Genomic DNA, 56,066 nt, shown 5'->3' with positions numbered 1-56,066 from the left:
TGTCCGGGTCCGGGTAGCGGCCGGGGTCACGGTCCCCGGAGCCCAGGGCGACCAGCACGACCTCGCCCTGCGGTATGACGACCGGGCCGATGGCGACGGGTTCGCGGGTAAAGCGGAAGGTGGCCGTCCCCACGGGTCCGTCGTAGCGGAGCATCTCCTCGACGGCGCCGTCGATCAGCTCGGGCCGGGCGCGGAGCAACGCCAGCTGGTCGGGGTGGTCGAGCAGTGCGCGTACGCCGTTGGAGATCAGGTTCACGGTCGTCTCGTGGCCCGCGACCAGGAGCAGGAAGGCCATGCCGATCAGTTCGTCCGGTGACAGGCGGTCGCCCTCGTCGTCATGTGCCTGGATCAGGGCGCTCATGAGGTCGTCGCCCGGGGCGCACCGCTTGTCCTCGATCAGCTCTTCCAGATAGGCGCCCATCGCGTGGACCGCCTCGCTCTCCTTCTCCGGCGAGACCGGCGTGACGATGGCGTTGGACATCTGGCGGAAGGCGTCCCGGTCGATGTCGGGGACACCGAGGAGCTCGCAGATCACGGTCATCGGCAGCGGAAAGGCGAACGCGTCGATGAGGTCGGCGCTCCCGGCGGGGGCCATCGCGTCGAGGAGGTCTCCGGTGATCTGCTCGACGCGCGGGCGCAGCGCCTCGATCCGCCGGGCGGTGAATTCGCGTGCGACGAGTTTGCGCAGCCTGGTGTGGTGCGGGGCGTCCATCTCCAGCATGTTGGCGTTGATCGGGTTGCTCGTCGCCGAGAACTGCTCCGCCGTGCGCCAGTCCTTGCTGTACCGCTGGTCAGCGAGGGCCGCCCGGGCCTCCTCGTAACCGACGATCATCCAGACGCGCTCGAAGTCGTCGGTACGGACCGGGTGGACCGGCCCCTCGGCGCGCAGTTTCGCGTAGTACGGATACGGATTCGCGCTGAAGTCCGCCGCTCCGCGCAGATCGGTCACTGTCATCGTCCCGCCCCCTCATCCGGTCTGACCGGTTCAGCCTAGGCGGCCGTCCGGCGCCCCGTCCTCGTCCTCATGGAGGAGACCGGCGTCGTGCACCAGCAGCGCGATCTGGACACGGTTGTTGAGTTCGAGCCTGGCCAGGATCCGGGAGACGTGCGCCTTGACCGTCGCGACACTCAGGTGGAGCGCGGCGGCGATCTCGGCGTTGGAGCTGCCCCGCCCGACGGCCGAGGCCACGTCCCGCTCGCGCTCCCCGAGCTCGGCGAACCGCTGCCTGGCGCGTGTCCTGCGGTCCTGGCGGTCGTCCGCCGGGTCTCCCGCCGCACGGGCCATGAGCCTGCGGGTGACGGCGGGCGAGAGGACGGGTTCACCGGCCGCGACGCGCAGGACCGCCTCGACGATCTGCGCCGGCGGGGTGTCCTTCAGGACGAAGCCCGCGGCCCCCGCGCGGATGGCGCGCAGCACCTGCTCATCGGCGTGGAACGTGGTCAGGACGATGACCTCGGGCGCGCCGGGCCTGCGCCGGAGCTCCTCGGTCGCGGCCAGCCCGTCCTTGCCCGGCATGCGGATGTCCATGAGCAGGACGTCGGGGCGGGTCCGGGCGACGAGGGCGGCGGCCTCGGTGCCGTCGGAGCCTTCTCCCACGAGGTCGATGCGCTCGGCGCCGCCGAGCATCAGGGCGAGTCCGGCACGCACGAGCGGGTCGTCGTCGATGATGGCCAGCCGGACCGGTGGCGTTTCCGGAGACATGGGGGCGCTCATACCGGCCACGGCAGCCGGGCTGTCGGAGTTCTCATGCCGGCCACGGTAGCCGGGCCTCGACCGTGAATCCTCCGTCCGGGCGCGGTCCGTGGTCCAGACTGCCGCCTGCCAGGCCCGCCCGTTCGGTGAGGCCGATGAGGCCCTGGCCGGATCCCGGGACCGGATCGAAGGGCTCGGCGGGTGCGGGGTTGCGGACCTCGATGGTCAGACCGTCGCCCGGCCCGCCGGCCACGGTGACGTGGACGGGGGCTCCGGGCGCGTGTTTACGGGCGTTGGTCAGCGCTTCCTGGGCGATGCGGTAGACCGTGCGTCCGGTGGCCGCGGGCGCACGGGCCGGGTCGGCGACGCTGTTGGCCAGCGTGACGTCCATGCCTGCCGAGCGGGACTCGTCGATCAGGGCGTCCAGGGTGACGAGCGTGGGCTGGGGCCTGTTCCCGTCGTCGGCGTCGCCCGGTCCGCGCAGCACACCGATGATCTCGCGTAGGTCCTGGAGCGCCTCATGGGCGCTGTCCCGGATGACTCCCGCCGCTCTCGCGACCTCGGCCGGGGGCGCGTCGGGCCGGAATTCGAGGGCACCGGCGTGGACGCTGAGCAGGGTCAGCCGGTGGGCGAGGACGTCGTGCATCTCGCGGGCGATGGCCTCCCGCGCCAGCCGCTGTGCCTGTTCGGCCCGGAGCGCGGCCTCGGCCTCCGCCCGGCGCGCGCGTTCGCGCAGGGTGACGACCAGCCGGCGCCGTGAGCGTACGACCATGCCCCAGCTGAGCACGAGGAGGACGAGCAGCACCCCGATGACGGTGGAGGCGAACAGCGACGCCTCGGGGTCCGGGCGCAGCAGCGGCTGCACGGGGGCGACGACGAGGGCGCCCGCGCCGACGACGGCGACCTGCTTGTACGGACGGTGCACGGCCAGGCTGAACAGCCCGATCAGCATGGCCCCTGCCGCGACGGGTTCCACCAGGCTGAGCACCGTCAGGCCCACGGCCACTGCCACGGGCCACCTCCGCCGGACCCAGAGCACGCAGCACGCCACCGCCCCGATGAGCGAGTCGGCGAGGACGACACCGTCCGGTGTCGTCGGGTCGGCCTCGATCGCCGCGAGGGCGACCATCCCGAAGCCCGCGGCGCAGAGGAAGGCCGTGATGTCGACGGCCCAGTCCCGCACGGTCCGCCGCGAGCCGCCCCGGTCGCCGGACAGTTCGTCGTCGGCCAGGGCGGAGGGCAGCAGCCAGCGGTACTCCGTACGTGTCATGTCGACAAAGCTACGCACGCGGAAGGCCCGGGGACGCCTGTCCGTGCCAGGGAGATACCGAAGTCGTACGATCCGAGACTTCCGTCGGTGGGCCGCATACCGGTGGCCGACGCGGGCCGGGGGCGGCCCACGCCAGGCTCGGGCCATGAAGAAGTTCGTGGAGTCGGTGGGATTCATCGTGTTCGCGCAGGGCGCCGCGGGACTGCTGTACGAGTGGACGGGCTGGTTCCGTCTGTGGGCCGTGGTGGCGAAGCTCGACTTCCTCGACGACTACGGGCTCTTCGTCAACATCGTGCTGGTCGTGACGGGCGCGGCCGTGATGATCGCGGCGGACTCGATCAGGACGTGACGTCCGCGCGGCGGCGGCCCCACGCGGTGCCGGCCAGCACGAGTACCGCGCCGAGCGCCCCGAGCGCACCGAGGCGCTCGCCGCCGATCGCGATGCCCGCGGCGGCGGCCCATAGCGGCTCCGTGCCGAGGAGCAGGCTGACGCGGGACGGAGAGGTACGGCGTACCGACCACATCTGGACGAAGAACGCGAACAGCGTGCAGAACACGGACAGGAAGAGCAGCCCCGCCCACTCGGCGGCACCGAAGTCCGCCGCCACGCTCCAGGGCGCCGGCCCGGTCCCGGGCACGGCGGCCAGTACGGCGAAGACGGCGACCGCACTGCCGAGTTGCACCGTGGTCAGGGAGAGCGAGTCGGCGTCCTGGACCGCCTTGATGCGCGCCATCGCGAGGACGTGGACCGTACGGGCGACGGCCGCGAGCAGCATCAGCAGGTCGCCTGCCGAAGGGCTGGTGAAGCCGGCGCCCTGGGTCAGCAGCACCACGCCCGCCACGGAGAGGCCCGCCGCGGCCAGGAAGGCGGCCGGCGGCCTGACCCGGGTGACGGCGGCCTCGGCGAGGGGGGTGAACACCATGGTGAGGCTGATGATGAGCCCCGCGTTGGTCGCCGACGTGTGCACGACCCCGTACGTCTCCAGCAGGAAGATCCCGCTGAGCACCAACCCCAGCAGGCCGGCGCCCCGCCACTGCGCGCCGCTCAGCGCCCGCAGCCCGCGCCATCCGGCCACGGCCAGGGCGGGCAGCACGATCGCGAAGCGGAGTACGAGGACGGCGATCACGGTGTGCGTCGTGGTGATGCCCTTGGCCGCGAGGTAGCTGGCCCCCCAGACGGCGGCGACGAGCAGGAGCGGCAGATCGGTGACCCACGCGCGGCGGGGCGGGGCGAGTGCAGGCAGGGCGGCAGCGGACACCTTGAGTCTCCTGGTTCTCCACGGCGGGAACGATGTGGAGACCTCGCCGGCTCACACGGGGAGCGATCACCGTACCGAACGCCGCCGTGCTCGGGAACCGCTGTCCGCGGGGTGACTCGGCCACCTGTTCGCAGGAGTCGTCACCGCTGGATGCGGTCCCCCGGAAGTGCGGGCTCCTCCTAGAATGTCGGTCTTGGGACGCTCGGACACACGGAGTTGGCACATGGGTGGAGCGCGGCTGGACGGACGGGTCGAGCGGGGGAACCAGACCAGGCAGCTGGTGCTGGGGCGCGCGGTCCACGTCGCCTCGACCGAGGGACTGGAGGGCCTGTCGCTCGGCCGGCTGGCCACGGAACTGAAACTGAGCAAGAGCGGGGTGTTCGCCCTCTTCGGCTCCAAGGAGGAGCTGCAGCTCGCCACGGTGCGCGCCGCGGTGACCGTCTTCGTCGAGCATGTGCTGACCCCGACCAGGGCGGCTCCGCCCGGGCTGGGCCGTGTCTGGCGGATGTGCGAGAGCTGGCTCTCCTATTCGCAGCGCCGGGTGTTCAGCGGCGGTTGCTTCTTCTACGCGACCATCGCGGAGTTCGACTCCCGGGAGGGCAAGGTGCACGACGCGCTGGCCTCCACCCAGACGGGGTGGGTCACCTTCGTGGAGGAGACCCTCGAAGAGGCCAGGGTGCGGGGGGAGCTCGTCGCGGACACGGACGTCTCGCAGCTGGCCTTCGAGCTCATCGCGTTCATGGAACTGGCCAACGCGGAGTCCGTGCTGCACAACAACAACCCGGGCTACACCAAGGCGACGCGGGCCATCCTGGGGCGGCTCCACACGGTCGCCACCGACCCTTCCGTGCTGCCGGCGGGCCCGGATCAAAAGTAACTGCACGACCGTTCGTTTAGTTGTATGGTCGGCGGGAGGCCGGACACGGGTCCGGCCCGTTCACCTCGACGGAGGTCCGGCCATGCCGTCCGGCATCTGGAAGACGTCCTGGGCCTATGGCCCCGCCGCGCACGACATCGGCCCCCTCTCGACCGTCGTGGTCAGCGTCACCGAATTCGTCACGCACCGCCCGTGGGGCACTCCCGCCGTGGCGGTCGAGGGCCTGCGACTGCGGCGGAGCTGGTCTCGGATGCCCGGGGCGGCCGCCGTCCGTCTCTGGGCGGACACCGGTCTCCGGCTGAACCGCTCGGGGTCGGTCACGGTCTGGGCCGACGAGGCCTCGTTGGCGAGTTTCGTCACCCGGCCCGACCACATGCGGGTCGTCCGGGCGTTCCGGGGGCGGGGGGTGATGCGGGCGAAGCTCAGGGAGACCACACCCGTCGCACTCGCCGGCCCGGACGCCGGTCCCTGGCCGACGGCGGTCTGGACGTACGCGGAACGGATCCTGACCGGCACCGAGCCCTGGAACTGAGGCTGCGATGGACATCGTCCTGCTCGACCGCACCGCCGTCCTGGAGTCCGTACGTCTCGTGGCCCAGGCCCGCCCCGGAGACTGGCGGCGACCGACTCCGTGTGACCGGTGGACCCTGCGGGAGCTGGTGGGACACATGACCGCGCAGCACCACGGCTTCGCGGCGGCCGCGCGCGGAGAAGGCGAGGACGCCGGCGCCTGGCGGCTTCCGGATCTCGGCGACGACCCGGCCGGCGCCTACCGGGCCGCCGCCGCCACGGTCCTGGACGCCTTCGCTGCCCCCGGCGTGTCCGGGAGAGCGTTCGCCCTGCCGGAGATCAGCGAGCGGGCGGTGCCCGGACTGCGGGCGATCGGGTTCCACTTCATCGACTACGTGGCGCACGCGTGGGACGTGGCCGCCGCTCTCGGGCTCTCCGCCCGCCTGCCGGACCCTGTGCTTCGCGCGGCCCTGCCGCTCGCCCTGGCCGTACCGGACGGGGACGCACGGCGCGCTGCGGGCTCCGCGTTCCGCCCTTCCGTCCCTGCAGACGGAGGGGCCGGGCACGGCACGCTCTCCCTGTTCCTGTCCGCCCTGGGGCGGAACCCCGCCTGGACACCCCGACGAGAGCGGTGATCCTCGGCCCGGCGGGTCACGGCCGCGATTCGAAGTCCTCGAACCGGGCGGGCCCGGCGGGCCGGTAGGTGTGGATCGCGATGCCGCTTCCGGTGGTCCGGGCCCCGGTCAGCTCGAAGGCCGTCGGCTGCCCGCCGTCCGCGAAGAGGCGCTTGCCGCTGCCCAGGTAGACCGGGTACACGAGCAGGTTGACCTCGTCGATCAGGCCGTGCGCCAGAAGGGACCGTGCCAGGGTGCCGCTGCCGTGGATCTGCAGCTCGCCCTCCGCCGTCCGTTCCTTGAGCCGGGCGACCTCGGCCGGCACGTCGCCGGAGACCACTGTCGTATTCTCCCACTCCGGGTCGGTCAGGGTGGTGGACACGACGTGCTTGGGCAGTGTGTTGAGACGGGTGGCGATCGGGTCCTGCGGGTCGGTGACCCTGGGCCAGTAGGCCGCGAAGATGTCGTACGTACGCCGTCCGAGGAGAAAGGCGCCCGACCGGTCGAAGACCTCGTTGGTGAAGGCCGCCATGCCGTCGTCCGCGAAGGGCACCAGCCAGCCGCCGTACTCGAACCCGCCGCTGGTGTCCTCTTCCGTGCCTCCGGGCGCCTGCATCACACCGTCGAGGGACACGAACGTGGTGAGGGTCAGCTTCGCCATGGTCCCGCTCCTTCGCCTCGTGCCAGGGTCGTGGGTCCTGGCAGTCCGTCTGCTTCCACCCGTTCTGATCCCACTTTCGGGCGAAATTCGTCGGTACGCCCGGCGAGGTCCGCCGCGAAACCGGGGCCGGCGCCGCCGCGCGCCGCGCCCGGCGGCCCGCCCTACGCTGGCGGGGACGGTACGCGAACGAAATGGGAGACCATGAGCCAGACACCGCCCCCGGTCCGCAATCTGCACGACGGCAGCACCATCCCCGCGGTGGGTCTCGGCACCTGGCCGCTCGACGACGCGGCGGCCGAGCAGGCCGTCGCCGGGGCGCTGCGGGCCGGCTACCGGCTCGTGGACACCGCGCTGAACTACGGGAACGAGACCGGCACCGGCCGCGGCATCGTGAGCTCCGGAGTGCCGAGGCAGGACGTCTTCGTCACGACCAAGGTGCCCGGGCGCCACCACGGCTACGAGGAGACGCTGGCCTCCTTCGAGGAGTCGCGCGGCAAGCTGGGGCTGGAGTACGTCGATCTGTATCTGATCCACTGGCCGCTGCCCCGGGTGGACAAGTACGTCGGCACCTGGAAGGCGATGATCAAGCTCCGTGAGGACGGCCTCGTACGCTCCATCGGCGTCTCCAACTTCACGGCTGAACACCTGGACCGGCTGGAGCGGGAGACGGGTGTGCTGCCCGTGGTGAACCAGATCGAGATGCATCCGCTGCTGCCGCAGGCGGAGCTGCGGGCGGTGCACGACGCGAAGGGCATCGTCACGGAGAGCTGGAGTCCGCTGGCCCGGGGGCGCCAGGTGCTCGAGGCGCCCGAGGTGGTCGCCACCGCCAAGGCTCATGGTGTGACGCCGGGCCAGGTCGTGCTGCGGTGGCACACGCAACTGGGGGCGGTGCCGATCCCGAAGTCCGCGGACCCCGGGCGGCAGCGGGAGAATCTGGACCTGTTCGGTTTCGAGCTGACACAGCGGGAGCTGGACCTGATCGGGGCCCGGCCGCCTCACCGCTTCGGCGGGGACCCCGACACGCACGAGGAGTTCTGACCTCGGTCACCGGTTGCGCGGGGTGACCTCCGACATCCGGGACCATTCGTCCCCGGGAACCTCGACGTTGATGATCTCCGGCACCTCGCTGACGAGCTCCGACATGGTGTCGATCGCCTTCTTGAAGTGCTCGGAGTTCACATGCGCCGCACCCGCCTCCTGGGAGGCGAACCCTTCGAGCAGGACGAACTGGTCCGGGTTCTCGACGCTGTAGGACCAGTCGAAGAAGAGGTTGCCCGGCTCCTGTCGGGTGGCGAGGGTGAAGTCCTCGACGGCCGGGAGCCAGTTGTCCCGCTCGGCGGTACGCACGGTGAACTTGACGGCGATGAAGATCATGGCGACTCCTGGTCGTGGCGGCGGCGTCCCGACCAGGGTCCCATACCTGTACAGGCCGGGCATGAACCGGCACACCAGGCCCGGACCGTCAGCCGCCGAACGCCTCGTGACGGGCGGTCAGCCGCGCCGCCCCCTCCTCGGTGAGCGAGCCGAAGAGCCGCAGCCGGGAGATCCCGCCGTCCGGGAAGATGTCGATCCTGACGTGCGTGGAGCACGCGGGCTCCGGCAGGACGAAGCGGTGGTTCGTGTCGGGCTGGAGCCGGGTGCGGGGCAGGATCTTCGACCACTCGCCGTCCTCGCCGTCCCTGACCGAGATCTCCGCCCAGCCCGCCGCGTTGCCCTTGAGGCAGGCCGTGTCGATCTCGACCGCCCGGATCTCCGACCGCTCCGCCAGCCGGTAGCGGATCCAGTCGTTGCCCTTGTCGCGCCGGCGGCGGGTCTCCCAGCCGTCGTCCATCTTGTGGGAGCGTCCCGGCGCGATGGTGTTGGTGGCCGGGGAGTAGAAGCGGTCGGAGGCGTCCTCGACCTGGCCGCCGTTCTCCAGGGCCGCCAGATCGAACGCGCCGAGCGCGGTGAGCCATGCCGGGTCGGGGGCCACCTCGCCGTGGACGCGCAGGCGGGCTATGCCTCCGTCGGGGTGCTGGTTGACCCGGAGGTGGGTGAACCGCTGCCCCGCGTCGACGGCGAAGCCGTTGGCCGCGTGCCCGCCGACGGGCGTACGGGGGACGAGGGTCGTCCACTTCACGCCGGGCGCGAGGAGGTCCTCGGGCGACGGGGAGCCGGGCAGCGAGGCCCCCTCGACGGAGACCGACTGCGGGTAGTTGCCGCGGAAGTGCGCGGTGTCGACGATCAGCCCGCGCACCACACCGGGAGCGCCGAGGCGCACGAGGGCCCAGTCGTGGTCCTCGTCGGTGGGGTGCGGCTCGGCGGCGCCCGTACCGCGCCGGCGGCGGGTCTCCCAGCCGTCCATGATCTTGCCCTTGTGTCCGAAGCGCTCGGGGTCGAACTCCGCGGGTCCGGGCTTCAGCAGGTTCTCGCGCTCGGCGAAGAACTCGTCGTTGGCGGCGATGACCCCTGCGCCGAGACGCCGGTCTGCGAGGTCCACGAGGTGGGTGAAGGGGAAGTCGGCGGTGCGGTAGTCGGCGTACGGGTCTCCTCCCCCGTACGGGCTCGCGTCGCCGGTGAAGTGCGGTGTCGCCGTCATGGGTCAGCGGTTCCTTTCGAGGAGGCGGCCGGTGGGTTCGCCGAGTACGCCGTCGGCCGCGATCCGCGTGCCGCGCAGCCAGGTGGACCGGACGACGCCGTGCAGGGTCTTCCCCGCATAGGCGGTGACCTGGTTGCGGTGGAAGAGTCCGGCCGGATCGACGGTGAAGGTCTCGTCGGGGGCGAGGACCGCGAAGTCCGCGTCCCGCCCGGCCTCGATGGCGCCCTTACGGGTGAGCCCGGCGAGCTCCGCGGGGGCGGCGGACATCCAGCGGGCCACGTCGTCGAGGGTGTGCCCGCGCCGGCGCGCCTCGGTCCAGATGGCCGGGAGTCCCAACTGGAGGGAGGAGATGCCGCCCCACGCGGAGGCGAAGTCGGGGGTCTTGAGGTCCGTGGTGCAGGGCGAGTGGTCGGAGACGACGCAGTCGATCGTGCCGTCGGCGAGGCCGGCCCAGAGCGCGTCCTGGTTCGCCGCCTCCCGGATGGGCGGGCAGCACTTGAACTCGGTGGCCCCGTCGGGGACTTCCTCGGCGGTCAGGGTGAGGAAGTGCGGGCACGACTCGACGGTGACGCGTACGCCCTCGCGCTTGGCGGCGGCGATCAGCGGCAGGGCGTCGCTGGAGGACAGGTGCAGGACGTGCACGCGGGCGTTCAGCCGCTTCGCGTGGGCGATGAGTCCCTCGATAGCGGTGTTCTCCGCGTCGCGGGGGCGGGAGGCGAGGAAGTCGGCGTACTTCTCCCCGCTCCTCTGCGGGGCCTCGGCCAGGTGGTGCGGATCCTCCGCGTGCACGATCAGGAGCCCCCCGAAGCCCGCGATCTCGGCCATCGAGCGGGCCAGCTGCTCCTGGTCCAGCTCGGGGAACTCCTCGACGCCCGAGGGCGAGAGGAAGCACTTGAAGCCGAAGACCCCGGCCTCGTACAGCGGGCGCAGATCCTTCGTGTTGGAGGGGATCGCACCGCCCCAGAAGCCGGTGTCGACATGCGCCTTGGGGCCGGCCACGCCCTGCTTGACCCGCAGGTGCTCGACCGTGGTGGTCGGGGGGAGGGAGTTGAGCGGCATGTCGAGGAGGGTCGTGATGCCGCCCGCCGCCGCGGCGCGGGTGGCGGTCCAGAAGCCCTCCCACTCGGTGCGGCCGGGGTCGTTCACATGGACGTGGGTGTCGACGAGGCCGGGCAGCAGGACATCGTCCCCGAAGTCCTCGACGTGGGCACCGCCGGGCACCTCGGTGTCGTACGGCAGGACCGCCTCGATCTCCCCGCCGGCGACGAGCACCGCCGCCGCGCGGGTTCCCTCGGGGGTGACCACGCGCGTCGAGCGGAGTACCTGCTTCTTGTCCACTCCGGACACCTGTGCTCCTCACGCAGACTTCAACGATTTGTTGAAGGAGTCTTCACTCGGGAAAGCGGCCCGTCAAGACCCCTCCTCCCCCTCGGGGGACCGGGGGAGCACCCGTGGCGCCGATTGGACATTTCCACGAAGTAGAAGTTCTTTTTCGTCAGGCGAAACGTAGAATAGGCCATGTGCGGCACCACCGCGCTTCGGGCCGAACGCGGCCCGGACCACCGACACCAGGACAAAACAGGTCCTGACCGGCAAGGACGCCGCACCGGGAGCAGTGGGCCGATCGGGAACAGCCCGGTAGGCTGCTGCCTTGCCTCCGCTTCGAAAGGACCGTTGACGTGCCGCCGTCCCACGCCAGCACATCCGACTCCAAGCCCGCCGGTCCCAGCGGCGGCGTGCAGTCCCTCGAGCGCGCCTTCGATCTCCTGGAGCGCATGGCGGACGCCGGGGGCGAGGTCGGGCTCAGCGAGCTCTCCGCGAGCAGCGGACTCCCCCTCCCGACCATCCACCGGCTGATGCGCACCCTGGTCGTCTGCGGCTACGTGCGCCAGCAGCCCAACCGGCGTTACGCGCTGGGCCCCCGTTTGATCCGCCTCGGGGAGTCCTCGGCCCGCCTGCTGGGCACCTGGGCGCGGCCCTACCTCCAGCGGCTGGTCGAGGAGACCGGCGAGACCGCGAACATGGCGCTGCTCGACGGGGACGAGATCGTGTACGTCGCGCAGGTGCCCTCGAAGCACTCGATGCGGATGTTCACCGAGGTCGGCCGGCGGGTGCTCCCCCACTCCACCGGTGTGGGCAAGGCCCTCCTCGCGGACACCCCGGCGGACGAGGTGCGGGCCCTGCTGGCCCGTACGGGCATGCCGGCGGCCACCGAGAAGACGATCACCACTCCCGACGGCTTCCTCGACGCGCTCGAACAGGTGCGGAGGGCGGGCTACGCGGTGGACGACAACGAGCAGGAGATCGGGGTCCGCTGCCTCGCGGTCTCGGTGCCGGACTCCCCCACCTCGGCGGCCATCTCCATCTCCGGGCCCGCGGGCCGGGTGACGGAGACGGCGACCGAGCGGATCGTGCCGATCCTGCAGCAGATCGCGAAGGAGCTCTCGGAGGCACTGGCCAGCAGCGGCGGCCCGACGGGCTGAGCCTCTCGGACCGGGGCGGCCCGGTCGGCCCCTCAGGCCGGTGCGGGCACAGAGAGGCGTCCGTCCTCCATGCTCACCGTGGTGTCCACCCGCTCCAGGTGTGCCCGGTCGTGGGTGACCATGACCGTGGCCGTCGAGCGCTCCCGGGTCAGCCCGAGCAGCAGGTCGAGGACCGCCGCGCCCCGTTCGTGGTCGAGCGCGCCGGTCGGCTCGTCGACGAGCAGCACCGCGGGTTCGTTCATCAGGGCGCGGGCGATGTTGATCCGCTGGCGCTGACCACCGGACAGCTGGTGCGGTCTGCGGCCGGCCTTGTCGGCCAGGCCCACCGAGTCCAGGAGTTCCAGAGCCCGGCCCCGGGCCGCGCGCACCGAACCGTGCGACAGATGTGCCATCACCTGGAGCTGCTCCAGGGCCGTGAGCGACGGAAGCAGATGGGGCTGCTGGAAGACGATGCCGATACGGTCCCGGCGCAGTGCGGCCTTGTCGGCGCGGCCGATCCCGGCGGTCTCCGTACCGGCGACGACGACGCGCCCGCGGTCCGGGGTGACGAGCGTGGCAGCCACCGCGAGAAGGCTGGACTTGCCCGAACCGGACGGTCCGACGACCGCCGTGAGCGTGCCCGCCGGCACCTCCAGGGAGACCCGGTCGAGCGCGGTGAGCCGGGCGTCGCCGTCGGGGTAGGTGAGGGTGACATCGGTGAGGGTGAGGGTCATCGGGCGCTCCCGAGTGCGGTGAGAGGGTCGACGGCGGTGATCCGCCGGATGGACAGGGCTGCCCCGAGCGCGCCGAGGACGATCATCACGCCGGCCGGGACGAGCACGGTCGACGCGTCGAGGACGAACGGCACCGCACCGCCGTCCCCGCCGACCAACGCGCCGATCCCCGAGGCGAGCGCGGTGCCCACGCCCGTGCCGACTGCCAGCATCACCACGGCCTGCCCGAGCGCGTCCTTCAGCAGATACGGGGTGGAGGCACCCAGCGCCTTGAGCACGGCCACGTCGCCGCTGCGCTGGATGGTCCAGACGGTGAAGAAGGCGCCGACGACGAGCGCGGAGACGGCGAAGAGGAAACCGCGCATCAGCTGGAGTGAGCCGTTCTCCGCCTGGTAGGAACCGATCGCCGTGAGGGAGTCCTCCAGGGTCAGTGTGCTGGTGCCCGCGGCCCTGTCACCGGCGGGGATGTCGGCGCCGCCGGTCGTGGTCAGGGCGATCACGGTGGCCTGCCGCCCGGTCCCGCCGATGCGCTGCCAGTCGGCGAGCGAGGTCCACACCACCGGCGTGTGGCTGTAGGAGGCGTCACCGCCGACCGCCGCCACGGTCATCCGGGAACCGCCCAGGACGAGGGCGTCCCCGGCCGTGGCGCCGAGCTCGTCGGCCGCCTGCCCGGAGAGCACGACCCGGCCCTCTCCCACGCCGGCGGGCGCGAGCCCGCCGTCCGGCCGGGCGCCGAAGGCCGACACCGCGGCCGTACGCCCCCCGTCGCCGGCTGCGGCGTCCAGCGTCCGGATGCCCAGGGGCCGGGCGGCGGTGACGCCCGGCCGCTGGGCCCAGGCGCGCCAGGCGCTCTCCTTCACGGCCGAGTCGGAGAAGGACACCGACCGGCCGTCCGGTGGCGCGGCGAACGCGACGCGGTCGGCGTCCAGCCCGGTGACGGCCGAGGTGTTCTCCCTTCCCAGGCCGGCCGTGAGGCCGGACAGCAATCCCACGAGCAGCGTGATCAGCACGACGACCGTGCCCATGAGGGCGAACCTGCCCCTGGCGAACCGTAGATCTCTCCATGCGACGAACATGACTCCAGGCTCACGCCCCGGACCTGCGGAAACATCGCGCGCCGGACGGGGCGGACATCAACCTTTCGATTGACCGGCCCGACGCCCGGCGCGTCTACGCTGGAACGGTCATGGATTCGCGCGCACCCACCTCCGTCACCACCGCCCTGCGGCTCTGTCTGCACGCGCTGCTGGTGGGGCTGCTGCTGCTCGCCGCGCTCCGCGCCACCGGGGACGGTGCTCCGCACGCCACGGCGGTCGTCGCACTGGCGGGTGCGATGGCCGCGCTGTACGCGGCGGGCGCGCTCGCCCCCGTCGTCCGGCCGCGCACCCGGGCCGCCGCCGTCTGGCTCGCCGCGCTCGGCGCCGTGTGGCTGGCGTTGCTCGTCCTGTCGTCGGACGCGCTGTGGGTGGCCTTCCCGCTCTACTTCCTCCAACTGCACCTGCTGCCGGCCCGGTGGGCCCTGCCCACCGTGGCGGGCACGGCCGCGGCGGCGATCGCCAGTTTCGTGCTGCACGGGCAGCAGGTCACGCCGGGCACCTTCATCGGCCCGCTGCTGGGCGCGGCGGTGGCCGTCGCGACCGTGTTCGGCTACGACGCCCTGTTCCGCGAGAGCGAGCGGCGCCGCGAACTCATCGACGAGCTCGTCTCCACGCGCGCGGAGCTCGCCGACGCGGAGCGTGCCGCGGGCACGCTGGCCGAGCGGGAGCGGCTGGCCCGGGAGATCCACGACACCCTCGCCCAGGGCCTGTCGAGCATCCAGCTCCTGCTGCGGGCCGCCGAGCGTTCGCTGCCCGGGGACTCCCCCGCGACCGCGCACGTCCGGCGGGCCCGTGAGGCCGCCCAGGACAATCTGGCCGAGGCCCGCCGCTTCGTCCGGGCCCTGACCCCGCCGGACCTGCAGCGGGGTTCCCTGACGGCGGCCCTGTCCCGCCTCTCGTCGCGCAGCTCGGCGCCGGACCTCTCGGTGCGGTTCGCGGTCAGCGGCAGCCCGGTCGAGCTGCCCACTCCGTACGAGGTGGCGCTGTTGCGGACCGCGCAGTCGGCGCTGGCCAACGCGGTGCGGCACTCGGGTGCGCGGCGGGCGGAGATCACCCTCAGCTTCATGGAGACCTCGGTGGCCCTGGACGTGGTGGACGACGGACGGGGTTTCGACACGGCCGCCGAGCCGGTGACGAGCGGCGGCGGGGGCTTCGGGCTGCCCGCGATGCGCGCACGGGCCCGTTCACTGGGCGGGACGCTGAGTGTGGAGTCGGGCCCCGGCCAGGGGACGGCCGTCGCCGTCACCCTGCCGCTCCCGTCGGCCGGCGGGCCGGCCGCGGATGGCACCGGGACCACGGAAGGCAGGGCGGCGTGACCGGCCCGGTCAGGCTGCTGCTCGCCGACGACCATCCGGTGGTCCGGGCGGGGCTGCGCGCGGTCCTGGACACCGAGCCGGACTTCCAGGTGGTCGCCGAGGCATCCACCGCCGAACGGGCCGTCGCCCTGGCTGCGACCGGCGTCTGCGACGTGGTCCTGATGGATCTGCAGTTCGGCTCGGGGATGCACGGGGCGGAGGCCACCGCGGCGATCACCGCCGCCCCGGGCGCACCCCGCGTGCTGATCCTCACGACGTACGACTCGGACGCCGACATTCTGGCCGCCGTCGAGGCGGGCGCCGGCGGCTATCTGCTGAAGGACGCCCCGCCGGAGGAGCTGGCCGCCGCCGTGCGGACGGCGGCGGCCGGCCGCTCGGCGCTGGCACCGGCGGTCGCCCACCGGCTGATGGACCGCATGCGGACACCGGCTCAGGCACTGACCAGGCGTGAGCTGGAGGTGCTCCAGCTGGTCGGCGAGGGCCTGTCGAACCAGCAGATCAGCAAGAGGCTCTTCCTGAGCCAGGCGACGGTGAAGTCCCACCTGGTGCACATCTACGCGAAGCTCGGCGTCGACTCACGCACCTCGGCCGTGGCCGCGGCGACGGCACGGCGGCTGATCCGCCGCTGACGTCACGGTGCGGCGCCGACGGCACAGGCACGGCCGACAGCTCCGGCGTCACGGGCGGCGGCGCGGCGGCTCCCCGAAGAGCTCGACGGCGACCCGCACGTCCCGCAGGCCCGGGGCCAGCGCGCTGACCGAGCCGATCGCCCCCGCGACCAGCAGCAGCGAACGACGCAGCCTGGGTACCTCGGGCCTCCCGCTGACCGCCATGGCGTCCAGCGCGGCCAGCTCGTCCTCGGCGATTCCCCGGTCCGGGAACTCGGCGGGATGTCCGGCGAGTTCGCGGCGGAGCCGGGAGACGGCCGTACGCAGCTCCGTCACCCTCGGGTCCTCGCCGCTCCCGGTCAACCGCTCCTGCCCCACGCTTCGCAACAAAGCACTCCCCCTCGCACGTCATTGTGCCGGTGTGTCGACCCGGTCCCGGGCGGCGGTCAAGTGCCCGGTGCCGTCCGCAAGTTAACGCCACCGGAGGTGGCGTGCGCCACTGTGCGGACAAGGAATCAGCGTACCTCCGAGGTGTGACAGCCACTCCTCCGGCAGGCACGGCCAAGTGGTATCCAGGGCACATGGCTCACACACAACCGATCCCCGTCATCGCCGGAGTGCTGCTCGCCGCCGGTGGCGGCCGTCGCCTCGGCGGCCGGCCGAAGGCCCTGCTGGAACACCGCGGCCGCCCGCTGGTCGAGCACGCGGTCCGGTCACTGCGCAACGGCGGGTGCGGACCCGTCCGCGTCGTCCTGGGTGCGGCGGCCGAGGAGGTCCAGGCCCTGGCGGACCTCTCGGCATGCGAGGTGACGGTGAACCCGTCGTGGGAGGAGGGCATGGGCTCCTCGCTCCGGGCGGGCATGGGCGCCCTCGCCGGTTCGGACGCGGACGCGGCTCTCGTGCTCCTGGTCGACCAGCCGGGCATCGGGCCGGAGGCGGTGGCGCGCGTGCGCTCGGCCTACCGCTCCCGGGAATCGCTGGCGGCTGCCGCGTACGACGGGGAGCGCGGCCACCCCGTGCTGTTCGGGGCCGGCCGGTGGGCCGACATCTCCGCGGCGGCGGCCGGCGACCAGGGGGCGCGGGCGTACCTGCGGGCGCATCGCGATGCGATCACGCTCGTCGAGTGTTCCGATGTGGCTCAGGCGTACGACATCGACACGCCGGAGGACCTGACACTCCTGGAGTGAACGGACCGTGCCGGACCTGGCACGGGGCGCCACCGGAGCGGCACGTCTGTCGACCCGGAGAATCTCGACATCAACAAACCATTGAACTTCCACCATGAGGAAACTAATATCCACTGATCAGAAGCCCATGGTTCCGCTTCCGGTTCCTCGGCGGTACCCATGGCCGTATCTCGGAGCCCTGGCACCCCGTGCCGTCCCGGGCGACCCGGCGGCCGTGGGATGCCGCCGCACCACCCGCTGAAGGAGTGACAGCTCATGTCCGCACCAGCGCCGTCCCCGCTGGCCATCGTCGACGCCGAGCCCCTGCCGAGGCAGGACGAGGTCCTGACCGATGCGGCCCTCGCGTTCGTGGCCGAGCTCCACCGGCGGTTCACGCCCCGGCGCGACGAACTGCTCGCCCGCCGGGGCGAGCGCCGCGCCGAGATCGCCCGCACCTCCACGCTGGACTTCCTGCCGGAGACGGAAGCGGTCCGTGTGGACGACACCTGGAAGGTCGCCCCGGCTCCGGCCGCGCTGGACGACCGCCGGGTGGAGATCACCGGTCCGACCGACCGCAAGATGACCATCAACGCCCTGAACTCGGGCGCCAAGGTCTGGCTCGCCGACTTCGAGGACGCGTCCGCCCCCACGTGGGAGAACGTGATCACCGGCCAGCTCAACCTGATCGACGCGTACACCCGGAACATCGACTTCACCGACCCGAAATCCGGCAAGTCGTACGCCCTCAAGCCCGCCGAGGAGCTCGCGACCGTCGTCACGCGCCCGCGCGGCTGGCACCTGAACGAGCGCCACCTCCAGCTCGACGGCACCCCGGTGCCCGGCGCGCTGGTCGACTTCGGCCTCTACTTCTTCCACAACGCGCAGCGCCTGATCGACCTCGGCAAGGGCCCGTACTTCTACCTGCCGAAGACGGAGTCGCACCTCGAGGCACGCCTCTGGAACGAGATCTTCGTCTTCGCCCAGGACTACGTCGGCATCCCGCAGGGAACGGTCCGCGCGACCGTCCTGATCGAGACGATCACCGCGGCGTACGAGATGGAGGAGATCCTCTACGAGCTCCGCGACCACGCCTCCGGGCTGAACGCGGGCCGCTGGGACTACCTCTTCTCCATCGTCAAGAACTTCCGCGACGGCGGCTCGAAGTTCGTCCTGCCGGACCGCAACCTGGTCACGATGACCGCCCCGTTCATGCGGGCGTACACCGAACTCCTGGTCCGCACCTGCCACAAGCGCGGCGCGCACGCCATCGGCGGCATGGCGGCCTTCATCCCGTCGCGGCGTGACGCCGAGGTCAACAAGGTGGCCTTCGAGAAGGTCAAGGCGGACAAGGACCGCGAGGCGGGCGACGGCTTCGACGGCTCCTGGGTGGCGCACCCGGACCTGGTCCCGATCGCGATGGCCTCCTTCGACGCGGTCCTCGGCGACAAGCCGAACCAGAAGGACCGCCTGCGCGAGGACGTCTCGGTGGCGGCCGGCGACCTGATCGCCATCGACACGCTGGACGCGAAGCCCTCGTACGACGGCCTGCGCAACGCGGTCGCGGTCGGCATCCGCTACATCGAGGCGTGGCTGCGGGGCATGGGCGCGGTCGCCATCTTCAACCTGATGGAGGACGCCGCCACCGCCGAGATCTCGCGCTCGCAGATCTGGCAGTGGATCAACGCGGACGTGGTCTTCGAGAACGGCGAGCACGCCACCGCCGACCTGGCCCGCAAGGTCGCCGCCGAGGAACTGGCCGTGATCCGCGCGGAGGTGGGCGAGGAGACCTTCGAGTCCGGCAAGTGGCAGCAGGCCCACGACCTGCTGCTCACGGTCTCGCTGGACCAGGACTACGCGGACTTCCTGACGCTGCCGGCCTACGAGCAGCTGAGCTGACGTCCGTCGCGTGAAGCAGCTACGCCTCCGGCGCCGACGGCGCCGGAGGCGGTCTGTTCCGTGTTCGCACTGGGCGTCAGAAAGGTACTGGGGCGACGACCCTGGCCGGCTCGTCCAGAACGGCGCCGGCGCCCTGAAGATCGGCAAACCTTGCCGCTGCACGAGGCGAGGCAGCAGCGCCTCGCCGCATTACTGCCCCCTCAGGACCCGCTGTTTGACGTCCCCGCAGCCGAATCCAGCTGTCGTTCACCCACTTGAAGTTCCTGGAGGCACAGAGCAACGAGCTTTTGAGCCACTACGTGCCGGGGCTCCGGCGCTACGACCACAGGCTCGCCCCACCCCGTTCCCAGCGGAGCGACAGAGCTGTCGTGCCTCACCGCACCGCGCTCACCCTCTCGGGGCCGCCCTCCAGCCGACCCAGCCGGTGCAGCTCCGCGATGTCGGCCGTCAGGCAGTCCTTGATGTCCTTGCCCGTGCGACGCCACCCGAAGAAGTCGCAGGTCTGTTTGATCAGCTCGTCCTGCGTCATGCCCGGGCATTCCGCCGTCAGCTCGCACAGGGCCAGATAGCGCTCGGCCGGCGCGATGTGCACCACCTTGCGTGCGGCCTCCCCGTCCTCTGGACGCCGGGCCTTCAGCTCGCCCCGCTGCACCACGTCGAAGAACGCTCCGACATTGGAGAAGCGCCCGGTGCGGACCATGGCGCGCACCACCTGCCGGATGTTGTCCTGGATGCGGCTGCCCGCCTTGGTGACACCCCAGGCCGTGCGTGCCCGCAGCATCAGCAGATCCTCGTGGATGGGTCCCTCGAACTCGATGATCTGCTCCAGCGCCCCCCGCAACGCGGGCCGGGCCTCCGCCGTGTGCATCAGGTGGGACGAACCGACCCGGGCCGAGCTCGTCCGGTACGGGGCGCTCCAGCCGCGGTCCGCCTCCGCTTCGACAGGCACCCGCTCATACTCCACAGCAGCAGCTTGTGCGGGCACCCGTGCGACCGGAACCGTGAGCACCTGACCGCCCGACCGTGCCGCAGCGCTGACCTGCGAGGCCGACTCCGGCGGGACGGCGGACGGCTCGTCCACCGGCTCCGTGGACCCCGGCACCTGGGAGGCCGATGCTGCTGGCGGGCCCTGGGCGATGGCCTGCTCGACCGCCTCCCGCAGCCGCAGCTCGGCTGCCGCCCTTCCCCGGTACCAGTCGGTGCCCCAAATCCGGTACAGCCGCCAGCCCAGACCGTTCAGCACCTGCTCGCGCAGCCGGTCACGGTCCCGGGCCGTCTTCGAGGAGTGGTACATCGCTCCGTCGCACTCGATGCCGAGGGCATACGCACCCGGCAGCTCCGGGTGGCGCAGGCCGAGGTCGATGCGGTAACCGGCGACGCCGACCTGCGGCTGGACGCGGTAGCCCCAGTCGCTCAGCACCGCCAGTACGGACTCCTCGAAGGGGCTGTCGGGTTCCGCGTCGGACTGGACGACGTCGCGGGCGAGGACGGCGGGGCCGTTCTCGGCGTACTCCAGGTAGCGCTTGAGATGCTGGACGCTCTCGTTCGAGCTGTCGGCAAGGCTCGCGCCGCGGAAGGAGGCAACGACCTCCATGCGGTAGCGGGCACGGGTGACCGCGACGTTGAGGCGGCGCCAGCCGCCTCCCTTGTTGATGGGGCCGAAGTTCAGGCCGAGCTTCCCGTGCTCGTCCGGGCCATAGCCGACCGACATGATCATCACGTCGCGTTCGTCGCCCTGCACCGACTCGAGGTTCTTGACGAAGAAGCCGTCGAGGCGCCCCTCGGTGAAGCAGTTCTCGAGATCAGGGCGCAGGATGCGGGCCTGCTGTACTGCCTGGTCGATGGCTGAAGCCTGTGCCTGGGAGAGAGCCACCACGCCGAGGGTCTTGCCGGGGCGGGTGTCGAAGTGGTGGATGACGCGCTCGGCGACATAGTTCGCCTCCGCCTGGTTGTCGCGGCGTCCTCCCCGGTCGTAGACACCGTCGGCCTTGAGGAAGGCGACGCCTACACCGTTGCCCTTATCGAGAGCACCGGGGAAGGTCACCATCGAGTTCTTGTAGAACGAGTGGTTGCTAAAGGTGATCAGGTTCTCGTGGCGGCTGCGGTAGTGCCATCGCAGGGGCAGTTCCCGCATGGCGCCGGCCTTGCAGGCGTGCAGCAGCGATTCGAAGGAATCGGGCACATCGGTCTCGTACTCGTCCGAGTCGTCCTCGCCTGCGGAATCGAAGAACGAGGTCGGCGGCAGCTGCTTGTCGTCCCCGGCGACGACGAGCGTACGTCCGCGGTAGATGCAGTTGATCGCGTCACTGGGCCGGACCTGTGAGGCTTCGTCGAAGACAACGACGTCGAATTGGTAGTCGGAAGGCAGAAACTGACTGACGGTCAGGGGACTCATCATGAAGCAGGGCTTGATCGGTCGTACGACCTCACGCGTCCGGCCGAGCAGTTCCCGTACGGGCATGTGCCGGGTCTTCTTCTCCGCCTCGCGGATGATGACGGCGCCGCCCCCGCTGCCGTAGCTGCGGGGCCGGCGCTTGTTGCATGCTTCGATCACGGCACCACCTGCCGCGGCGATCAGGCGGCGGTCGGCCTCCTGGTAGTCCGCAACGCGTGCGTCCAGGTCATCCGAGCGGGTCGTGCGCAGGCGGGCGTCGGTGGCGAGGATGTCATCGGCCCAGGACCGGAGCATTGCCTGCTCCACGATGTGCGGCAGTTGTTGCGGATCGACGGCCCTCTCGGCGGCGTTCACCACCAGGCCGTCAGCGCCGTGACGGGCGAGGACACCGAGGCCGGCACGGTACGCGTGCCACTCCTCGGGGCCGTGCGGGTCGGCGAGGAACGCGTCGACGACCTGTTGCGCCTGGTCGAAGGTGCCCAGCAGGGCCGGGGAAAGCTGCCCTTGCCGGACAGGGTCGAAGAGTTCGAGCAGCGCGGTCACGGATGCGCTCCAGCGTTCGGCTCGACGTGTGGAGACCGCGCACCAGTCGCCGAGCGATCGCCGTACGTTGTCGGCCAGCAGCCCCGGAAGACGGTCCGTGTCACTGCCGTCGGCCAGGTGGTCGGCCAGCAGGTGCCGCCCGTCGGCATCACGGCTCAGCTCGGCGATGCGGTCAGCGGTAGCCAGGGCTCTGGCGAGCGCGTCCACCGCTCCCTGGTCACGCGGGGTATAGCTGTCCAGGAGGGTGGCGTGCTCGGCTGCGAGGCGTACCACCTCGGCCGCGGCCGTGCGCCAGGCCAGCGCATCGTCCAGCCGGCCGACCAGTGACTTGGCCCAGGCTCGGGAGTGGGTGAGTGCCGCGACGGCCGCGCGGTCGGCCTTGTACTGTGCCGAGAACCGGGCCCTCAGTCCGCGGTGCTGATCCGCGAAACGGGCCACCAGGTGCGGCAGGTCCGCTGACTCGAGAACCTGCGCGCCGAAGATGTCCTCGGCAGCCGTGCGCGCCATGGTCTCGGCGTCCAGAGCCGTCCGCAACTCCTGTGCGGCCAGGTGCGCTCGGCTCAAGGTGTGGTCGTCGAACCACCCTCGTGGCGGGCGTTGTCCGGCAGTGGTCAGATCCGCAAGCGCGCACAGAGCGAAAGCCGCGTCCACGTGTTCCGGCTTCGGCATGCCGAACAGGTCGGCGAGCTGCTCGAGCTGGCTGGAGACGTCGTCGGACAGAGGCGCTTCTGGTGAACCCGCGGCGTCGGGAAGGCCTGTCCGCACCGAACGCACCGTCTGCTGCAGCTCGCGAACCGACCGTGGGTCCTTCGTCGTCGCAGGGAAGGGGCGGCGGCCCGTCGCGGTCCGCAGTGCCTCGAGGGCGGTGGATGCCTCGGTGACAACCTGGTGAGCGGAGGTTCCGACCAGGCCACGCCACGGGAAAGCCTCACCCTCGACGGCTGGGCGCCAAGCCCTGCTGATGGCCTGGGCCGCACCGGCAAGCTCCTGCAGGGCTCCGGCGCTCAGGGTCCGGACGGCTTTCGCGTGCTGCGCATACAGTGTCAGCGGCGGCGTACCCGCCTGCTCCAGCTGGACCAGGCGCCCAAGGACGTCATGGAGCGTCCGCTGCAAGGGCTCCCGGTTCTGGTTCATTCCGGCGGCGTACGCGGACAGCTCTTCGCGCAGTCGGCGGGCCCGCTCCAGTTCGTGCTCGGCGGCTCCGGTGACCCTGGCTTCGGTTGTCAGTACCCGGGCGAGTTCAGTGGCGACCGCCTTCTTGCTCGTGTCACCGCTGTGGAGGGCCATGACGAAGTCGCCCAGCCCCACGCCGCGCAGCCTGTTGCGCACGACGTCGAGTGCGGCAGCCTTCTCGCTGACGAACAGCACACTGCGGCCTGCGTGCATGAGGGCGGCGATCATGTTGGTGATGGTCTGGCTCTTGCCTGTTCCGGGAGGACCGCTCATCACGAAGGACCGGTTGTCGAGTGCCGCGGCGATGCACTGGCGCTGAGAGGCGTCGGCGTCCAGCACCAGCGGGGTCTTCTCCGGCAGCTGGACCTCGTCGATGCGGTCCAGCCCCGGAGGGTCGAACCCGATGAGGTCGTCGGGCAGTCCCGCGTCGGGGCCGAGGGCAACGGCGCGGACCAACGGATGCCCGAGAATCCGGCCCTCGTTCTGCTGCAGGTCCTGGTACATCGCTTCACGGTGCGAGGCGAACAGGCCGAGTACGACACGCTCGTCGACGCACCAGTCCTTCTGTCCGGCCGAGGCCGCGCGAGCAGCGGAGAAGATCGCCTGCAGATCGGTGACATCGGTACCGGTCACCGCGGACCAGTCCACACCCATCCGATCCAACTTCACCGCCAGGGCCGGGTTGTGGGCCCGGTCCTGGCCGTCGGCCAGGTGGAGCCGGTACCGGCGATGACTGTCCCGGCGCAACTCCACCGGTACCAGCAGCAGGGGTGCGGAGCTGCCTTCATGGGCGCCGTCCTCGCGCCAGTCCAGCATGCCGATACCCAGCCACAGCACCCAGAGCCCATAGTCGTTGAACATCTGACCGGACTTCTGCCGCAGTTGGTACAGGGCGCCGTCCAGCGTTGCCTGGGTGGCCTTCTGGGTGATCAGGCCTGCCCTGGATCGCCGTTCGGCCACTCCACGACTCTCGGCGTCGGCTTCCTCGGCGGCGTCCGCCGCTGGTGCGAACTCCCAGCCCCTGACGAGCCCCGGCAGCAGGGACCCTGCATCGGGTGAGGTGATCTCCAGGGTTGACGTCCTGGTGTGCCGAAAGTTCAGCAGCCGGTTGCGCCCGCCCATGTCCAGGAGGGAGTTCCGCCACCCGTCGAGCACGACCTTGAGCCGGTCGAGTCCCGGATCGCTCGTGGTGGCGGATACGGTCGTGAGCTTTTGGGGCATGTGGTGAGTACCTCCTGAGCAGGGCGCACAGGGGTATCCACCCTCACAGGCCCCCCTGGAGGTATCTACCTATCAGCCCACATGGCCCGACACACCAGAGATCGGCAACACGATATGTATTTGTTGTGAAGGATGGAGTGAATGGAGTGAAACAGTCCCCGCCGACGCTCATACCGTTGGCGACGGATACAGCGCGCGGGGAGACTCCAGCCGCCTCCAGGGTGTGGTCAGCTCGACGACGGCGGCCGGCTCACGGGCTTCCTCCGTGCCGGGGGTGCCTGAACACCTCATGTGATCGAGGTGCTGACGGGGATCAAGGATTTTGGCCGATCGATATCCCGACGTGTCGGCTCGTCGCCGCCCTCATCGGCCCGTCCGCGCCGGCCGCTCCCCCGTGGGTCGAGACGGCACGCGTCCCGGGCTGAGCCCCCGTGGACGCAGCGGGCCGTGGCCCCGCCTGAGCACCGGGCAGCGCAGGATGAGTGCGGCTACTCAGGCCCGTGGCGCTTCCGCCGCCGACGATGGGGACCGACACCGTCGAGCTCAGGAGACCGGACATGCTCAGCCACCTCGCCGACGCCCTGGTGCCCGCCGTCGGCCGCCTCACGGTCACCACCGACGCGGGCGCCGCACTCGCCCCCGGCAGCATCCTCGTCGCCAACCACACCTCGCTCGCCGACCCCGCCGTCGTGCTCGCCGCCCTGCACCGCCTCGGGGTCCGTCCCGTCGTCATGGCGGCCGAAGGGCTTTGGCGCGTGCCGGTGCTCGGCCGTGCGCTCGCCCGCGAGGGGCACATCCCCGTCCATCGCGGCGACCGGCGCGCGGCGGACGCCCTGGACGCGGCCGCCGAGGTGCTGGAACGCGGGCGTCTGATCCTGATCTACGCCGAAGGCGGCCTCCCCCGGCGGACGGACGCCGCAGAGGCGGCACCCGAGGCCTTCCGCAGCGGTCTGTCCCGCCTCGCGCTGCGCACCGGTGCTCCGGTGGTGCCCGTCGGCCAGGCGGGAGCCCGTCGGGTCACCTCGGGGAGCACGGCCAAACAGCTCGCGGGACTGTTCACGGCGCCGCTGCGCCGTCCGGAGCTCCATGTACACGTGGGTGAACCGGTCGTGCTGACGGCCGACGGCGCCGCCCGGACCGAGCACGCCCGGACGGCGGTGACGGCCGCCTGGCGCACGGCGGCCGCCCGGCTGGGGGAACCCGCCGCCCTGGCCGCCTGAGCCGGTTCCGCCGGCTCACCCGCCGGACGGGATGTCCACGTAGTCCTTGAAGAGCAGGGACACGGTGTGGCGGTCGGAGGGCCAGTTGGGCACGGCGATGGTCTCGTCCACGCCGGTCCCGCGCATCGTCTCCGTCACGGGGATCGTTCCACGGGCCCACGAGTCGGCCGGAAGGGAGAGGTCGGTGGCCGTCAGGAACGGGATCCGGTCGAAGGGCGGCAGCGCCGCGTCGAGGTGGCTGATCCCGTCGCATCCCTTGTCGAAGGCGAACAGGCCCAGGATCTGCCGCAGTCGAGGCGAGACCGCCGCGCTGAGGACATCGGCCCCGGCGATGCGGAGCCGGTCGTCCTCGGCCGTCCCGGCCCGCCACTCACGTGCGCGGACGATGGTGAGCGCCGTGTGCGCGGGGCAGACGTCGATGGAGTCCGCGACGCCGCCCGGCGGGGAGACGAGCAGGCGCACGAAGCGGTCGCCGCGCTCGAAGGGCTCGAAGTAGAAGTGGGCGGTGCGTTCGCCGGAGCGGATGAACGCCAGCTCGTAGTGTCCGCGTCCGCTCACTCCCAGCGGGCCGAAGGCCCCGTCCGCGCCGGTCCGCACGACGTGCTGGGGGAGGAGACCGGCCCGGGCGCCCGTGGCGGGGTCGAGCCGCCACACCTCGAGGCGGCCGGCGAGCCCCTTGTTCTGCGGGAAGTGCACGGCGCGCCCGGCGATCTCCACGGAGGTGTGCGGCTCCGGCAGCACCCGGGTGGTGAGCGGCGGCCTGCCACGGAGGAACGCGTAGATGTGGGCGAAGCTCTCGGCGGAGGTGGCGCTCTCCGTGTGGCTCGCCTCCGGCTCGTGGACGTTGAGCGCCCCGCCGATCGATCCGTTCGGCTGGAGGCTGCTCCAGATGGCGAGGGTGGGCACTCCGCCGGGCTGGGCGGCGGCCGTACGGCCGTCCAGATTCACGTACTTGGCGACTTCCGCCGCCCGCTCCGGGACGGCGAGGTAGGCGTGCGCCACCCGCGTCCCGCGCGAGTGGGCCAGGAGGTCGACCTGCCGCGCGCCGGTGCGCGCCAGGACCGAGTCGACCAGGTCCTCCAGACCGGCGACCGCGTGGTCGTCGGTCGCCACCGAGGTGTCGTACTCGTGGACGTACAGCAGGTCGTCGCGGTAGCCGTTGCTCGAGAACCGCTTGGCCTGGGACTGCCACTGCTGGGCCGAACCCTCCTGGCCGTGTACGAAGATCACGGGGTTGACGGTGGCGCGCGGGGCGGTCGCGGCCTGCGTCGGGGGCGTCAGGGCGCTGAGGGTTCCGACGAGTGCGAGAAGCACCGCGAGTAAGGTCGCCCGGCCCGTCCGGGCCGGCTGGGAGCGGGTCATCGTGTCCTCCGGGTTTGCCGTCGTCGGGGTCGGAAACTACGGCCGGCGCCGACGGGCCCACCAGTGGCCGGACCGAGGGTGAGACAGCGGTCTCAGATCGCGCCCGGCGGCGCGCTGCGGGTTTGCTGGAGCACGGCGCGGGCAGTGCGTTCGGCCAGGGCGAGGTCCGGACGGCGGCTGCTCAGCAACTCGGCGTACAGGGCGGATTCGACGATCCTGACGTAGAGGTACGCCAGGTCGTCGATGCCCGAACGGGGCCAGAGCCGGTCCCTCTCCCCCGCCTCCAGCAGGATGCTCCGCTGGGCCAGGACGGCGCGCCGGTGAACACAGCCGCCGGTCAGCAGGCGCCGCGCCGTCTCGGGTTCCGCACGCAGGAAGCCGGCGAAGGGGGCTGAGCCTCGCAGAGCCTTGATGAAGTAGCGGGTGATCTCCAGGACACCGTCCACACCCGTCCGGGTACGCCGACGCCTCGCCCGGTCCAGGAGGTCTTCGGCCAGTTCCCACAGCACATCGGCCAGGAGCGCGTCCCGGCTGCCGACCACGCGGTAGAGGGTGGCCCGGCTGACCGCGAGGTCCTGGGCGAGGGCGCCCATCTCCACCGTGCCGTGCCGCAGGAAGTACCCGCAGGCCCCCCGCACGACATGGCCCCGGGTGACCACACGCCGGGAAGCCCGCGCACCTCGCATGCCGCCCGCCTCCTCCGCCGGCCCCGCCACCACCGGGGGGCCGGTACCTTAGCGCGCCGGCGCCGGAGGGGACGAGCGGTGGTTCCCTACTCCCCGGCCTCGCGGGCCCGAGCCGTGGGCAGCAGCCCGCCGATGTCCGCGGGCAGGGCGGCCGTCAGCTTCTCCATCAGCTCGGGGGCGACGGCCGCGTCCAGGACCTCGAGGACGGCTGCGGTCTGCTCCAGCGCGACGTCCTCGGACACCCCGGCTCGCCAGGCGACCCGGCCCGCGAACGCCGTGAGGTCGAAGCGCTCGCCCGAGCCGCTGCGCTCCGGCTCGTGGGCGGGTGGCCCTGTCTCACCGGCCTCGTCGGTCACCGATGCGGCCAGAGCCGATGGCAACTGGGCGAGCAGGTGCCCGGTGAGGCCGTCGGGCAGCCGTTCGGCCAGTGTCCGGAGCACCGCACCGGTGACACGCTCGGCACCGCCCCTGCCGGACAGCCGCGCCCGGGCCTGCACCTTCCCGATCAGCTCCTCGTACTGCATGTGGCCATCCCCTTCGCCGAGGGTGCCCGGGGCGTCGGTCCCGGACACCAGGAATCGGGCAATTACCCCAATCATGGAAATAATACGCGGCATATCGCCGGGACATCCGGCGATCACCGGCGCCATGACGCCGTCCGGCGAGGCGAATCGGCTCGGGCCCGGCCGGAAGCCGCCCGGGCGGAGCCATACTGATCGTGACGGTGACCCTCGCCGCGAACGGCTCCGGACACGGGGCGGACCGGCGGGGACGCACTTCTGTCGATGCCTCCGAGGGGAGCCGGGTACATGACCACGGCGAAGGACCTGTTCATCATCACCATGGACCCGCGGCCGGAGCACGCCGTGGGGCAGGGCGACCTGTCGCTCGCGCTGGCGGGAGCCGAGCTGATCGACCTCATCGGCGAGGGGGCCGTCGCCGTGGACGGTGACCGCATCGTGCCGGGCGAGCCTCGGACGCCGGACGACGCGCTCCTCGGCGACGCGTCGGCGCGGCTCACCCGGCAACCGCCTTACGAGCGGATCGACGACTGGCTGTGGCGCAGGGGCCAGGACCTCTCGGCCGCGTACCAGGCCGGCCTGGAGAAGGAGGGCGAGCTGACACGGAAGCGGAGCGGCCGGTCGCCCTTCGGCTCGGAACACGTCGAGCCGGCCGATACGCCCGGCCGCCGCCGCGCGGCCGACCGCCGGGACGCCGGGGAACCCGTGCTGGCCGCCCTCGCCTCCGCGGTGGGCATCGACGGCGGCGGGACCGATGACGCACCCGGTTTCGACGACGAGGCGGTGACGACCGTGGTGGCAGCGGTCCACGACGCGGTGATGGAGCTGGAGGCCGTACGGCAGAGGCGGACCATCGAGAACGCGGCCTTCGCCAACCTCTGGCGCGGGCCGTGAGCGACCGGCCTCCGGTCAGCCGCGCAGCACCACCGTGCGCTGGGCCGAGAAGTCGCCCCACGTCCCGTCGGGGAGCTTGGGCCGGAGCTTGAGCGAGTACCGGGTGCCGGGCGGGTCGGTCAGGGTGAGCCGGTACGTCGCCCGGCCCTTGGGCGGCGTACCGCCCCAGACGATCGTGGTGGTCAGCTTTCCGTCCAGGAAGAGCTGGTAGGCGGGAATCGTGCCGCCGGTGTCCGGCTGGTCCCAGGAGAGGTCGACGAGGTGTTCGCCGCCCCGCGCCGTCGTCGCCGTCCGCAGTCCGGTGGGTGCCGTGCTCGCGGGGGCACCCGGGGCGGACGGGGTGGTGAGATCCAGTGCGTCGCTGTCCGGCGAGGAACGGTCGGCGGCGTCGCGGGCGCGGACGGTGAAGGTGTAGACGGTGCCGGGGCGCAGCCCCGTGAGCCGGGCCGTGGTCCGGGTGCCCGGGACGCTGTGAATCCTGGAATCCTCCTGGTAGATGTCGTACGACGTGACGCCCACGTCGTCCGTGGAGCCGCCCCAGGACAGGGTGACCGTCCGGCCGCCGTCCGCCTCGCCGCGCAGCTTCGTCGGCCCGGTCGGCGCTTCCTCGTCGGCGGGCGCGGCGGCGGGCGTGGTGACGGCGGCCGCGGCACTCGGGGCGGAGAGGTTCCCGGCGGCGTCGCGGGCTCTGACGGTGAAGGTGTAGGCCGTGGACGCGGTCAGACCCTCGATGTCGGTCATCAGCTTGGCCGCGTCCACCGAGGCGGCCTTCTTCCCCTCGCGGTAGACGTCGTAGCCGGTGATCCCCTCGTTGTCGGAGGCCCGCTCCCACATGACGTGTGCGGAGGAGGCACTGCCGGCCTGCGCGGTGACCCCCCTGGGGGCAGTCGGGTTCTTGGTGTCCGCTTCCGCGGGTCCGCCGCAGGCGGTGAGGCCGGCGAGAAGCAGCGCGGCGGAACAGGCCAACGCGGTGCGTGCGTGGGGGCGTTGCACGGTGATGCCTTCCATCCGACAGCAATGGTCCAGACCTATATGCCATGCGGACGGGGCCGCCGACAAGAGGGCGGACCGGAACGTTCCGCGATGTCCCGATGAGTTCCGGGCGCGGAGACGGTCCGAAGAGTATGGAAACGAACAGCATGGCCGCGCCCGGCATCGATCTCGGACCGGCGGCTCGGCAGGTCCAGGAGCTCATCGGCGCCGTCGACGACCGGCAGCTGGACGGCCCGACCCCCTGCCCCGACTACGCGGTCCGGGAGCTGCTCGGGCATCTGCTGGGACTGACCGTGGCCTTCCGCGACGCCGCGCACAAGGAATCGGGCCCGACGACCGACGCCCCTCCGGCCTCCGCCCTGCCCGTGCTGCCCGACGACTGGCGTACGGCGCTGCCGCCCCTGCTGGACGAGCTGGTCGAGGCCTGGCGCTCCCCGGCCGCACTGGAGGGCATGACGCGGGCGGGCGGGGTGGATCTTCCCGGGCAGGTCGCCGGGACGGTCGCGCTCAACGAGCTGGTCGTGCACGGCTGGGATCTGGCCAGGGCGACGGGGCAGGAGTTCCGGGCGGACGAGGCGAGCCTGCGCTCCTCGGAGGCGATGCTGGCGCCCGGGGACGACGACAGGTCCGGCCCTGACGCGATCTTCGGCCCGCCGGTCCCGGTCCCGGCCGACGCGCCGCCGGCCGACCGGGTGATCGCGCTGAGCGGGCGCCGGCCCGACTGGCGGCCCGGCGGCTGAGGGCGTCGAGCCGCAGGGCCCGGCGGCCAGGGGGACCGGGGCCAGGAGGCCGGGCCCGCTCAGCTGGTGAAGAACTCGGTGATCTGCTGGGCCACCTGGTCCGCGTGCTTCTTGTGCACATGGTGGCCGCCGCCCAGGGTGAGCAGCCGGCAGTCGGGGATCAGCGAGGCCATGTCGGCCAGCCGCCCCTGCGGCATGCCGCTCTCCGGACCCCCGGCGATCATCAGCGTCGGGGCGACGATCTGCCCCAGCTCCTGCTCCCAGCGAGGATCCGGCTCGGCCACCTGGGCCCGCACGGCCGGCACGACGTTCTCGTCGTAGTCCACCGGGTCCCCGGGCCGGTTGCCGGCCACCAGCTGTCCCGGGAACGGCGGCGGGGTCTCGACCAGCACCAGGCGCTCCACCCGGTCCGCGTGCTCCTCGGCGAGCAGATAGGCGACCACCCCGCCCATCGAGTGACCGACGAGTCCGACCCGGTCGAGCTCGCAGGCGTCGAGGAACTCCAGGACGTCGTCCCGCATCTGCTCGAAGCCGTACTCGTCGGGCCAGTCGCTCTCGCCGTGGCCGCGCAGGTCGATGGCGTACACCCGCCACTCCTCGCCGAGCAGGGTGCCGACGGCCTCCCAGCTCAGGGACGAGCCGCCGAGGCCGTGCAAGAGGACGACGGGCGACCCGAAGGGGTCGCCCCACGTCCGGTACGCCAGCCGCACTTCGCCGACGTCCACAACAGACTGATCTTCCATGTCGCGAACGCTACAGGCGTCCCGCCCCCGCCGGCGCCGCCCCCCGGCCTGGCACGCTTGGTGCGTGAAGCACAGACGTCTCGCCCTCGCCGCCGTCGCGGCCCTCGTCCTGGCCGGCTGTTCCGGGCCCGGTTCCGGCTCCGCCGAGAAGGGGCTCGACGACCCGGCGAAGAAGGACATCGCGATGCGGCTCGTGTCCAGCGCGGAGAACTCCACGCTGGACTGGAAGGCGCAGTACGGCTACGTCGAGGACATCGGCGACGGCCGCGGCTACACCGCGGGCATCATCGGATTCTGCTCCGGCACGGGAGATCTGCTGAAGGTCGTCGAGCGCTACACGGCGAAGCGTCCGGGAAACGCGCTCCAGGCATTCCTGCCGGCACTGCGCGCGGTGAACGGCAGCGACTCGCACGAGGGGCTGGGCAGCGCCTTCACCGAGGCCTGGGCGGAGGCCGCGGCCGACCCGGCCTTCCGGTCGGCGCAGGACGCCGAGCGGGACAGCTCGTACTTCGACCCGGCGGTGGAGCGCGCCGAGGCCGACGGGCTCAGCGCCCTGGGGCAGTTCATCTACTACGACGCCTACGTGATGCACGGGTACGCCGACACCGACGGCACGGTCGGCTTCCGGACGATACGCACCCAGGCCCTCGCCGAGAACGACCCGCCCTCCGAGGGCGGCGACGAGGAGGCCTATCTCCACGCCTTCCTGGACGCCCGGGTGGCCGCGCTCCGCGAGGAGCCCTCACACAGCGACACCAGCCGGGTGGAGACCGCCCAACGCGTCTTCGTACGCGAGGGGAAGCTCCAGCTGGAGACCCCGCTGGAGTGGAAGGTCTACGGGGAGAGCTTCCGCATCGACGGCGGCTGAACAGCTCCCGGCCAACCGGGCGCCAAGGGGTTACCACCCGCTCCGGAACCTGATAGGAAAGCTTCCTAACAGAACATCGGAACGACGAACTCCCCTGGGAGGACCGGTGCACCACCCCCACAACAGCACCTCACGTCGCACCACCCGATTCATCCGCACCGCGGGACTCGCCGTGCTGGCCCTCGGGCTGCCCTTCACGGCGGTTCCGGCCACCGCTCACGCCGGCGTCCCCACGCCGCCGGCCGCACGACTGGAGGCAGCCGCGACCGGGCTCGACGACCCCGCGAAGAAGGACATCGCGATGCAACTGGTGTCCAGCGCGGAGAACTCCACGCTGGACTGGAAGGGGCAGTACGGCTACATCGAGGACATCGGCGACGGCCGCGGCTACACCGCGGGGATCATCGGGTTCTGCTCCGGCACCGGGGACATGCTCGACCTGGTGGAGCTGTACACCGAGGGGAAGCCGGGCAACGTCCTGGCCGCGTATCTGCCGGCCCTGCGTGCGGTGGACGGCACGGACTCGCACGAGGGGCTGGACCCCGGCTTCACCGGACACTGGGCCGAGGCCGCGTCGGACCCCGCCTTCCAGCAGGCGCAGAACGACGAACGCGACCGGGTCTACTTCGATCCGGCGGTGCGCCAGGGCAAGGCCGACGGACTCGGCACTCTCGGCCAGTTCGCTTACTACGACGCCCTCGTGATGCACGGCGGCGGCAGCGACAGCGCGAGCTTCGGCTCGATCCGGGAGGCGGCACTGGCCCAGGCGAGCCCGCCGTCCCGGGGCGGCGACGAGGTGGCCTACCTCGACGCGTTCCTGGACGCCCGGGTCCGGGCGATGAAGCAGGAGGAAGCCCACTCGGACACCAGCCGGGTGGACACGGCTCAGCGGGTGTTCCTGCGGAACGGCAATCTGGATCTCGATCCGCCGCTGGACTGGCAGGTCTACGGCGACAGCTTCCACATCGGCTGACACCGGCCGCACATGGTGCGCGTACGGGCCCTCCCCCTCGGAGGTTCCCGTACGCGCACCGGTGTGTCAGGGGGCGACGGGCAGGGCCATCGGGTCCTTCGGCTGTTCGGCGTCCGCGGTTTCCGTCTCCGGTTCCGCGTCCGGCGTCCGGCCCCAGTGGTTGAAGGCCAGGTTCAGCACGATCGCCACCACGCAGCCGGTGGAGATGCCCGAGTCCAGGACGACGAGCAGGTCCTCCGGGAAGGCGTGGTAGAAGCCCGGCGCGGCGATCGGGATGAGGCCGACGCCGACGGCCGCCGCGACGATCAGAGCGTTCTCGCCCTTCTCCAGGGCGGCGGTGGCCAGCGTCTGGACACCGCTCGCGGCGACCGACCCGAAGAGCACGATGCCGGCGCCGCCGAGGACCGGGAGCGGCACGAGGGCGATGACGGACGCGGCCACGGGGACCAGCCCGAGCAGCACCAGGATGACTCCGCCCGCCGCGACGACGAACCGGCTGCGGACCTTCGTCATGGCGACCAGCCCGATGTTCTGGGCGAACGCACTGCACATGAAGCCGTTGAAGAGCGGGCTGACGGCGCTGCCCAGGGTGTCGGCGCGCAGTCCGCCCTCGATGGTCCGCTCGTCCGCCGGACGCCCGACGATCTTGCCGAGGGCCAGCATGTCGGCGGTCGACTCGGTCATGCAGACCAGCATCACGATGCACATCGAGATGATGGCGGCGATCTCGAACTGCGGTGCGCCGAAGTGGAACGGCGTCGGGAAGCCGACCACGTCGGCGTCGCCCAGCGCCCCGAAGTCGGTGATGCCGGCGGGGATCGCGATCAGGGTGCCGATGACCAGACCGAGCAGGATGGCGATCTGCTGGAGAAAGCCCCGCAGCAGTTTGCGCAGAGCCAGCACGATCACGAGGGTGACGGCGGCCATCGTGATGTTCGTCATCGAGCCGTAGTCGTCGGCCGTGGCGTTGCCGCCCTGCGACCAGTTGAAGGCGACCGGGAGCAGGGAGACGCCGATCAGCGTGATGACGGTGCCGGTGACGACGGGTGGGAAGAACCGCACCAGTTTGCAGAAGTACGGGGCGAGGACGAAGCCGAGGAGGCCGGCGACGATGATCGCTCCGAAGATGACGGCGATGCCGTCGTGGCCCCGGTCCTTGCCGATCGCGATCATCGGGGTGACCCCGGCGAAGGAGACTCCGTTGACGAACGGCAGTTTGGCGCCTATTCGCCAGAAGCCGAGGGTCTGGAGCAGGGTGGCTATCCCCGCGGTGAAGAGGCTCGCCCCCATGAGGAAGGCGGTCTCCTTGGCGCTGAGGCCCACGGCGGGCCCCACGATCATGGGCGGGGCCACCACTCCCGCGTACATCGCGGCGACGTGCTGAAGGCCGCTGGTGAACATCCTGAGGGGCGGAAGCGTCTCGTCGACCGGGTGTTTCCGGTCCGGTTCTCCTTCTCCTGGGCTTGCTGCGGGTGCGACTGCGTCTGCTTCGACTGCGTTCTTGCGAAACCTGGGCGTAGCTGCCACGGCTTCCTCCGGTCGGGTACACGTCGGGCGACGTGGGTATCAGGGAGGTGGTGCTGAGTGGTGCGTTGGTGCAGGTCGTGCAGCTGGTGCGGGCAGCTTGGAGCTCACCTGTGCGGGTGCGCGTACATGGCGTACGCGCACCCGTACAGGCTGCCGTGGACCTGTTGGGTCCACGGCGGCCGGCCGGGGGCCGTCCCCCCCGGCCGGCCTGTCAGGGGGTGCGGAGCATCAGGCTCCTGCGGCGATCTGCGCCAGTCGCCTTGCCTCGTCGCGGGTCGCGCGGGCTATGGCGTCCTCGTCCGCGGTGGTGAGGTGGTTGTCCTCGACCACGGTTCTGCCGTTGACGAGGGAGAGGGTGACGGGCGCCGCGGCGCCGAAGACCAGTGCGGTCACGGGGTCGGCGATGGAGGCGTGCGCCAGGGTGTCCAGCTTCCAGAGCACGAGGTCGGCGAGCTTGCCCGGTTCCAGCGAACCGATCTCCTCGGCCCGGCCGAGGACCTGGGCGCCCCCGTACGTCCCCAGGCGCAGCGCCTGACGCGCGTCGAGCGCCTTCTCGCGGTGGGCGCCGAGCCGGTTGATGAGGAGGGCGTTGCGCAGTTCGGTGTGGAGTTCGCCGGACTCGTTGGACGCGGTGCCGTCGACGCCGAGCCCGACCGGGACACCGGCGGCGAGCATGTCGGGGACGCGGGCGATGCCTGCGGCGAGGCGGGCGTTGGAGGACGGGCAGTGCGCGACGCCGGTGCCGGTGCGGGCGAAGGCGGCGATGTCGGAGTCGTTCATGTGAACGCAGTGCGCCATCCACACGTCGTCACCGAGCCAGCCGGTCGACTCGAAGTAGTCGGTCGGCCCCATCCCGAACAGCTCCTTGCAGAACTGCTCCTCCTCGACGGTCTCCGAACCGTGCGTGTGCAGGCGCACGCCGCGACGTCGCGCCAACTCGGCGCCCTGGCGCATCAGTTCGGTTGAGACGGAGAAGGGCGAGCAGGGGGCGACGGCGATCTGCGTCATCGCGCCGAACGAGGTGTCGTGGTGTGCGTCGATGGTGGCCTCGGTGGCGGCGAGCGCTCCGTCGAGGCTCTCCACGGCGAAGTCCGGCGGCAGCCCGCCGTCCTTCTCGCTGCGGTCCATGGAACCGCGGGCGAGGGTGAAGCGTACGCCCATGTCGCGGGCGGCGCCGATGATCGCGCCGGACAGGTCGCCGGAGCCACGGGGGTACACGTAGTGGTGGTCCATCGCCGTGGTCACCCCGCCGCGGGCCATCATCGCGAGCGACCCCTGGGCGGCCGCGCGGGCCATCGGCTCGTCGATGCGCGCCCACGTGGGATACAGCGCGACCAGCCAGTCGAAGAGGTTGTGGTCGGTCGCCAGGCCCCGGGTGATCCACTGGTAGAAGTGGTGGTGGGTGTTGACCAGGCCCGGCGTGACCAGGTGACCGGTGCCGTCGACGCGCCGTACGACGCCTCCGAGGCCCTCCGGGGCGTTGCCCGCGCCGACGGACTCGATGCGGTTGCCGGCCACGACGACGTGCCCGGACGCGTACTCGGTGTCGTGGGCGTCGACCGTGGCGACGGAACAGTTCTCGATGACGATGCGCTGTGGGTCTGCCGATGCTGCCATGGCGCTTCCTTCTTCTTTCCGGGGATGTACGGGCACGGCAGGACCCTAGGAGGATTTGAGTGCCACAGCGTTACGGCTGTGGGTGCCGAGATGGTGGAAGAACAGATTGAGCAGGACCGCCACGAGCGCTCCCGCGCTGATACCGGAGCCGAGCACGGTCTGCGCCCAGGACGGGAATCCCGCGTAGAAGCCGGGTGCCGCGAGCGGGATGATGCCCGCGCCGAGTGCCACGGCCACGAGGATGATGTTGGAGCTGTCGTCGAGCCCCGCCTCGGACAGAGTCCGGATTCCGCTCACCGCGATCGAGCCGAACAGGACGATGCCGGCGCCGCCGAGCACGGGCATCGGGACGAGGGAGACGACCGCCCCGAGGACGGGGAAGGCGCCCAGGACGATCAGGGCGCCGCCCGCGGCGGCGACCACGTACCGGCTGCGCACCCGCGTCAGCGACACGACACCGACGTTCTGGGCGAAGGCGCTGGTCGGGAAGCCTCCGAAGACCGGGCCGAGGAGGGTGGCGATGCCGTCGGTGCGCAGACCCCGGGTGATGGTGGGGCCGTCGGTGCGCCGGTCGCAGATCTCGCCGAGCGCCAGCATGCCGGCGGACGACTCCGTCATCAGTACCAGCATCACGATGCACAGGGAGAGGATCGCGGCGGGCTGGAACTCGGGCGGTCCGAAGGCGAAGGGTGTGGGCAGCGCGGCGACGGGTGCGGAGCCGAGCGCGGAGAAGTCGGCGAGTCCGAACGGGATAGCGGCCAGCGTGCCGATGAACATGCCCGCGAGCAGCGCCACTTGCTTGACGAAGCCGCGTCCGAACCGCTGGATCAGCAGGATGACGACGAGGGTGAAGGCTGCCAGTGCCAGATATTTCATGGCGCCGAAGTCACCGGCGGTGGCGTCGCCTCCCTGGGCCCACCCGACGGGCACCGGCATCAGTGTGACGCCGATGAGGGTGATGACGACCCCGGTGACGAGCGGCGGGAAGAAGCGCAGCAGCCGCCCGAAGAACGGGCCGACGGCCAGGCAGAAGACGCCTGCGACGAGTACCGCCCCGTAGATCGCGGGTAGTTGGCGGCCGGGGACGCTGGTCTCCGCGATGGCGAGCATCGGCGCGATCCCGGCCGAGGACGCGGCGTTGACGAAGGGCAGCCGGTTCCCGGCGAAGCGTCCGGCGCCGAGGGTCTGGAGAAGGGTGGCGAGCCCCGCGATGAGGAGACTCGCCGCGATCAGCCGGGTCATACCGGCCGCGTCGAGTCCGACGGCCTGCCCGATGATGAGCGGAGGGGTGACGACGCCCGCGTACATGGCGGCGATGTGCTGGAGCGCGGCGGGAACGAGCCGCGCGGGCGGAAGCTTCTCGTCCACCGGGTGAACTGCCGTGACGGCAGCGGTCGGTGGTGCGTTACACGGGCCTTTCGCCGGCCCCGTTGCAGGCTGTGCCATGGAATTTCCCTCCGGGATGACCGGTCCCCGCCCGCAGCGGGGCGGGGACCGGTTCAGCACCGCGTCAGAGGTTGGTCATGTCGACCGGGATCTTCGGCTCGACGCCGTCCCGGAGCACCGTCGCCTCGATGAGGCCGTAGGGACGGTCGGCGGCGAAGTACACCTCGTTGTCGTTCTTGAGGCCGAAGGGCTCCAGGTCGACGAGGAAGTGGTGGTTGTTCGGCAGCGAGAAGCGGATCTCGTCGATCTCGCTGCGGTTGTTGATGATGCGCGAACCCATCTGGTAGAGGGTCTGCTGGAGCGAGAGGGAGTACGTCTCCGCGAAGGCCTGGAGCATGTGCTTGCGCGTCTGCTCGTAGGACTTCTCCCAGTTCGGCATGCGCTCCTGGTCGCTGGCCCAGTTGTACCGCCACTTGGCGGAGACGTCGGTCGCGAGGATGCGGTCGTACGCCTCCTTCAGCGTCGTGTACTTGTCCTTGACGTAACCCCAGAACTCCGAGTTGGTGGAGTTCATGACGGAGAGGTCCTTGAGGCCGGAGATGACCTCCCACTTCTCACCGTCGAAGGTGATCTGCGTGGTGCGCGTCTCCTGGCCCTTGCGGACGAAGGAGTGCTTGACCTCGTCGGCACCGATGAACTTCGAGTTGCCGTCGGAGGTCGCGATGCGCTCCCAGGAGTACTCCTCGACCCTGATCCGGGCCACCTTGATCGGCTCCTGCGAGGACACGAAGTGCCGCGCGAGGTGGATGCCGAACTGCTCGGCGGACTCGATGCCGTGTTCCTTGGCGAACGCGAACACCGTGTTCTTGGTGGTGTCGGTCGGCAGGACGTTGGCGTTGGAGCCGGAGTAGTGGACGTCGTCCATGTCGCCGGAGAGGGCGACCGAGACGTTGAGGTCCTTGATGTGGTGGGTGTCGCCGTCCCGCGTGATCTTGACGACGCGGTTCTCTGCTTTGCCGTACTGGTTCTGGCCGAGAATCGTGGGCATTGTCTGCTAGCTCCCTCGGTAAACGGAGTAGCCGAACGGGTTGAGCAGCAGCGGTACGTGGTAGTGCTCGCCCGGGGTGACGGCGAATGCGATCGCCACCTCCGGGAAGAACGCGCCGCTGTCCCTTACGCGGGGGGCGTCCTGCTGCGCCTCGGCTTGCTTCTTCGCGGTGAAGTACGACTCGGTGTCGAAGACGAGCCGTACGTGGGTGGTTCCTTCCGGCAGGGCCGGCAGGTCTTTGCAGCGCCCGTCCGCGTCGGTCGCGGATCCGCCGAGCGTCACATACTGCGCGTCGCGGCCGCTGCGGGCGGCCAGGGAGACGGTGACGGCTCCGGCGGGACGGCCGACGCTGGTGTCCAGGATGTGGGTGGACACCGATGCGGTGGTGTCGGTGCTCAAGACCGTCACGCTCCTTGCTCTCAGAAGTGCTGTACGGGGTGCCCGGGCCCTCAGGAGTCCTGCACGAGGCGGGTCAGGCGGATGCGGTTGATCTTGCCCAGTTCGGCGCGGACGATCTCGCGTTCCCGCTCGGGCGAATTGCCGATGCGGGCCCGCACCGCGTCGCGCATCTGTTCACCGGTGGCTCCGGTGGCACAGATCAGGAAGACATGTCCGAACCGCTCCTGGTAGGCCAGGTTGAGTTCGAGCATCTCCGCCTTGAGCTCCTCGGACACACCCGCCATCCCCCGCTGCTCACGGGCGGAGGCCGGGTCCCCAGGCTTGGGGCGGCCGATCGGCGGGTGGCCGGCCATGGCCTCGGCCAGGTCCTCGGGTGAGAGTTCGGCCAGGGCGGCGTCGCTCGCGGAGAACAGGGCTTCCGTGCCGTCGTAGGGCCGGTGGGCGAGGACGGAACTTCCCCACGCCGCACTGGCACACACCTCGTGCAGCGCGGCTGCGGCCTCTTCGGCCGCCAGGGTGTTGAACCGGGCGAGGCCCGGTGTGGAGCTCGTAGTCACGGGAGCCTCCGTGGCCTTTTTCGCTGTGCGTTGTCGGGCTGCGGATAGCTAACGCCCTCCACAACACCACGTCAACAGTTTGTTGAAATTCCGCGAACAAGAGATGCCGCCGCCCGAGTTCCCGGACGACGGCATTGCACCGCATTACGCGTCGCTACTCACCCCTTGGCGGCATTGTCCCGGTTCAGATAGTTGTAGACGGTGAAGCGGGAGACGCCGAGCGCGCCCGCCACGGTCTCCACGCCGTGCCGCACGGAGAAGGCACCGCGTGCCTCAAGGGTGCGGACGACGCCCTGCTTGGCCTTCCTGTCCAGCTCGGCCAGCGGCATTCCGTGCCGCCGTTCCATCGCGGACAGGATGTGGTCGAGCGATTCGGAGAGCTGCGGAAGCCGTACGGCTATGACGTCGGTCCCCTCCCACGCGAGGAGCACGTCCTCGGTGGTGGCCTGCTCGGGGGCGAGCAGCTCCGCCCCCATGGCGTCGACGAGTGGCTTCACGGCGGTGACCAGCGGATGGTCGGCCGGTTCGGTCACGGGGTGTCCTCCCCGATCACGTTGAGCTGGAGGGAGACCCGGGTGGCGCCCGAGGCCAGGGCTCTGCGCAGCAGGGAGTCCACGGCGGTGAGCATCTCGTCCGCGCCCCCTTCGGCCGTGTTCCCGAAGGGGCCCACGTCCACGGCGTCCAGGCCGGCGGTCTGGACGACCTCGCGGGCCACCACCGCGTGGGCGGGTGCCTCGTCGAGATCGAAGGGCTCGGTGGTGAATTCCACCCTCAAGCGCACGGTGCCTCCCTGATGTCCCGCCGCGTCCCTCGGCTCGCACGGCTCGTCCCGACCCTAAGGCACGGGGCGCCGGGCCCGGAGGGCCCGGACGGGGACGGCCGCCCGGCCGGGCGGGTGGCCGGCTCCTCACGGTCCGGCCTGGATGTCCCCCCGGGTGGACGAGGCGATCGGGTCGCCGTGTGCGAAGTCCCCGGGCGGGATCCCCGGGTGGTGCCCGTCCCTGACCAGCGGGGCGGTCGCGGCGGCCGGGCCGAGGGCGAGCCGGGAGACGATCCGGTAGCGGTCACCCCGGTAGAGCGAGTGGACGTACTCCACGGGCTGCCCGGCGGTGTCCGAGGTCAGGCGCTCGAAGAGCAGGGCCGGGGAGAGCTCGGGGACCTCCAGGAGCTGGGCCTCCGCCCTCGTGACGACCGTGGGCTCGATGGCCTGGACGGCCTCGCGGACGTGCACCCCGTGGGTGTGGCGCAGGTGCTCGTAGAGGTCGCCGTCCTCCAGCTCCTGGGCCGACAGGCCGGGGACCAGCGCCGCCCTGATGTGCAGGTGCTCGATGGCCATGGGTGCGCCGTCGACCAGGCGCAGCCGTGCGACGTAGACGATCTCGTCGGCGGGCGACATGCGCAGTTTGCGGCCGACGCGGGCGCCGGCCTGGAGGGTGGTGAACTCCAGCAGCCTGCTCGACCACGCTCCGGCCGCCTGCGGCACGCTCAGTGCGAGGTCGGCGGAGACCAGCTCCTGGGTGATCTTCTCCGGCGCGACGAACATCCCGCGTCCGTGTTCGCGGACGAGCAGACCGGCGGCCACCAGCTCGTCGACGGCGGCCCGGAGGGTGGGCCGGGACACGCCGAGCAGAGCGCAGAGGGCCCGCTCCGACGGGATGGCGTCGCCGGGGCTGCGGCTCTCGATCAGCTCCAGGACCGCGTCGCGTGCCCGCTCCCGTTTCAGCACCGTCCCCGGCACGTCGGCATTCATACGTTCCCCTTCGCGCGTTCCGCTCCCTTTACCAGTTGAGCGACCGATGGCCACTGGTCAGGACCAGTCTAGCCATCCCGGTCGGGCTGGACAGAGTCGGATCGCGATCAGATTCTCCGAAACCCCTTCATACAGAGGGGGTTGACGACCCCATTGGTCTATGCCACCTTCATCCACCACCAAGAGGTGAGCTGTCCAGTGGGCTTCACTGGTCAGGTGGTCAGGTCTCTGCTCCCGTTGAGGTGAACCGTGAAGTACCGCTTGCTTGCCGGTGTGTCCGCGCTCGTGACGGCCGCCGCCCTCAGTGCCTGCAGCTCCGGTGGGGACGGTACGGCCGAGGCCGGGGGCGTGACCACGGTCGACGTCTGGCTGATGCGCGACAGCGTGTCGGCCGCGTTCCAGAAGGAGTTCACCGAGGGGTTCGAGGCCGCGCACCCCGACATCGAGGTCAAGATCCAGATCCAGGAGTGGGACGGCATCGGCCAGAAGATCACCGCCGCCCTGGCGAGCAACGACGCCCCGGACGTGATCGAGGCGGGCAACACCCAGGTCGCCCAGTACGCCGAGAGCGGGGGGCTGCTGGACCTCAGCGACAGGAAGGAGGAGCTGAACGGCGCGGACTGGCTGAAGGGACTGGCCGAGCCCGGTGCGTACGAGGGGAAGCAGTACGGCATCCCGTACTACGCCGCCAACCGGGTGGTGATCTACCGCAAGGACCTCTTCGAGAAGGCCGGTGTCGACGCCACGGAGATCACCACACGCGACGCGTGGATCGGCGCCACCACGAAGCTGAACAAGGGCGGAACGCAAGGGATCTATCTGCCCGGCCAGCTCTGGTACGCGCTGGGAGGCTTCATCTGGGACGAGGGCGGCGACTTCGCCACCCAGTCCGGCGGAACGTGGAAGGGCGCGCTCGACACGCCCGAGGCGCAGCGGGGCATGGCCTTCTACGCGCAGCTCCAGGCGCTCGGCAAGGGCCCCAAGGACTCCGACGAGGACGATCCGCCGCAGGCCGAGGTGATGGCGCAGGGGCAGGTGGCGCAGGTCATCTCCACCCCTGGCGGGGCCAATGCGGTCGTCGAGAACAATCCGGAGCTCAAGGGGAAGCTGGGCTTCTTCCCGATCCCGGGGAAGACGGCCGGCACTCCGGGGGCGGTGTTCACCGGTGGTTCCGACCTGGTCGTTCCCGCCGCGTCCGGTCACCCCGAGGCGGCCGTCACCTTCATCAAGGAGCTCACGGGCGACGCCTGGCAGAGGAAGCTGGCGGTGGCCATGAGCTATGTGCCCAACCGGACCACCCTCGCCTCCGCCGTGGCGGGCGACCCGGGTGCCTCGGCGATGGCCGTCGGTGCGGCGAACGGGCACGCGACACCGAACACCCCTGGCTGGGCGGCGGTCGAGGCCGAGAACCCGGTCAAGGACTACATGACCGCCGTCCTCACCGGCGGTTACGCCGCCGAGGAGGCGGCCAAGGCCTCCGCGGACATCACCCGGGCCATGAACGCCGGTTCCTGACCCGCCCGTCCGTTTCCCGTCCCCGAGAGGAGGCCCGCCGTGCCGGATGTGCGTGAACGGCCCGCTCCCCGTGTCCACCGTCCGCCGAAGGCGCCACCGGGCCGGCGGCCGGGACGGCCCCCGCGCGACCTGTGGCCGTACGCCCTGATCGCGCCGGCGATCGGTGGCACGCTCTACCTGCTGGTGTACCCGCTTGTGCGGGCGGTGGTGATCTCCCTCCAGGACTTCGGGCTCCGCCAGCTGATCAGCGGCGACGCCGAGTTCGTGGGCCTGCGCAACTACCGGACGCTGCTGTCCGACCCGCGCTTCTGGGAGGTGACCGGCCGCACCTTCGTCTTCATGGCCGTCAACGTCGCACTGATCATGGCCGTCTCGACCCTGGTCGCGCTGATGACGGAACGGCTGCGCCGGGTCGGCCGTACGGTCGTGCTCTGCTCGCTGGTGCTCGCCTGGGCCATGCCCGTGGTCGCGGCCACGACGGTCTTCCAGTGGCTGTTCCACTCCGAGTTCGGCATCGTCAACCAGTCGCTGACCGCGCTCGGCTTCGGGTCCTTCGACCGCTACCCGTGGTTCGCGAACGGCACGGCGTCCTTCACGATCCTGGTCCTGCTGATCGTCTGGCAGTCCGTGCCCTTCGCGGCGGTCACCCTCTACTCCGCGCTGACGACCGTCCCCGCCGAGCTGTACGAGTCGGCACGCCTGGACGGCGCCTCCGCCTCCAGGATCTTCCGCTCACTCACCTTCCCGATCCTGCGGCCGATCTTCATGCTGGTCCTCTCCCTGGAGGTGATCTGGACCTTCAAGGCGTTCGTCCAGATCTGGGTGATGACCCGCGGCGGCCCGGGCGACGCCACCACCATCCTGCCCGTGTACGCGGTCCAGACGGCACTCTCCAGCCAGCGCTACGACCTGGGTTCCGCCGCGTCGATGATCACCGTGGTCCTGATGTCCGGGGTGCTGGTCCTCTACTTCCGTCAGATGTTCCGTCAGGAGGACGATCTCGGATGACCCTGCTGCGCCCCCGGGTCCGGCGGATCCCGCTGAACACCGCCGCTGTCGTGACCGTCGTGGTCTGCCTGTTCCCCGTGTACTGGATGATCTCCACCGCGTTCAAGCCGTCTCGGGACATCCGGTCCGCCGAACCCCGGCTCGTGCCCTACACCTGGACCCTGGACCACTTCCGCCGGGCCGTGCAGGCCGACGGCTTCGAACTGTTCTGGCGCAACAGCGTCCTGGTCACTCTGGGGGCCGTGCTGCTCTCCCTCGTCGTGGCGCTCGGTGCGTCGTTCGCCGTGGCGCGCCTACGGTGGAGGGGACGGCGGCAGTTCATGCTGCTGGTCTTCGTCGCCCAGATGGCGCCATGGGAGTCGCTGATCATCCCGATCTACATCATCTCCCGCGACACGGACATGCTCGACCGGCTGCCGACCCTGACCCTCGTCTACTTCATGATCACGCTGCCGTTCACCATCGTGGTGCTCCGTGGGTTCCTCGCCACCATCCCGCCCGAACTGGAGGAGGCCGCCCAGGTCGACGGCTGCACCCGGACCGGCGCGTTCGTCAGGGTGGCGCTGCCGCTGCTCGCCCCCGGCCTGATGGCGACCTCGCTCTTCGGATTCATCACGGCCTGGAACGAGTTCGCCTACGCCAACTTCCTGATCATCAAGCAGCAGGACAACCGCACCCTGCCGGTCTGGCTCTCCTCCTTCCAGAACACCTTCGGCACCGACTGGGGCGCCACCATGGCCGCCTCGACGCTCTTCGCGCTGCCCGCGCTCGTGATCTTCCTTCTGCTCCAGCGCCATGTGACCTCCGGCTTCGCGGCCGGGGCCGTCAAGGGCTGAGCCCCGTCGGCGCACTCGGAACCGTCCGAAATCCCCTGCACCGGAGGCCCTCCGTGCCCGCATCACGCCCCGAGCTCTCCCTCGTCCCCCGGCCCGGCAAGGTCTCGCCGCGCCCGGGCCGCTTCGTCCTCGGCCATGACACCGCCGTACGCGCCCTGCCGGGTGCGGAGGGAGCGGCGAACCTGTTACGCACGCTCCTCGGGCCGACGACCGGTCTGCCCCTGCCGCCCTCGGCGGACGGCCGTGTCGTCCTGGCGCTCGATCCGCAGCTCGGCGGACTGGGCGAGGAGGGGTACGGCCTGACCGTGGGGCCGCAGGCGCTCCTGCTGCGCGCGGCCCGTCCGGACGGACTGCTCCGGGGTATCCAGACGATCCGGCAACTGCTGCCGCCCGAAGCCCTGGCGGGCGGTGCGCGGGGCATCTCCTGGGAGCTGCCGTGCGTCGAGATCAGCGACGTCCCGCGGCACCCCTGGCGCGGCGCGATGCTCGACGTCGCCCGGCACTTCCAGCCCGTCTCCTATCTGCGCCGCTACGTGGACCTCATGGCGCTGCACAAGCTCAACGTCCTCCAACTGCACCTCACGGACGACCAGGGCTGGCGCATGCCGGTCGACGCCTTCCCCCGGCTGACCTCGGTGGGCGGGCACCGGGCCCAGTCCCTGTCCGACGGGACGCCGCACACCGGGGCGTACACCAGGGCGGAGCTGCGGGACCTGGTCCGTCACGCGCGGGAGCGGGGGGTGACCGTCGTGCCGGAGATCGAGATGCCCGGCCATGTGCGCGCGGCGCTCGCGGCCTACCCCCACCTGGGCAACCACCCGGAGCGGCGCCTGGACGTGTGGACCAGGTGGGGCGTCTGCGACACCGTGTTCGGCGTCCACGAGGAGGTGTTCGACTTCTGCCGGACGGTGCTGGAGGAGGTCATGGACGTCTTCCCGTCCCCGTACGTCCACGTCGGCGGCGACGAGTGCCCGGTCACGGAGTGGGAGAACAGCCCGGTGGCCCTGGCCCGTGCGGCGGCCGAGGGGCTGGACGGCCCCCGGGGGCTGCACGGCTGGTTCATGGGCCGGATCGGCTCGTTCCTCGTGGAAAACGGCAGGCGGCCCGCCGGCTGGGCCGAGACCGGCGCCGAACTGCCGCCCGAGTTCACGGTGATGACCTGGCGCGACCCCGCGCACGCCCTCACCGCCGCGCGGCGCGGCCACCAGGTGGTGACCACGCACCACCGCGCGACGTATCTGGACTACGCCCAGTCCACGGATCCGGACGAACCCACCGCCCAGCGGGGCGATCCCGTCCCCCTGCACGCGGTCCACACGAACGAGCCGGTGCCGCCCGGCTGGTCGCCGGACGAGGCCTCCCGTGTCCTGGGCACCCAGGCGCAGCTGTGGACCGAGTACGTGACGACGCCGGACCGGATCGAGTACCTCAGCTACCCCCGGCTGTGCGCCCTGGCGGACCGTGCCTGGTCCGGCGGGCGCGGCGACTGGGCCGGATTCGTCGAGCGGCTGCGCGACCACACCGCCCGGCTGGACGCCCTCGGCGTCCGCTACCGGCCCCTCACCACGCGGTCCCTGGCGGCCGCGTCCGGAAGCACAGCGCGAACCCCTCGGTAACTCATCCCCCACCGTTCCGGAGAGGAACACCGTCATGAGGACTTTCCGCAGGAGCCGTATCCGCGCGGCGGCAGCCGCCGCCGTCACCCTGGCCCTGGGCTGCACGGCCCTCGCCGCCCTGCCCACGACCGCCGGTGCCGCGGCGGCCGGCGGGCTCGTCGTCCAGTACCGCACGAGCGCGTCGGGAGCGACGGCCGACCAGAGTGAACCATGGCTGAAGGTGCGCAACACGGGGACTGCGAGCGTGCCTCTCTCCGACGTCAAGGTGCGCTACTACTTCAAGGGCGACTCTCCGTCGGCGGCCTACCGTTTCGCCTGCTCGTGGGCGGTGAAGGGGTGCTCGAACATCACCGGGACCTTCAAGCCGCTGCCGAATCCGACCGCCACCGCCGACCGCTACCTGGAGATCGCCTTCACGGCGGGCGCCGGCTCCCTGGCGCCCGGCGCGGACACCGGGGATATGCAGCTGCGTTTCCACCGCACGGACTGGCAGCCGCTCGGGCAGAGCGACGACTACTCCTTCGGCGCAGGGCGGAGCACCTACGCGGACTGGTCCAGGATCACCGCGCAGGTGGGCGCCGTGACGGCCTGGGGCGAGGCGCCCGAGGGCAACGGCCCGACCGACCCGACCGATCCCCCCACCGACCCGCCGGCCGACGGACCCCGGCTGTTCGACGACTTCGACTACAGCGGTCACACGGACCCGAGGATCGCCGCGAACGGCTGGAGCGTCCGCTCGAACAGCGGCGGCCCCGGGGTGCCCGGCGCGGTCTGGGCCCCGGAGAACGTCACCTTCACCAGCCAGAGCGGCAATTCGGTGATGAACCTGGAGACGTCGACCGCGGGCACGGGAGCCTCGACGGTGCAGACGGAGATCCTCACGCAGTCCATGAAGTTCCGCAACGGCACCTACGCGGCCCGCGTGAAGTTCAGCGACGCCCCGAGGTCCGGGCCCGACGGCGACCACCTCGTCCAGACCTTCTTCACCATCAACGACCTCAAGGCGCCGATGGCGGACGACTACGCCGAATACGACTTCGAGTACCTGCCCAACGGCGGCTGGGGCGAGCCGGCCAACATCCTGTACACCACGTCCTGGGAGACCTACCGCCCCGACCCGTGGGAGGCGGTCAACCAGCACAGCGAGGCGCGGCAGAGCTACGCGGGCTGGCATGACCTGGTGGTGACCATCGACGACAGCGCCATCACGTACTACGTCGACGGTCAGCTCTTCGGCACACACGGGGCGGCCTACCTCCCGGAGCGGCCGATGTCGATCAACTTCAACCAGTGGCTGATCGACCTGGCCGGCCAGAGCAGCACGACTCCGCGCTCGTACGACCAGCAGGTGGACTACGTCCTGCACGTGAAGGACCAGGTCCTCTCCCCCGCCCAGGTCTCGGCGCTGGTGAGCGGGTACCGCGCGGCGGGCACCTCGTTCCAGGACACGGTGCCGGCCGCCTGACCAGGCAGATGTGAGAGGGAGCGGGGTGGAGGGTGAGGAGCCCTCCACCCCGCTCCCGCGCGTCCGGAATTCGGTTTCCCTCTTGACAGCCTCACCACCCGACAGGCAATCTTCCGTTAAGCAGAAACTAACTTCCGCGATACGGAAGGAGCGCATGATGGGTTACTCGGACCAGCGCTTCGATGTGAACCTCTCGATCCTCTTCACCGAACTCCCGCTCCTGGAGCGCCCCGCGGCGGCCGCCGCCGCGGGCTTCACGGCGGTCGAGCTCTGGTGGCCCTGGATCGAGACCCCCACCCCCGCGCAGGCCGAGCTCGACGCCCTGAAGAAGGCGCTCGACGACGCGGGCACACAGCTGGTGGGGCTGAACTTCTACGCGGGCCGCCTCCCCGGCCCCGACCGCGGGGCGCTCTCGCTGCCCGGCGAGGAGTCGGACCGCTTCCGCGCAAACATCGACGTGGCGGCGGACTTCGCGGCCTCGGTCGGCTGCAAGGCGCTCAACGCGCTCTACGGCAACCGCGTCGAGGGGGTCGGCCCGGCCGTCCAGGACGAACTGGCCCTGGAGAACCTGGTCCTGGCCGCCCGCGCGGCCCACCGGATCGGGGCGGCCCTGCTGATCGAGACCCTCAACGACACGGAGTCGCCGCTCTACCCCCTGGTCAGCGCACCGGCGGGCGTCGAGGTCGTCGACCGTGTCAACGAGGCGACGGGGTTGGGCAACGCCACGTTCCTGCTGGACCTCTACCACCTGTCGATGAACGGCGAGGACCTCAGCCAGGTGATCAAGGCGTACGCCGCGAAGACCGGCCACGTCCAGATCGCCGACAACCCGGGGCGCGGCGCACCCGGCACCGGCTCGCTCCCGCTGGAGCGCCTCCTCGACGAGCTGACCGAGGCCGGTTACGACGGCTGGGTCGGCCTGGAGTACAAGCCGGGCGACCGGCCGAGCGCGGAGGCGTTCGACTGGCTCCCCGCCGAGAACCGGCCCGCCCGCTGAGCCCGCCCCCTCCCTGACACACGCTCAACCGGAAGGCAACCCTCATGAGCAGCAACCTCCCCAAGGTCGCCTGGATCGGGCTCGGCATCATGGGCTCGCCCATGTCGGAGAACCTGATCAAGGCCGGATACCAGGTGACCGGCTACACCCTGGAGCAGGACAAGATCGACCGGCTGGTCGCGGCGGGCGGCACGGGTGCCGCCTCGATCGCGGAGGCGGTCCGCGACGCCGATGTCGTGATCACCATGGTCCCCGCCTCCCCGCAGGTCGAGGCCATCGCGTACGGCCCCGACGGCATCCTGGAGAACGCCAGGCGGGGCGCCCTGCTGATCGACATGTCGTCGATCACCCCGCAGACCTCCGTGGACCTGGCTTCGCGTGCGAAGGACAAGGGCATCCGCGTCCTGGACGCCCCGGTCTCCGGCGGTGAGGCCGGAGCGATCGAGGCCGTCCTGTCCATCATGGCCGGCGGCGAGCAGAGCGACTTCGACGCCGCGAAGCCGCTGCTGGACGCGCTCGGCAAGACGATCGTGCTGTGCGGCCCGCACGGCTCCGGCCAGACGGTGAAGGCGGCCAACCAGCTGATCGTCGCGGTCAACATCCAGGCCTGCGCCGAGGCCGTCGTGTTCCTGGAGAAGTCCGGGGTCGACCTCGCCGCCGCGCTCGACGTGCTGAACGGCGGGCTCGCCGGCTCGACCGTCCTGACCCGCAAGAAGGACAACTTCCTGAAGCGGGACTTCGCTCCGGGCTTCCGGATCGACCTGCACCACAAGGACATGGGCATCGTCACGGACGCCGCCCGCAACGTCGGCGCGGCACTGCCCGTCGGCGGGGTCGTGGCCCAGCTCGTGGCGTCCCTGCGCGCGCAGGGCGACGGCGGCCTGGACCACTCCGCGCTGCTGCGCTCGGTCGAGCGGCTCTCCGGCTCCCAGGTCTGACACCCCCGGCCCTTCGAAGGGGCCCCCTGAACTCCGGGTCGCGGTGGCGCTGACACCTGTCCTGTCGCGCCCAGGCGCTGCCGCGGCCCGGAACCTCCTCCTCCAATTTCAACAAACTGTTGACGCTTCGATATCGGCGAATCTACGCTCCTGAGGCCGTCAGCAGCCCCGTACGGAAGGCCTCCATGTCCCAGCGTGTGCTCACGACCGAGTCAGGCGCCCCGGTCGCCGACAACCAGAACTCCGCCACGGCCGGCGCCGGCGGGCCGATCCTCGTCCAGGACCAGCACCTGCTCGAGAAGCTCGCCCGCTTCAACCGTGAGCGCATCCCGGAGCGCGTCGTCCACGCCCGCGGCTCCGGCGCGTACGGCTACTTCGAGGTGACGGACGACGTCACCGGCTTCACCCGCGCCGACTTCCTCTCCGAGGTCGGCCGCCGCACCGAGACGTTCATCCGCTTCTCGACCGTCGCCGACTCGCTGGGCGGTGCGGACGCCGTCCGTGACCCGCGCGGCTTCGCCCTCAAGTTCTATACGAACGAGGGCAACTACGACCTCGTCGGCAACAACACCCCGGTGTTCTTCATCAAGGACCCGGTCAAGTTCCCCGACTTCATCCACTCCCAGAAGCGGGACCCGTTCACGGGCCGCCAGGAGCCGGACAACGTCTGGGACTTCTGGGCGAACTCCCCCGAGGCGACGCACCAGATCACCTGGCTGATGGGCGACCGGGGCATTCCCGCCTCGTACCGTCACATGAACGGCTTCGGCTCGCACACCTACCAGTGGACGAACGCGAAGGGCGAGGCCTTCTTCGTCAAGTACCACTTCAAGACCAACCAGGGCGTGCGCTCCCTCTCCGCCGAGCAGGCCGCCGAGCAGGTCGGCAAGGACGCCAACTCGCACCAGACGGACCTGCTCCAGGCCATCGAGCGCGGAGTCAACCCCTCCTGGACGCTGCACGTGCAGCTGATGCCGGCCGCCGAGGCGGCGGACTACCGCTTCAACCCGTTCGACGTGACGAAGGTGTGGCCGCACGCCGACTACCCGCTCCGGCGCGTCGGCCGGCTGGTGCTGGACCGCAACCCGGACAACGTCTTCGCCGAGGTGGAGCAGGCGGCGTTCTCGCCGAACAACTTCGTGCCCGGCATCGGTCCCTCGCCGGACAAAATGCTGCAGGGCCGGCTGTTCGCGTACGCCGACGCGCAGCGCTACCGGCTGGGCATCAACCACACCCAGCTCCCGGTCAACGCGCCGAAGGCCGCGACCGTCGACAACTACGGCCGCGACGGGCTGCACGCCACCCGGTACGGCTCGCGCCAGGACAAGAACTACGAGCCCAACTCGTACGCCGGCCCCGCGCAGACCGGAGCCGCCCTCGCCTCCCCGCTCGCGGTGCACGGCTGGACGGGCACGCACGAGGCGCCCCCGCACGCGAAGGACGACGACTTCTTCCAGGCGGGCGAGCTCTACCGGCTGATGTCGGCGGACGAGAAGGACCGCCTGGTCGCCAACATCGCCGGCGGACTCTCGCAGGTCACCCGCGACGACGTGATCGAGAAGAACCTCGCCCACTTCCACGCCGCCGACGCCGACTACGGCAAGCGCGTGGAGGAGGCCGTCCGCGCCCTGCGCGAGGACTGAGCCTCCCCGAGGCCCTGCCCGTGCCGCGCGCCCGGATGAGGGGTAGCACACGGTACGGCCAGGACGAGGCCGCGGCGGCGGACGACGCCAGTGCGGTGGCGAAGGGCCGGTCGGCCCGGTTCCAGACCTGAGGGAACCGGCCCCGGCGGCCCGCTCGCCGCCGCCGCGGTCGCTGTGAACGGACCGGACCGCAGGGGTGCGGTGCACGCGTGGGGCGTGCACCGCACCCCTGTCGTCGTGCGCCCGGCGCGGTCACCCCGCGTCCGGGAACCCCTCGTCGGGCAGTTCGAACAGGCGCTGCATCCGCTGCCTGTTGTGCTCACGCAGGGCCGTCATCCACGGCCAGTGGTCCTCGCCCGCGAGGTAGGGGCAGGCGATGCGGTGCGGAATGCGGCACCTGGCGCCGGGGAGGGGCTCGGCGTCCCACAGGTTCAGCGCGGTCCCGGCCGAGGTGATGACCCAGCGCCGTCGCGGAGGGACCGTATGGGCCGGGAGGAGGATGCGGGGTTCGAGGAGGACCCAGTGTCCGGCGTACGCGGTGGCGTACCTGTCCTGCGGGAGGTCGCAGAACGGACAGTCGGGCGGATCCGGCGGCGCCGGGGCGGTGGCGCCTTCGAGCAGCGCCTGGAAGAGGTCGGGCGAGGTGTTCTCGAAGTCCCCCATGGACCCATGATCCGGGCGCACCGGCGGTGCGGGTAGGGCGAGATCCGGCCGCGCAGGATGGTGCGGAACCCGCACACGTGCCGTGGTACGCCCCATGAGGCGCACCAGGACGCGTCCGGCCCACACCGCCTGGCCGGGCGACGACGGACCCGGGCGCACGACAGCGGCCTCCACGACCGCAGTGGTCGTGGAGGCCTGCGTCGGTACGGGTCAGGACACCGTCAGCGGGCGGACCGCCGTCGGTGCGTGGCCGGGCTCGGAGGCCACGTCCTCGAACTCGTTGACCGACGCGATGTCGGTGCCGCTCATCGAGATGTTCGTGACCCGCTCCAGGATCGCCTCGACGACGACCGGGACCCGGTGCTCGGCCGCGAGCTTCTTGGCCTCCTCGAAGGCCGGCAGCAGCTGGTCCGGCTCGGTGACGCGGATCGCCTTGCAGCCCAGGCCCTCGACGACCTTGACGTGGTCCACGCCGTAGACGCCCAGCTCCGGTGAGTTGAGGTTCTCGAACTCCAGGTTGACCTGGAAGTCGATGTCGAAGTTGCGCTGCGCCTGCCGGATGAGCCCCAGGTAGGAGTTGTTCACCAGCACGTGGACGTACGGGATGCGGTGCTGCGCGCCGACGGCGAGCTCCTCCAGCATGAACTGGAAGTCGTAGTCGCCGGAGAGGGCGACCACGGAGCCGTCCGGGTCTGCGGTGGCGACGCCCAGCGCGGCGGGGATCGTCCAGCCCAGCGGCCCGGCCTGGCCGCAGTTGATCCAGTGGCGCGGCCGGTAGACGTGCAGCATCTGCGCGCCCGCGATCTGGGAGAGGCCGATGGTGGAGACGTAACGGGTCTCGGGGCCGAACGCCCGGTTCATCTCCTCGTACACCCGCTGCGGCTTCAGCGGCACGTTGTCGAAGTGCGTGCGGCGCTGCAGGGTCGCACGGCGTTCCTGCGTGGACGCCGCCCACTGCGAGCGGTTCCTCAGCTTGCCCGCGGCCCGCAGTTCGCGCGCCACCTCGACGAAGAGCTTCAGTGCCGCCTTGGCGTCCGAGGCGATCCCCAGGTCCGGGGCGAAGATCTTGCCGAGCTGGGTGGGCTCGATGTCGACGTGGACGAAGGTGCGGCCCTCGGTGTAGACGTCCAGCTTACCGGTGTGGCGGTTGGCCCAGCGGTTGCCGATGCCGAGGACGAAGTCGGACTCCAGGAAGTTCGCGTTGCCGTAGCGGTGCGAGGTCTGCAGGCCGACCATGCCCGCGTTCAGCTCGTGGTCGTCGGGGAGGATGCCCCAGCCCATCAGGGTCGGGACGACCGGGACGCCGGTCAGCTCGGCGAACTCCACCAGGAGTTCCGACGCGTCGGCGTTGATGATGCCGCCGCCCGCGACGAGGAGCGGCCGCTCCGACGCGTTGAGCATCTCGACGGCCCGCTCGATCTGCTTGCGGCTCGCGGCGGGCTTGTGGACGGGCAGCGGCTCGTACAGCTCCGGGTCGAACTCGATCTCGGTGAGCTGCACATCGATCGGCAGGTCGATGAGGACGGGACCGGGCCGGCCCGTACGCATCAGATGGAAGGCCTGCTGGAAGACGCCCGGGACCTGCGCGGCCTCCAGGACGGTGGTCGCGGCCTTGGTGACCGGCTTGGCGATGGAGGCGATGTCGACGGCCTGGAAGTCCTCCTTGTGGAGGACCGCGGTCGGCGCCTGGCCGGTGATGCAGAGGATCGGGATCGAGTCGGCGATGGCCGAGTAGAGACCGGTGATCATGTCGGTGCCGGCGGGCCCCGACGTACCGATGCAGACACCGATGTTCCCGGCCTCGGCCCGCGTGTAGCCCTCCGCCATGTGGGAGGCGCCCTCGACATGGCGGGCGAGGGTGTGCTGCACCCCGCCGGAGGCCTTGAGAGCCGCGTAGAACGGGTTGATCGCCGCACCCGGCACACCGAACGCGTTGCTGACGCCTTCGCGCTTGAGGATCTCAACTGCCGCTCGGGCAGCGGTCATACGAGGCATGAGTGCTCCTGCTCGGACCTGGTGGAGTCGGGCTCTGTCGCGCCACCTGAGAGCACTAATTCCACATTACGGAAACTTCTTTCTGCTATGTGAAATCAACTTAGGGCGGTCCGGGACAGCAGTCAAGGGAGGGCGGGCAAAGCGGCGGAGCGCGTCGGCCCGAAGTGCGCGAATCACTCCCCGGAGCGTCGCTCCTCGTGGACGATGGAGGTACGGAACGCAGTCGCCGCCCCCGGGGCGGAAGTAGGGGGGCAGCACATGGAGTCCGTACCGGTGCGCTGCCCGGTCTGCCGCCGGGATCACGCGTACATCACGCCGGTGTATCCCTGCCCCTGCGGCTCCCCGACCGCCCCGCCGCTGATGCGCGGCGCTCCGGCCGTGCTCATCACCCACCGCACCTGGAACGACGACTGGGTGAGCGTGCGATGCCACTCCTGCGGACGCCGCGACCAGTGGCCGCACCCCGAACTCTGCTGCCCCTGCGGCGCGGTGCTGCGGATCCCCGTGCGCCCGGTGGCCACGCGCGGCACCACGCCGCCACCCACGACGGGGGGTTCGACCGGCCCGGCCCACATACCGCTGCCGCGCACAGCCGCACATCCGCGTCCGTCGTTCAGGCCCCTGGTGATACGGACGGCCCGCGACGCGGTGAACACCGCGGCGCTCTACCTGAGATGGCTGGGCTTCCGCGACGTCGTCCAGCCCGAGGTGCGGCCCAGCTCCCGGATCGACCTCAGGGCGGCCGGTCTCATCGCCCAGGTCGACGCGACCACGCGTCCGACCGCCCTGCGCGACGTCGAGTGCCTCTGGCTCAACGCCCTCAACACCTCGGTCTCCGGCGTGCTGTTCTCCCTCGCCGGCTACACGGACGAGGCCCGTTCTCGCGCCGACGGTCTCGCCATCCCCCTGTTCGTCCTGGATCTCACCGGCACGCCGCAGCCGGTGAACGGCCCCGCCGACGAACTGATCAGCGTCGGCCCGGCTCCCGCCGAATGATTTCGGTCACCTGTGCCGTGCCGACCGCATATGTTCGAGCTGTTGTCAGAATGAGGACGTAGAGTGAAGGCATGGTCTTAACTCCTCGGCATCCCACCCACCCCGCGCCCGTTTTCCTGACCCAGCCCGTCCACCCGTCCGTCGTCGAGGCCAACGACGCCATCCGCGCACTCGTCGACTCACGGGCCGGCCAGGACTGGACGCCGGTGGAGGCCGCGGAGTACGAGATACTGCTCATCGAATGGGCGGCGGCGACCCAGGGCATAGGCTCCGGTGTCATAGAGGCCGCCTGACCCCGCGGCCCCCGGCACGGGCTACGCGCCGCATCCCTCCCGCAGTTCGACCTTCCGGACCTTGCCGCTGACGGTCATGGGGAACGCGTCCAGAACGCGCAGCGCGCGCGGGATCTTGTAGTGCGCCAGCTGATCCCGGCAGTACGCCGTCACCTCGTCGAGCGTCGGCGGGTCGGCCGGGTCGCGCGGAATGACGCAGGCCAGGATCTCCTCGCCGTACCTCTCGTCGGGCACTCCGACCACCTGGACGTCGGCGATCTTCGGATGGCCGTAGAGGAACTCCTCGATCTCGCGCGGATACACGTTCTCTCCCCCGCGGATGATCATGTCCTTGATCCGGCCGACGATCTGGACGTAGCCGTCCTCCCGCATCGTCGCGAGGTCCCCGGTGTGCATCCACCGCCCCGCGTCGATGACTTCGGCGGTCCGCTCCGGCTGGTCCCAGTAACCGAGCATCACGCTGTATCCCCGGGTGCACAGCTCACCGGCCTCCCCGCGCGGAAGGGTCGCCCCGGTCACCGGGTCGACGACCTTCACCTCGATGTGCGGCATCACCCGGCCGACCGTCCCGGTGCGGCGCTCCAGATCGTCCTCCCGCCGGGTCTGGGTGGAGACCGGTGAGGTCTCCGTCATGCCGTAGCAGATGGAGACCTCGTCCATGTGCATCCGGGCGACGACCTGTTTCATCACCTCGACCGGGCAGGGCGATCCGGCCATGATCCCGGTCCGCAGCGAGGAGAGGTC

The 56,066-nt window shown here is 71.0% G+C and carries 54 protein-coding genes (2 of these 54 cut by a window edge); 25 read left to right on the top strand and 29 right to left on the bottom strand.

Annotated elements, in window-relative coordinates; all coding sequences use genetic code 11:
* The 3 genes in view from ACZ32T_RS11950 to ACZ32T_RS11940 are tightly spaced (at most 31 nt apart) and all read right to left on the bottom strand, a layout consistent with a single transcriptional unit that may run on beyond the window.
* Positions 1 to 955 carry the 5' portion of a cytochrome P450 family protein gene (locus ACZ32T_RS11950; protein WP_467264083.1) on the bottom strand. Its footprint begins 218 nt before the window's first position, so 955 of the gene's 1,173 nt are visible here — the first part of the coding sequence; it begins with the start codon at positions 953 to 955; the stop codon falls past the left edge of the window.
* A 30-nt stretch (positions 956 to 985) separates the two neighbouring features.
* Entirely contained in the window at positions 986 to 1,714 is a 729-nt protein-coding gene (locus ACZ32T_RS11945; protein WP_467366561.1) for a response regulator, read from the bottom strand.
* 31 nt (positions 1,715 to 1,745) lie between these two features.
* Positions 1,746 to 2,963 (bottom strand): sensor histidine kinase, encoded by a 1,218-nt coding sequence (locus ACZ32T_RS11940; protein WP_467264080.1) that lies wholly within the window; start codon positions 2,961 to 2,963, stop codon positions 1,746 to 1,748.
* A gap of 145 nt (positions 2,964 to 3,108) precedes the next feature.
* On the opposite strand from ACZ32T_RS11940, the gene ACZ32T_RS11935 reads away from it, so the two are divergent.
* Positions 3,109 to 3,312, top strand: coding sequence for a hypothetical protein (locus ACZ32T_RS11935; protein ID WP_467264078.1), 204 nt, complete (start codon positions 3,109 to 3,111; stop codon positions 3,310 to 3,312).
* Here the strand turns inward: ACZ32T_RS11935 and ACZ32T_RS11930 are convergent.
* Positions 3,302 to 4,222, bottom strand: coding sequence for a DMT family transporter (locus tag ACZ32T_RS11930; RefSeq protein ID WP_467366559.1), 921 nt, complete (start codon positions 4,220 to 4,222; stop codon positions 3,302 to 3,304). The genes ACZ32T_RS11935 and ACZ32T_RS11930 overlap by 11 nt on opposite strands.
* A 223-nt stretch (positions 4,223 to 4,445) precedes the next feature.
* On the opposite strand from ACZ32T_RS11930, the gene ACZ32T_RS11925 reads away from it, so the two are divergent.
* From ACZ32T_RS11925 to ACZ32T_RS11915, 3 genes are all read left to right on the top strand, one after another.
* Positions 4,446 to 5,099: a TetR/AcrR family transcriptional regulator gene (locus tag ACZ32T_RS11925; protein ID WP_467264075.1), complete on the top strand. Its 654-nt coding sequence runs from the start codon at positions 4,446 to 4,448 to the stop codon at positions 5,097 to 5,099.
* A gap of 82 nt (positions 5,100 to 5,181) precedes the next feature.
* On the top strand, positions 5,182 to 5,631 hold the full coding sequence (locus ACZ32T_RS11920; RefSeq protein ID WP_467366557.1) for a hypothetical protein: 450 nt from the start codon (positions 5,182 to 5,184) through the stop codon (positions 5,629 to 5,631).
* Positions 5,632 to 5,638: 7 nt separating this feature from the next.
* Complete coding sequence (locus tag ACZ32T_RS11915; RefSeq protein WP_467366555.1) at positions 5,639 to 6,244, top strand: TIGR03086 family metal-binding protein; 606 nt, start codon at positions 5,639 to 5,641, stop codon at positions 6,242 to 6,244.
* Between the two features lie 16 nt (positions 6,245 to 6,260).
* Here the strand turns inward: ACZ32T_RS11915 and ACZ32T_RS11910 are convergent, their stop codons facing one another.
* Positions 6,261 to 6,884: a dihydrofolate reductase family protein gene (locus ACZ32T_RS11910; RefSeq protein ID WP_467366553.1), complete on the bottom strand. Its 624-nt coding sequence runs from the start codon at positions 6,882 to 6,884 to the stop codon at positions 6,261 to 6,263.
* Between the two features lie 201 nt (positions 6,885 to 7,085).
* Between ACZ32T_RS11910 and ACZ32T_RS11905 the strand changes: the two genes are divergently transcribed.
* Positions 7,086 to 7,922 carry an aldo/keto reductase gene (locus tag ACZ32T_RS11905; RefSeq protein ID WP_467264068.1) on the top strand — a complete coding sequence of 279 codons (837 nt, stop codon included), beginning with the start codon at positions 7,086 to 7,088 and terminating at the stop codon, positions 7,920 to 7,922.
* A gap of 6 nt (positions 7,923 to 7,928) precedes the next feature.
* On the opposite strand, the gene ACZ32T_RS11900 is transcribed toward ACZ32T_RS11905, so the two are convergent.
* From ACZ32T_RS11900 to allB, 3 genes are all read right to left on the bottom strand, one after another.
* Positions 7,929 to 8,258, bottom strand: a complete 330-nt coding sequence (locus ACZ32T_RS11900) for a putative quinol monooxygenase (protein WP_467264066.1) — start codon at positions 8,256 to 8,258, stop codon at positions 7,929 to 7,931.
* Positions 8,259 to 8,346: 88 nt separating this feature from the next.
* Entirely contained in the window at positions 8,347 to 9,462 is a 1,116-nt protein-coding gene (gene alc / locus ACZ32T_RS11895) for an allantoicase (protein WP_467366551.1), read from the bottom strand.
* 3 nt (positions 9,463 to 9,465) lie between these two features.
* Positions 9,466 to 10,809, bottom strand: a complete 1,344-nt coding sequence (allB, locus tag ACZ32T_RS11890) for an allantoinase AllB (protein ID WP_467366549.1) — start codon at positions 10,807 to 10,809, stop codon at positions 9,466 to 9,468.
* A 332-nt stretch (positions 10,810 to 11,141) separates the two neighbouring features.
* On the opposite strand from allB, the gene ACZ32T_RS11885 reads away from it, so the two are divergent.
* Positions 11,142 to 11,945: an IclR family transcriptional regulator gene (locus ACZ32T_RS11885; RefSeq protein ID WP_401519446.1), complete on the top strand. Its 804-nt coding sequence runs from the start codon at positions 11,142 to 11,144 to the stop codon at positions 11,943 to 11,945.
* Positions 11,946 to 11,977: 32 nt separating this feature from the next.
* Here the strand turns inward: ACZ32T_RS11885 and ACZ32T_RS11880 are convergent, their stop codons facing one another.
* Both ACZ32T_RS11880 and ACZ32T_RS11875 read right to left on the bottom strand, forming a co-directional pair.
* Positions 11,978 to 12,658: an ABC transporter ATP-binding protein gene (locus ACZ32T_RS11880; RefSeq protein WP_467264061.1), complete on the bottom strand. Its 681-nt coding sequence runs from the start codon at positions 12,656 to 12,658 to the stop codon at positions 11,978 to 11,980.
* Entirely contained in the window at positions 12,655 to 13,734 is a 1,080-nt protein-coding gene (locus tag ACZ32T_RS11875) for an ABC transporter permease (protein WP_467366547.1), read from the bottom strand. Before ACZ32T_RS11875 ends, ACZ32T_RS11880 begins: the two co-directional genes overlap by 4 nt.
* Before the next feature lie 110 nt (positions 13,735 to 13,844).
* Between ACZ32T_RS11875 and ACZ32T_RS11870 the strand changes: the two genes are divergently transcribed.
* Both ACZ32T_RS11870 and ACZ32T_RS11865 read left to right on the top strand, forming a co-directional pair.
* Positions 13,845 to 15,071 carry a sensor histidine kinase gene (locus ACZ32T_RS11870; protein WP_467366545.1) on the top strand — a complete coding sequence of 409 codons (1,227 nt, stop codon included), beginning with the start codon at positions 13,845 to 13,847 and terminating at the stop codon, positions 15,069 to 15,071.
* Entirely contained in the window at positions 15,068 to 15,700 is a 633-nt protein-coding gene (locus tag ACZ32T_RS11865) for a response regulator (RefSeq protein WP_467264056.1), read from the top strand. The genes ACZ32T_RS11870 and ACZ32T_RS11865 overlap by 4 nt, the downstream gene beginning before the upstream one ends.
* 48 nt (positions 15,701 to 15,748) lie before the next feature.
* Here the strand turns inward: ACZ32T_RS11865 and ACZ32T_RS11860 are convergent, their stop codons facing one another.
* Positions 15,749 to 16,069, bottom strand: coding sequence for a DUF5955 family protein (locus ACZ32T_RS11860; protein WP_467264054.1), 321 nt, complete (start codon positions 16,067 to 16,069; stop codon positions 15,749 to 15,751).
* A gap of 191 nt (positions 16,070 to 16,260) precedes the next feature.
* Between ACZ32T_RS11860 and ACZ32T_RS11855 the strand changes: the two genes are divergently transcribed.
* Positions 16,261 to 16,866: a nucleotidyltransferase family protein gene (locus ACZ32T_RS11855; RefSeq protein ID WP_467366543.1), complete on the top strand. Its 606-nt coding sequence runs from the start codon at positions 16,261 to 16,263 to the stop codon at positions 16,864 to 16,866.
* Positions 16,867 to 17,121: 255 nt separating this feature from the next.
* Positions 17,122 to 18,741 (top strand): malate synthase A, encoded by a 1,620-nt coding sequence (aceB, locus tag ACZ32T_RS11850; RefSeq protein WP_467366541.1) that lies wholly within the window; start codon positions 17,122 to 17,124, stop codon positions 18,739 to 18,741.
* 373 nt (positions 18,742 to 19,114) lie between these two features.
* Here aceB and ACZ32T_RS11845 read toward each other — a convergent pair whose 3' ends face one another.
* Positions 19,115 to 24,073 (bottom strand): DUF3320 domain-containing protein, encoded by a 4,959-nt coding sequence (locus ACZ32T_RS11845; RefSeq protein WP_467366539.1) that lies wholly within the window; start codon positions 24,071 to 24,073, stop codon positions 19,115 to 19,117.
* Positions 24,074 to 24,630: 557 nt separating this feature from the next.
* Here ACZ32T_RS11845 and ACZ32T_RS11840 point away from each other — a divergent pair.
* A complete protein-coding gene (locus ACZ32T_RS11840; RefSeq protein ID WP_467366537.1) occupies positions 24,631 to 25,293 on the top strand; it encodes a lysophospholipid acyltransferase family protein in 663 nt (220 codons plus the stop codon).
* 15 nt (positions 25,294 to 25,308) lie between these two features.
* Here the strand turns inward: ACZ32T_RS11840 and ACZ32T_RS11835 are convergent, their stop codons facing one another.
* From ACZ32T_RS11835 to ACZ32T_RS11825, 3 genes are all read right to left on the bottom strand, one after another.
* Positions 25,309 to 26,655, bottom strand: coding sequence for a hypothetical protein (locus tag ACZ32T_RS11835; protein WP_467366535.1), 1,347 nt, complete (start codon positions 26,653 to 26,655; stop codon positions 25,309 to 25,311).
* Positions 26,656 to 26,747: 92 nt separating this feature from the next.
* On the bottom strand, positions 26,748 to 27,341 hold the full coding sequence (locus ACZ32T_RS11830; protein ID WP_467264043.1) for a TetR/AcrR family transcriptional regulator: 594 nt from the start codon (positions 27,339 to 27,341) through the stop codon (positions 26,748 to 26,750).
* Between the two features lie 86 nt (positions 27,342 to 27,427).
* Complete coding sequence (locus ACZ32T_RS11825) at positions 27,428 to 27,865, bottom strand: DUF2267 domain-containing protein (protein WP_467264041.1); 438 nt, start codon at positions 27,863 to 27,865, stop codon at positions 27,428 to 27,430.
* A 285-nt stretch (positions 27,866 to 28,150) separates the two neighbouring features.
* Here ACZ32T_RS11825 and ACZ32T_RS11820 point away from each other — a divergent pair, with 285 nt between their 5' ends.
* Positions 28,151 to 28,756 carry a GOLPH3/VPS74 family protein gene (locus ACZ32T_RS11820; protein WP_467264038.1) on the top strand — a complete coding sequence of 202 codons (606 nt, stop codon included), beginning with the start codon at positions 28,151 to 28,153 and terminating at the stop codon, positions 28,754 to 28,756.
* A 15-nt stretch (positions 28,757 to 28,771) separates the two neighbouring features.
* On the opposite strand, the gene ACZ32T_RS11815 is transcribed toward ACZ32T_RS11820, so the two are convergent.
* A complete protein-coding gene (locus ACZ32T_RS11815; protein WP_467264036.1) occupies positions 28,772 to 29,764 on the bottom strand; it encodes a fibronectin type III domain-containing protein in 993 nt (330 codons plus the stop codon).
* 116 nt (positions 29,765 to 29,880) lie between these two features.
* Between ACZ32T_RS11815 and ACZ32T_RS11810 the strand changes: the two genes are divergently transcribed.
* Positions 29,881 to 30,489, top strand: a complete 609-nt coding sequence (locus tag ACZ32T_RS11810) for a TIGR03086 family metal-binding protein (RefSeq protein ID WP_467366533.1) — start codon at positions 29,881 to 29,883, stop codon at positions 30,487 to 30,489.
* A 59-nt stretch (positions 30,490 to 30,548) separates the two neighbouring features.
* Here the strand turns inward: ACZ32T_RS11810 and ACZ32T_RS11805 are convergent, their stop codons facing one another.
* Complete coding sequence (locus tag ACZ32T_RS11805) at positions 30,549 to 31,232, bottom strand: alpha/beta fold hydrolase (RefSeq protein ID WP_467264033.1); 684 nt, start codon at positions 31,230 to 31,232, stop codon at positions 30,549 to 30,551.
* A 64-nt stretch (positions 31,233 to 31,296) separates the two neighbouring features.
* Between ACZ32T_RS11805 and ACZ32T_RS11800 the strand changes: the two genes are divergently transcribed.
* Both ACZ32T_RS11800 and ACZ32T_RS11795 read left to right on the top strand, forming a co-directional pair.
* Positions 31,297 to 32,100, top strand: a complete 804-nt coding sequence (locus ACZ32T_RS11800; RefSeq protein ID WP_467264032.1) for a chitosanase — start codon at positions 31,297 to 31,299, stop codon at positions 32,098 to 32,100.
* 106 nt (positions 32,101 to 32,206) lie between these two features.
* Entirely contained in the window at positions 32,207 to 33,073 is an 867-nt protein-coding gene (locus ACZ32T_RS11795; RefSeq protein WP_467366531.1) for a chitosanase, read from the top strand.
* Positions 33,074 to 33,139: 66 nt separating this feature from the next.
* On the opposite strand, the gene ACZ32T_RS11790 is transcribed toward ACZ32T_RS11795, so the two are convergent.
* From ACZ32T_RS11790 to ACZ32T_RS11750, 9 genes are all read right to left on the bottom strand, one after another.
* On the bottom strand, positions 33,140 to 34,600 hold the full coding sequence (locus tag ACZ32T_RS11790) for a nucleobase:cation symporter-2 family protein (RefSeq protein ID WP_467264029.1): 1,461 nt from the start codon (positions 34,598 to 34,600) through the stop codon (positions 33,140 to 33,142).
* Between the two features lie 228 nt (positions 34,601 to 34,828).
* The gene (locus ACZ32T_RS11785; protein ID WP_467366528.1) at positions 34,829 to 36,217 is read right to left on the bottom strand and encodes an 8-oxoguanine deaminase; all 1,389 of its coding nucleotides are present in this window, start codon (positions 36,215 to 36,217) and stop codon (positions 34,829 to 34,831) included.
* A 45-nt stretch (positions 36,218 to 36,262) separates the two neighbouring features.
* On the bottom strand, positions 36,263 to 37,663 hold the full coding sequence (locus tag ACZ32T_RS11780; protein WP_467264025.1) for a nucleobase:cation symporter-2 family protein: 1,401 nt from the start codon (positions 37,661 to 37,663) through the stop codon (positions 36,263 to 36,265).
* A 64-nt stretch (positions 37,664 to 37,727) separates the two neighbouring features.
* The gene (gene pucL, locus ACZ32T_RS11775) at positions 37,728 to 38,651 is read right to left on the bottom strand and encodes a factor-independent urate hydroxylase (protein ID WP_467366526.1); all 924 of its coding nucleotides are present in this window, start codon (positions 38,649 to 38,651) and stop codon (positions 37,728 to 37,730) included.
* Between the two features lie 6 nt (positions 38,652 to 38,657).
* Positions 38,658 to 39,050, bottom strand: a complete 393-nt coding sequence (uraH, locus tag ACZ32T_RS11770) for a hydroxyisourate hydrolase (protein WP_467264023.1) — start codon at positions 39,048 to 39,050, stop codon at positions 38,658 to 38,660.
* 50 nt (positions 39,051 to 39,100) lie between these two features.
* On the bottom strand, positions 39,101 to 39,607 hold the full coding sequence (uraD, locus tag ACZ32T_RS11765) for a 2-oxo-4-hydroxy-4-carboxy-5-ureidoimidazoline decarboxylase (RefSeq protein ID WP_467264021.1): 507 nt from the start codon (positions 39,605 to 39,607) through the stop codon (positions 39,101 to 39,103).
* 158 nt (positions 39,608 to 39,765) lie between these two features.
* A complete protein-coding gene (locus ACZ32T_RS11760) occupies positions 39,766 to 40,140 on the bottom strand; it encodes a helix-turn-helix domain-containing protein (protein ID WP_467264019.1) in 375 nt (124 codons plus the stop codon).
* Positions 40,137 to 40,388 carry a YkoF family thiamine-binding protein gene (locus tag ACZ32T_RS11755; RefSeq protein WP_467264017.1) on the bottom strand — a complete coding sequence of 84 codons (252 nt, stop codon included), beginning with the start codon at positions 40,386 to 40,388 and terminating at the stop codon, positions 40,137 to 40,139. Before ACZ32T_RS11755 ends, ACZ32T_RS11760 begins: the two co-directional genes overlap by 4 nt.
* Before the next feature lie 126 nt (positions 40,389 to 40,514).
* Entirely contained in the window at positions 40,515 to 41,357 is an 843-nt protein-coding gene (locus ACZ32T_RS11750) for a GntR family transcriptional regulator (protein WP_467264015.1), read from the bottom strand.
* 249 nt (positions 41,358 to 41,606) lie between these two features.
* Between ACZ32T_RS11750 and ACZ32T_RS11745 the strand changes: the two genes are divergently transcribed.
* The 8 genes from ACZ32T_RS11745 (at position 41,607) to ACZ32T_RS11710 (ending at position 51,375) form a co-directional block, all read left to right on the top strand.
* On the top strand, positions 41,607 to 42,872 hold the full coding sequence (locus tag ACZ32T_RS11745; protein ID WP_467366524.1) for an extracellular solute-binding protein: 1,266 nt from the start codon (positions 41,607 to 41,609) through the stop codon (positions 42,870 to 42,872).
* Between the two features lie 39 nt (positions 42,873 to 42,911).
* A complete protein-coding gene (locus tag ACZ32T_RS11740; protein ID WP_467366522.1) occupies positions 42,912 to 43,880 on the top strand; it encodes a carbohydrate ABC transporter permease in 969 nt (322 codons plus the stop codon).
* Entirely contained in the window at positions 43,877 to 44,716 is an 840-nt protein-coding gene (locus ACZ32T_RS11735; RefSeq protein ID WP_467264010.1) for a carbohydrate ABC transporter permease, read from the top strand. The genes ACZ32T_RS11740 and ACZ32T_RS11735 overlap by 4 nt, the downstream gene beginning before the upstream one ends.
* 53 nt (positions 44,717 to 44,769) lie before the next feature.
* Entirely contained in the window at positions 44,770 to 46,332 is a 1,563-nt protein-coding gene (locus ACZ32T_RS11730; protein ID WP_467264008.1) for a beta-N-acetylhexosaminidase, read from the top strand.
* A 34-nt stretch (positions 46,333 to 46,366) separates the two neighbouring features.
* Complete coding sequence (locus tag ACZ32T_RS11725) at positions 46,367 to 47,797, top strand: cellulose binding domain-containing protein (RefSeq protein WP_467366520.1); 1,431 nt, start codon at positions 46,367 to 46,369, stop codon at positions 47,795 to 47,797.
* A gap of 157 nt (positions 47,798 to 47,954) precedes the next feature.
* Positions 47,955 to 48,794: a TIM barrel protein gene (locus ACZ32T_RS11720; protein WP_467366518.1), complete on the top strand. Its 840-nt coding sequence runs from the start codon at positions 47,955 to 47,957 to the stop codon at positions 48,792 to 48,794.
* A 44-nt stretch (positions 48,795 to 48,838) separates the two neighbouring features.
* Positions 48,839 to 49,732, top strand: coding sequence for a 2-hydroxy-3-oxopropionate reductase (locus ACZ32T_RS11715; protein WP_467264001.1), 894 nt, complete (start codon positions 48,839 to 48,841; stop codon positions 49,730 to 49,732).
* Positions 49,733 to 49,917: 185 nt separating this feature from the next.
* Complete coding sequence (locus ACZ32T_RS11710; protein WP_467263999.1) at positions 49,918 to 51,375, top strand: catalase; 1,458 nt, start codon at positions 49,918 to 49,920, stop codon at positions 51,373 to 51,375.
* 252 nt (positions 51,376 to 51,627) lie between these two features.
* Here the strand turns inward: ACZ32T_RS11710 and ACZ32T_RS11705 are convergent, their stop codons facing one another.
* The gene (locus tag ACZ32T_RS11705) at positions 51,628 to 52,038 is read right to left on the bottom strand and encodes a DUF6083 domain-containing protein (protein WP_467366516.1); all 411 of its coding nucleotides are present in this window, start codon (positions 52,036 to 52,038) and stop codon (positions 51,628 to 51,630) included.
* Between the two features lie 210 nt (positions 52,039 to 52,248).
* Positions 52,249 to 54,033, bottom strand: coding sequence for a glyoxylate carboligase (gene gcl, locus ACZ32T_RS11700; RefSeq protein ID WP_467263995.1), 1,785 nt, complete (start codon positions 54,031 to 54,033; stop codon positions 52,249 to 52,251).
* 258 nt (positions 54,034 to 54,291) lie between these two features.
* Between gcl and ACZ32T_RS11695 the strand changes: the two genes are divergently transcribed.
* Together ACZ32T_RS11695 and ACZ32T_RS11690 are read left to right on the top strand one after the other, a co-directional pair.
* Entirely contained in the window at positions 54,292 to 55,029 is a 738-nt protein-coding gene (locus ACZ32T_RS11695; protein WP_467263993.1) for a hypothetical protein, read from the top strand.
* Between the two features lie 71 nt (positions 55,030 to 55,100).
* Positions 55,101 to 55,322 (top strand): hypothetical protein, encoded by a 222-nt coding sequence (locus tag ACZ32T_RS11690; protein WP_467263991.1) that lies wholly within the window; start codon positions 55,101 to 55,103, stop codon positions 55,320 to 55,322.
* A 21-nt stretch (positions 55,323 to 55,343) separates the two neighbouring features.
* Here the strand turns inward: ACZ32T_RS11690 and ACZ32T_RS11685 are convergent, their stop codons facing one another.
* Positions 55,344 to 56,066 carry the 3' portion of an AMP-binding protein gene (locus ACZ32T_RS11685; protein ID WP_467366514.1) on the bottom strand. It continues 885 nt past the right edge of the window, so the window shows 723 of its 1,608 coding nt (coding positions 886-1,608); its start codon lies beyond the right edge, outside the window; it ends in the stop codon at positions 55,344 to 55,346.

The organism is Streptomyces sp. NPDC023573 (assembly GCF_055559735.1).
Note: the sequence above shows the minus strand (reverse complement) of the source record. Positions and strands in the feature narration are given on the sequence as shown.

Coding starts and splice junctions, on each gene's coding strand:
- ACZ32T_RS11875 (WP_467366547.1), bottom strand. CDS start 13,734: ATGTTCGTCGCATGGAGAGATCTACGGTTCGCCAGGGGCAGGTTCGCC.
- ACZ32T_RS11690 (WP_467263991.1), top strand. CDS start 55,101: ATGGTCTTAACTCCTCGGCATCCCACCCACCCCGCGCCCGTTTTCCTG.
- ACZ32T_RS11935 (WP_467264078.1), top strand. CDS start 3,109: ATGAAGAAGTTCGTGGAGTCGGTGGGATTCATCGTGTTCGCGCAGGGC.
- ACZ32T_RS11880 (WP_467264061.1), bottom strand. CDS start 12,658: ATGACCCTCACCCTCACCGATGTCACCCTCACCTACCCCGACGGCGAC.
- ACZ32T_RS11855 (WP_467366543.1), top strand. CDS start 16,261: ATGGCTCACACACAACCGATCCCCGTCATCGCCGGAGTGCTGCTCGCC.
- ACZ32T_RS11905 (WP_467264068.1), top strand. CDS start 7,086: ATGAGCCAGACACCGCCCCCGGTCCGCAATCTGCACGACGGCAGCACC.
- ACZ32T_RS11840 (WP_467366537.1), top strand. CDS start 24,631: ATGCTCAGCCACCTCGCCGACGCCCTGGTGCCCGCCGTCGGCCGCCTC.
- ACZ32T_RS11900 (WP_467264066.1), bottom strand. CDS start 8,258: ATGATCTTCATCGCCGTCAAGTTCACCGTGCGTACCGCCGAGCGGGAC.
- ACZ32T_RS11830 (WP_467264043.1), bottom strand. CDS start 27,341: ATGCGAGGTGCGCGGGCTTCCCGGCGTGTGGTCACCCGGGGCCATGTC.
- ACZ32T_RS11945 (WP_467366561.1), bottom strand. CDS start 1,714: ATGAGCGCCCCCATGTCTCCGGAAACGCCACCGGTCCGGCTGGCCATC.
- ACZ32T_RS11820 (WP_467264038.1), top strand. CDS start 28,151: ATGACCACGGCGAAGGACCTGTTCATCATCACCATGGACCCGCGGCCG.
- ACZ32T_RS11835 (WP_467366535.1), bottom strand. CDS start 26,655: ATGACCCGCTCCCAGCCGGCCCGGACGGGCCGGGCGACCTTACTCGCG.
- ACZ32T_RS11805 (WP_467264033.1), bottom strand. CDS start 31,232: ATGGAAGATCAGTCTGTTGTGGACGTCGGCGAAGTGCGGCTGGCGTAC.
- ACZ32T_RS11920 (WP_467366557.1), top strand. CDS start 5,182: ATGCCGTCCGGCATCTGGAAGACGTCCTGGGCCTATGGCCCCGCCGCG.
- gcl (WP_467263995.1), bottom strand. CDS start 54,033: ATGCCTCGTATGACCGCTGCCCGAGCGGCAGTTGAGATCCTCAAGCGC.
- ACZ32T_RS11845 (WP_467366539.1), bottom strand. CDS start 24,073: ATGCCCCAAAAGCTCACGACCGTATCCGCCACCACGAGCGATCCGGGA.
- ACZ32T_RS11695 (WP_467263993.1), top strand. CDS start 54,292: ATGGAGTCCGTACCGGTGCGCTGCCCGGTCTGCCGCCGGGATCACGCG.
- ACZ32T_RS11815 (WP_467264036.1), bottom strand. CDS start 29,764: ATGGAAGGCATCACCGTGCAACGCCCCCACGCACGCACCGCGTTGGCC.
- ACZ32T_RS11810 (WP_467366533.1), top strand. CDS start 29,881: ATGGAAACGAACAGCATGGCCGCGCCCGGCATCGATCTCGGACCGGCG.
- ACZ32T_RS11750 (WP_467264015.1), bottom strand. CDS start 41,357: ATGAATGCCGACGTGCCGGGGACGGTGCTGAAACGGGAGCGGGCACGC.
- ACZ32T_RS11825 (WP_467264041.1), bottom strand. CDS start 27,865: ATGCAGTACGAGGAGCTGATCGGGAAGGTGCAGGCCCGGGCGCGGCTG.
- ACZ32T_RS11925 (WP_467264075.1), top strand. CDS start 4,446: ATGGGTGGAGCGCGGCTGGACGGACGGGTCGAGCGGGGGAACCAGACC.
- ACZ32T_RS11705 (WP_467366516.1), bottom strand. CDS start 52,038: ATGGGGGACTTCGAGAACACCTCGCCCGACCTCTTCCAGGCGCTGCTC.
- ACZ32T_RS11715 (WP_467264001.1), top strand. CDS start 48,839: ATGAGCAGCAACCTCCCCAAGGTCGCCTGGATCGGGCTCGGCATCATG.
- ACZ32T_RS11735 (WP_467264010.1), top strand. CDS start 43,877: ATGACCCTGCTGCGCCCCCGGGTCCGGCGGATCCCGCTGAACACCGCC.
- ACZ32T_RS11870 (WP_467366545.1), top strand. CDS start 13,845: ATGGATTCGCGCGCACCCACCTCCGTCACCACCGCCCTGCGGCTCTGT.
- pucL (WP_467366526.1), bottom strand. CDS start 38,651: ATGCCCACGATTCTCGGCCAGAACCAGTACGGCAAAGCAGAGAACCGC.
- aceB (WP_467366541.1), top strand. CDS start 17,122: ATGTCCGCACCAGCGCCGTCCCCGCTGGCCATCGTCGACGCCGAGCCC.
- ACZ32T_RS11720 (WP_467366518.1), top strand. CDS start 47,955: ATGGGTTACTCGGACCAGCGCTTCGATGTGAACCTCTCGATCCTCTTC.
- ACZ32T_RS11780 (WP_467264025.1), bottom strand. CDS start 37,663: ATGGCACAGCCTGCAACGGGGCCGGCGAAAGGCCCGTGTAACGCACCA.
- ACZ32T_RS11910 (WP_467366553.1), bottom strand. CDS start 6,884: ATGGCGAAGCTGACCCTCACCACGTTCGTGTCCCTCGACGGTGTGATG.
- ACZ32T_RS11710 (WP_467263999.1), top strand. CDS start 49,918: ATGTCCCAGCGTGTGCTCACGACCGAGTCAGGCGCCCCGGTCGCCGAC.
- ACZ32T_RS11940 (WP_467264080.1), bottom strand. CDS start 2,963: ATGACACGTACGGAGTACCGCTGGCTGCTGCCCTCCGCCCTGGCCGAC.
- ACZ32T_RS11915 (WP_467366555.1), top strand. CDS start 5,639: ATGGACATCGTCCTGCTCGACCGCACCGCCGTCCTGGAGTCCGTACGT.
- ACZ32T_RS11785 (WP_467366528.1), bottom strand. CDS start 36,217: ATGGCAGCATCGGCAGACCCACAGCGCATCGTCATCGAGAACTGTTCC.
- ACZ32T_RS11725 (WP_467366520.1), top strand. CDS start 46,367: ATGAGGACTTTCCGCAGGAGCCGTATCCGCGCGGCGGCAGCCGCCGCC.
- alc (WP_467366551.1), bottom strand. CDS start 9,462: ATGACGGCGACACCGCACTTCACCGGCGACGCGAGCCCGTACGGGGGA.